The organism is Streptomyces sp. G7(2002), assembly GCF_028870195.1.
In the GTDB taxonomy this organism is placed as follows: domain Bacteria; phylum Actinomycetota; class Actinomycetes; order Streptomycetales; family Streptomycetaceae; genus Streptomyces; species Streptomyces nigrescens.
This window is the reverse complement of record NZ_CP102609.1, coordinates 1,432,527-1,490,197: the sequence shown is the minus strand read 5'-3', so window position 1 is coordinate 1,490,197 and position 57,671 is coordinate 1,432,527. Positions and strand designations below refer to the sequence as shown.

Here is a 57,671-nt window from a genome sequence, read left to right as displayed (position 1 = left end):
CCTCGGCCGGGCGGTCGCCGCGGCCCGGCCCGGACACCGGGGCGGCCTGATCGATCTGCCGGACAGCCTGGACGCCCGCCAAGGAGCCTGGCTGGCCCAGCTGCTGGCCGACGCCGACGGTGAGGACGAGCTCGCCCTGCGCCCCTCCGGGGTGTTCGCCCGCAGGCTCGTCCACGCGGGCCGGGGCGCCGCCCACCAGCCCTGGCGGCCCACGGGCACGGTGCTGCTCGCCGGTGAACTGGGCGCCGCCGGTGCCCCCGTCGCCCGCTGGCTGGCCCGCAACGGCGCCACGCATCTGATGCTGCCCCGCGCCCTCGCGGGGGAGCCCCTCGGCGTCCCGGTGACCGTCCTCGACGAGGCACTCACCGACGGGGCGGCGGTGGCCCGGCTGCGGGACCGCATCCCCGCGGCGCATCCGCTGAGCACCGTGGTGCACGGCATCGGGAGCGCCGTGGACCAGCCGGTCGGCTCCGCCTCCGTCGCACAGTTCGGCCGGGTGCTGGAGCGGGCCGTGCGCGAGTCCGAGAATCTGCACGAACTCGCCCGCGACGCCTCCGCGTTCGTCCTGCTCGCCCCGGCGGCGAGCACCTGGGGCGATCCGTCGCAGGCCGCGGTCACCGCGGCGGGCGCCTACCGCGAGGAGCTGGTGCGCCGGCGCCGGGCCGAAGGGCTCAGCGGAACGGTGCTCTGCTGGGACGGTGCGCCGTCCCCGGAGACCGTGCTCGCCCGAGCGGTCGAGTACGGGGACCAGTCCGTCACGGTCGCCGAGGCGGACTGGGCGGAACTCGCCGTCACCCGGACCGGTTCGCTGCTGCGGGCCCTCCCCGAGGTGCGCCGGTTCGCCCAGGAGCCCGCGGCGGACACCGGCGACGAGGTGGATCCGGACGCGCTGCGGGCCTACCTGAAGGAGCTCGACGCTGCGGGCCGGCAGGAAACACTGCTGGAAATCGCCCGCGGTGTGGCGGCCCGGGCACTGGGACACGAAAGCGCCGCGGCGGTCGAACCCGACCTCGATTTCCTCGATGCCGGATTCAATTCGCTGTCCGCGGTGGAATTCCGTAATGCACTGAACCGCATCACTGGACTCTCGCTGCCCGCCGCGCTTGTCTACGATTATCCGACCCCCAATGCGGTCGTCGAGTTCCTGGAATCCGAACTCGCCTGACCCCGTTGCGGCGTTGATCAGGTCCTCGCCGGACGGGTTCCTTCCGTCCGGCGAACCGGCCTACCCCCTGGGCCGGTTCGGGGTACTAAGGGGTTCCTTAGGGGTGTTCCGGCTCCTGGGATGGCCAATACGCTGCGTGCACCGACACGCTCAGCTCGGAGAGTGAATCCACATGGCAGTTCCTGGCTCGTGGAAATCGTTGACTTCGGACGGAAAGGATGTGGTACTCGCGGTCGATTTCGCGGTGACCGGGAGGCCGCAGGCAGGTTTTCCGGATTTCGTCGCGCTCGCCCGTCCGCAATTCTCGCTCTGGGAGACGCTGCCGCCCGCCCCGGAGGAGGACGCGGGCATGACCGGCGCCGACTACGTCGAACGCTGGGCGGAGGACGTCCTCCGGGAGGGCCGGCCGGTCCGTGCCGTCATGGGCTACTGCGTCGGCGCGGTGTACGCGGCGGCGCTGGCCGAGCGGATCGGGCAGCACCAGGGCGAGACGCCCGCCCTCATCGGCTTCGACCCCGAACTGCCCCGGCGCGATGTGGTCTGTCACCACTTCCTGACCACCATGGAGGGGATGTCCGGGCTGCTCAAGCCCGAGGAGATCGCCCACGCCCAGCAGGCCGCGGGGCAGGCACTGACCGACGAGAGCGACATCAAGAAGTTCGGTGAGCGGCTGCTCGCGATCTTTCGCGAGGTCGGCGGCGCGGCGTTCGCCCGGGTGGGCCTGGACGCCAAGCGCAGCGAGGAATTCGTCGCCACCTTCGGCCTGTTCCTGCACTTCTTCGTGCGGGGCAGCGACCTCGACCCGACGAACGGCTGGAAGTCGCTGACCGCGATGACCTCCGCGACCGCCACCAGCGGCCTCAACCCCCTCTCCGAAGCCGACCGGGCCGCCCGGGTGGCCAAGGAGATCCGCTTCCCCGTCGAGCACGCCGATCTGCTGCGCACGCCCGACGTCGCGACCACGGTCACCGGCCTGCTGAGCTGACGGACCTCACCCCGGCACGTCGAAAGGAACTAGCGCATGCAGCCCATGAGCACGCCCCTCTCCCGGGCCAGTCAGAAAGAGGAGGCGTTGTGGCTGCTCGACAAGCTGGTCCCGGACAGCGGGGTGAACAACATCCCGGCCGCCATCCAGGTGGCGGGCCGGCTGCGGACCACGGCACTGCGTGAGGCCGCCGCCCGGCTCCTGCGCAAGCACGAGGTGCTGCGCACCGTCTTCCATGACGAGGGCGCCGGACTGCGCAAGGCGATCCTGGCCCCGGAGGACGCCCCGGTCGACATCGAGGTGAGCCGGTCGACCGCGGACGGGCTGGCGGACGATCTCACCGCGCTCGCCGCCCGTCCGTTCAAGTTCAACGGCCGGCCCATGCTGCGGATCTGCCAGGTCGAGGCGCCCGAGGGCGATGTGCTCTGCGTCGTGGCCCACCACCTGGTGTTCGATGTGGCGTCCGCGCAGATCGTGATGGGCGAGCTCACCCGGCTCTACGACGCGGTCCTCGCCGGGGAGGACCTCTCCGGCGAGGCGGTCGTTCCGGTCGCGGCGGTCGCCGCCGACGAACCGCGCCCGGAGAGCTTCCGGTTCTGGCGCGACCATCTGAGCGGATTCGACGCCGGCTCGCTGGATCTGTGGATGGACCGGCAGGGGAGTGCGGAGACGACCCTGAAAGGGTCCACCGTCGCCCACGACCTCTCCGACGAGGCACGGGACGTCGTCCGCCGGCTGCGCAGGGAACTGCGGGCCTCCGAACCCGTCATCCTGCTCGCCGCCTACTACCTGCTGCTCGCACAGCACGGCGCCGGGCCGGACATCGTGATCGGCTCGCCCGCGGACATCCGCGGGCAGCAGGCCGCCGGCGCCATCGGCTACTACGTGAACATCCTGGCGCTGCGTGTCCGGACCGATCCGGCCCAGAGCTTCCGCGCGCTGGTGCGACAGGCCCGGGACGTGTTCCTGGAGGCGGTCTCCCATGTGGACGTCCATGTGGACCTGCTGCTGCCGGAGATCCCGCGGGTCAACTCCGCCTGGAGCACCACGCTGTTCCGGCATATGTTCAACTACCTGCCCGGCGGGCTGTCCGCGGAGACCACCATCGGCGGTCTCCCGGCGCGGGCACTGATGGTCCGCAACGGCTACAGCCGGATGAACCTCGAATTCGACATCCTGTCGGAGAAGGACCGCATCACCGTCGAGGCGCTGTACGGGCTGGAATCCCACCGCCGGGACGATGTCGCACTCCTCCTCCAGCGCTATGACGCGCTGCTGGTCGCGGTCGGCGCCGAACCGGACCGGCCCGTCGGCGAACTGTCCTCGTGGTCGGAACGGGACCGTACGGTCATCGCCGCGGCCAACCGCACCGCCACCGACACCCCGGCCCCGTCCGTGCTGCGCACCGTCGCCGAACGGGCGGCCGCCGCACCGGACGCGGTCGCCCTCGCGGACGGCGACCGGAAGACGACCTACGCCGAGCTGTGGCAGGCGGCCTCGGACACCCGGGAGCTGCTGTGTGCCTCCGGGGTGACCGCGGGCGATGTGGTCGCCGTGGCGGCCCGCCGCGGACCCGAACTCGCCGCCGCGGCCCTGGGCGTCTGGCTGGCCGGATGCGCCTACCTCCCGGTCGATCCCGACCACCCCGCGGACCGGATCTCCTACCAGCTCGCGGATTCCGGTGCCCGTGCCGTACTGGCCGGCGACACGGTGACCCTGCCCGAGGGCACCCCACGACTGGAGATGGCCGGTCTCCGCGCCGTGCGGGGCGGGACCGCCGAACTCCCGGCGGACCCCGACCCGGCCTCCTGCGCGTATCTGATCTACACCTCCGGCTCCACCGGCCGGCCCAAGGGCACCAGGGTCTCCCACGGCAACCTGGCCAATCTCGTCCGGCACTTCCTCGACGAGCTGAAGCCGGGCCCCGGCCAGGTCACGCTGTGGATGACCACCTTCGCCTTCGACATCTCCGCACTGGAGCTGTTCCTCCCGCTGGCCTCCGGCGGGACGCTGGCCGTCGCCCCCGACGAGGCCCGGGTGAACGGCACCCTGCTGAGGGAACTGCTGGTCCGGCACGACGTCGGGATCGTGCAGGCCACCCCCACCACCTGGCGGACGGTGATCGAGCAGGTGGGCGACCAGCTGGCCGGCCGGCGGGTGCTGTGCGGCGGTGAGGCGCTCCCCGCCGACCTGGCGGAACGACTGCTGGAGACCGCCGCCGAGGTCCGCAACGTCTACGGCCCCACCGAGACCACCATCTGGTCCACCGCGGGCAAGCTCGACGCCGCTGACGGGGCGGTGCACGCCGGCACCCCGCTGCGGAACACCACCGCCTTCGTACTGGACCCGGCCGGCCGGGAACTCCCGCTCGGTGTGCACGGCGAGCTGTGCATCGCGGGCGCGGGCGTCGCGATCGGCTACCACAACCGCCCGGAACTGACCGCCGAACGGTTCGGTGAGCACCCCGAGTACGGGCGCTTCTACCGCACCGGAGACCTGGCCCGCTGGCGGGACAACGGAACACTGGAGGTGCTCGGCCGCGTGGACCGACAGATCAAACTGCGCGGCAACCGCCTTGAACTCGCCGAAATCGAGGCAGTGTTGCGGGAGCACCCCGAGGTGACCGGCGCCGCCGTGGTCACCGTCGGCGACCTCAGCGCGGACGCCGTCCTGGTGGCCTTCGTGGTGGCCCACCCCACCGAGGGCATCGTCGAGCGGCTGTGGGAGCACGCCAGGGCGAAGCTGCCCTCGTCGGCGGTGCCGCACGACTTCGTGCTCACCGATGAACTCCCCACCAACGCCAACGAGAAGGTGGACTATCCGCACCTCACCCGGCTGGCCACCGCCCGCCGGGCCGCGGCCGGCCACGGCGCGGCGGCGGAACACCACGAGGACCCCCTGGTCGACGCGCTGCTCTCGATGTTCCGCGAGCTGCTCGGCCGCGAGGACGTCACCGCCGATGCGAACTTCTTCGTCCTGGGCGGGCATTCGCTCCTCGCCGCGCTGCTGGTGCAGCGGATCCAGGAGTCCTTCGGGGCGGAGATGCGCCTCGCCGAGTTCTTCGCACTGCCCACCCCGCTGGGGCTCGCCGCCTTCCTGCGGTCCCGCGGAGTGGAGCCCGGTACCGGCTGAGCACCCCAGGTACCCGCGTCACCAGGCACAGGAACGGCTGATCGAGGAGAGTGAAGAACAATGCCGGCGATGATCATGAACGGCCATTGCAGGTCCTTCAACGGCGACGGAAAGAAGGACCTGCTCGTCCGCCACGACACCAACGGTGAACTGCTGGTCTTCCCGCACAGCGGAAAGTTCGACGGCACCGACACCTTTCTCGAACCGGTCAAGATCGGTGAGGACTTCCACTGGGAGAAGCACCTCATCATCCGGACCATCGACATCCGCGGCAACGGACTGGCCAGTGTGCTCGCCGGCAGCGAGGAATCCGTCAACACCGAGCATCCCCACGGCGTTTACCTCTATGAGAACAAGGGCGGCCTCAACGGCCTGAACACCCTGAGCGAGCCGATCCGGATGTCGGGCCGCCGCGACGACGGCCGGATCTGGGAGAGCATCGGCGTCGCCGACGTCAGCGGGGACGGCAAGGACGACACCTTCGGCCGGGAGAGCGACCTCGGTCATGTGGACTGGTTCCGCAACACCGGCAACGTGGTGGAGAACGACACCTTCGACAAGACCCCGCAGCGGCTCACCGTCACCGAGCCCACCGACTTCCCCTTCGGCATGGCGGACGTGACCGGCACCGGCCGGCTCGACCTGCTGATCCTGCGCGACAACGGCGATCTGTGCGTCTACGAATTCCCGCCCGGACCGGACGGTTTCCTCGGCGACGGAGCGGACCGTGGCACCTGGTACACCGTCGGCAACCTCGGCGCGGACTGGAACCCACTGGAGGACGCGCTCGCGGTGACCGACATCGACCTGGACGGCAACCCCGACCTGCTCGTCCGGCAGCGCGACGGTGTGCTGGTGGCGCTCGCGCACACCGGCACCTTCGACCGGAAGAACCCGATGAACACCTTCCACCCGCCGGTCGCCGTCCTCAAGGACTGCGCGGAGTACCACACGCTCACCTGATCGCCACAGCCCCCTCGGTCGGAGTCCGCGCATGAATGCCCTCGACGAAAACCCCTCGCTGATCCAGAAGTTGCACGGGCTGTCCCGGCCCGAGCAGGACCGGGCGCTGCTGGATCTGGTGTGCCACCACGCCCTCGCCGCGCTGCGCCGCGTCCGGCCGGACGACGCACCGCGGACCCTGGCCCCGGACCGCCCCTTCACCGACCTCGGATTCGACTCGCTCACCGCGGCCGATCTGCATGTCCGGCTGGTGGCGGCCACCGGACTGCCGCTCCCGGTCACCGTGGCCTTCGACCATCCGACCCCGGTGCGGCTGGCCCGGGAGGTGCGTACCGGACTGCTCGGTGCGGACGGCGGGGAGGGCGAGGAGACCGCCTCCGGGCCCCCGGGGCGGGCGGGCGTGGCCGACGAGGCGGACCCGATCGCCATCGTCGGGATCGGCTGCCGCTACCCGGGCGGGATCGGCAGCCCCGAACAGCTGTGGCGGCTGGTCGCCGAGGGGGGCGAGGTCGTCGCCGGGCTGCCCGAGGACCGCGGCTGGGACCCGGAGACCCTGTACGACCCGGACCCGGACGCCCCGGGCAAGACCTACGTCCGCAACGGCGGGTTCCTCTACGACGCCGCGGAGTTCGACGCGGAGTTCTTCGGGATTGGTCCGCGTGAGGCGCAGGCGATGGATCCGCAGCAGCGGCTCGTCCTGGAAACCTCGTGGGAGGCGCTGGAGCGGGCCGGTATCGACCCGACCGCGCTGCGCGGCAGCCGGGCCGGGGTGTTCCTCGGCGCCGAGCCACAGGAGTACGGTCCCCGGCTGACCCGGGCCGGCGGACACGAGGGCTATCTCTCCACCGGCAACACCACCAGCGTCATCGCCGGCCGGGTCGCCTACGCCCTGGGCCTGGAAGGCCCCACGATGACCGTGGACACCGCCTGCTCGGGGTCCCTGGTCGCGCTGCATCTGGCCTGCCAGGCGCTGCGGCAGGGCGAGTGCTCCGTGGCTCTGGCCGGCGGGGTGGCCGTCATGGCCGCGCCCGGCACCTTCCTGTCCTTCTCCCGGCAGCGCGGCCTCGCCCCGGACGGCCGCTGCAAGGCCTTCTCGGCCGACGCGGACGGCACCGGCTGGGCCGAGGGCGTCGGCGTACTCGTCGTCGAGCGGCTCTCCGACGCCCGCCGCGCCGGGCATCCCGTCCTCGCCCTGGTCCGTGGCTCGGCGGTCAACTCCGACGGCGCCTCCAACGGCCTGACGGCACCCAACGGCCCCGCCCAGCAGCGGGTGATCCGCCAGGCCCTGGCCGCCGCCGCACTCGCCCCGCACCAGGTCGACGCGGTGGAGGCGCACGGCACCGGCACCAAGCTCGGCGACCCGATCGAGGCACAGTCCCTGATCGCCGCCTACGGCACCGAACGGTCCGAACCCCTGTGGCTGGGCTCGGTCAAATCCAACCTGGGACACACCCAGGCAGCCGCCGGTGCGGCCGGGATCATCAAAATGGTCATGGCGATGCGGCAGGAACTGCTGCCCCGCACCCTGCATGTCACCGAACCCACCCCCCACGTCGACTGGTCGCAGGGCAAGGTCGCCCTGCTCACCGAGGCACGACCCTGGCCCCGTACGGATCAACCGCGCCGGGCCGGTATCTCCTCGTTCGGTTTCAGCGGCACCAACGCGCACGTCATCCTGGAACAGGCACCGCCCGCGCCCGCGCCGCCGCCCACCACCGCACAACCCCCGGTGCTCGCGCTGCCGGTCTCCGCCCGGACCCCGGAGGCACTGCGGGCACAGGCCGCCCGGCTCACGTCCTTCCTGGCCGGGAACCCCGAGCCGGCCCTCGCCGATCTGGGCCGCACGCTGGCCACCAGCCGGGCCCAGCTGGAACACCGCGCGGTGCTGCTCGCCGCCGACCGCACGGAGCTCACCCGAGGCCTGGACGCCCTGGCCACGGGTGCGTCGGGGCCCGGCGTCTGCCAAGGACAGGCCGGCTCCGCCCCGGTCGCCGTGCTCTTCACCGGTCAGGGCGCGCAGCGGCTCGGCATGGGCCGCGAACTGTACGCCGCCTACCCGGTGTTCGCCCGTGTCTGGGACGAGGTCTGTGCCGAGCTGGATGTCCATCTGCCCGGCCCGCTGCGCGCCGTGGTGTGGGCGGAGCCGGACAGCCCCGAGGCCGCCCTGCTGGACGGGACGCTCTACGCCCAGTCGGCGCTGTTCGCCCTGGAGGCCGCGCTGTTCCGGCTGCTGGAGTCCTGGGGGCTGCGGCCGGACTTCCTGCTGGGCCACTCCCTCGGTGAGGTCACCGCCGCCTATGTGGCCGGGGTCTGGTCCCTGCCCGACGCCGCCGCCCTGGTCGCCGCCCGTGGCCGGCTGATGCAGGAACTCCCGGCCGGCGGCGCGATGGTGTCGGTACGCGCCACCGAGGAGGAGGTCACCGCCGCACTCGGCGCGTTCGAGGGTCGGGTGGGCATCGCCGCGGTCAACGGACCCGCCTCGGTGGTGCTCTCCGGGGACGAGGACGCCGTCACCGAGATCGCCGCCACCCTTGCCGCGCGCGGCCACAAGACCCAACGGCTCCGGGTGAGCCACGCCTTCCACTCGCCGCGTATGGAGCCGATGCTGGACGCGTTCCGCTGGGTCACCCGGGTGATGTCCTACGCACCGCCGAAGATCCCCGTGGTCTCCAACCTCACCGGACGGATCGCCACCGGCGAGGAACTGTGTTCACCGGACTACTGGGTGGACCATGTCCGCGGCGCCGTCCGGTTCGCCGACGGGGTCCGCGCGCTGGCGGACCACGGTGTGGGTACCTTCCTGGAACTGGGGCCGGACGCGGTGCTGTCCGCGATGGCACCGGACTGTGTGTCCGGCGAGGACCGGCCCGTCTTCCTTCCCGCCCTCCGCCGCGACCGCGCGGAGCCCCGGGAGGTCACCGCTGCCCTCTCCCGTGCCTGGGCGCACGGCGCGGACGTGAACTGGGCCGCCTACTACGGCGGTTCCGGCCACCCGGTGGAGCTGCCGACCTATGCCTTCCAGCGGCGGCGGTTCTGGCTGGACTCCGGGGACGCGGAGCTGGACGCGGCCGCACTCGGCCAGGCCGATGCCGCACATCCGCTGCTCGGCGCGGTGATCGATTCCGCGCAGGCGGACACCCGCTCCTACACCGGACGCCTCTCGCTGCGCTCCCACCCCTGGCTGGCCGACCACGCGATCAACGGCGCCGTACTCCTGCCGGGCACCGCCTTCGTCGACCTCGCGCTGCACGCCGGCGACCGCGCGGGCTGCCCCGTCCTCGCCGAACTGACCCTGGAAAGCCCCCTGGTGCTTCCGGAATCCGGTGCGGTACGGCTGCAGGTCGAGGTGGCCGCGCCGGATGAACAGGGCGACCGCCAGGTCCTCGTGTCCTCCCGCGCCGAGGACGATCCGGCCGATGTGCCCTGGACCCGGCACGCCACCGGCCTGCTCACCGCCACCGTCCCGGACCACGACGGACCCGACCTGCGCGTCTGGCCCCCGGCGGAAGCCGAACCGGTCGATCTCGGCGGGCTGTACGACGGGATGGCGCAGCGCGGTTACGACTACGGGCCACAGTTCCAGGGCCTGCGCGCGGCCTGGCGACGTGGGGCGGAGGTGTTCGCCGAGGTCGCGCTCCCCGAGGGAGCCGACAGCGCGGACTTCGCCCTGTCCCCGGCCCTCCTCGACGCGGCCCTGCACGCCCTCGACCTGGGGGAGTTCGTCCCGCGGGACGGCCGGCCCTGGGTTCCGTTCGCCTGGGCCGGGGTGACCCTGCGGGCCGTCGGCGCGACGGCGCTGCGGGTGCGGCTGTCGGCCGCGAGGGACCAGGCGGTCGCGCTGGACCTCGCCGACTCCACGGGCGCCCCGGTCGCCTCGGTGCGTTCCCTGGTCTCCCGGCCCGTCGCCGCCGAACAGACCGCGGCGGCCCGGAAGGGCGTGGTGGCCCGGTCGCTGTTCCGGCTCGACTGGACCACGGTGGTCACCCCGGGCACACCGGCCGGTGACTGGGCACTGCTGGGTGACGGCGACGGCCCACTCGGCCGGGCGCTGCGGGCCGGCGGGGTCCGGCTGAGGAGTCACACCGAGCTCTCCGCCGTGGACGTACCGGATCTCCTGGTGATGCCCTGTGCACCCGCCGAGGGCGCGCCGCCCGAGTCCGCCCGCCGCACCGCGCACCGCGTCCTCGACCTGCTGCGGTCCTGGCTCGCCGACGAGCGCTTCGCCGGCTCCCGGCTCGCCCTGGTGACCGAGGGCGAGGACTTCGCCGCCTCGGTGGTCTGGGGCCTGGTGCGCTCGGCGCAGGCCGAGCACCCGGACCGGATCACCGTGGTCGATGTGGATTCCTGGACGGCCTCGGGCCCGGCCGTAGCCGGTGCGCTGGCCACCGGTGAGCCCCAACTCGCGCTACGAGAAGGCGAGTTGCGGCTTCCGCGGCTGGCCCGGGTCACTCCACCGGACACCGGTGCGGAGTGGGACCCGGACGGCACCGTGCTGATCACCGGTGGCACCGGCGGGCTCGGCGCGCTCGTCGCCCGGCACCTGGCCGGCACACACGGCGTGCGGCACCTGCTGCTGGTCAGCCGCCGGGGACCGGACGCACCGGGCGTGCCGGAACTGCGCACCGAGCTGGCCTCGCTCGGCGCCACCGTGACCGTGGCCGCCTGTGATGTCGCCGACCGTACGGCCCTGGCCGGGCTGCTCGCCCGGATCCCCGCCGCGCATCCGCTGCGCGCCGTGGTGCACGCCGCCGGTGTGCTGGACGACGGGGTCCTCACCTCGCTGACCCCGCAGCGCTTCGACGGCGTCTTCCGGCCCAAGGCGGACGCGGCCTGGCTGCTCCATGAACTGACCGCGGACCTCGCACTCACCCACTTCGTCCTGTTCTCCTCCACCGCCACCCTGCTCGACGGGGCGGGACAGGCGAACTACGCGGCCGCCAACCTGTTCCTCGAAGCGCTCGCCCGGCACCGGCGGGCCACCGGCCGCCCGGCGACCGCGCTGGCCTGGACGCTGTGGGACGAGGCCGACGGCATGGCCGGGCGGCTCGGCGAGGCCGGTCTGCGCCGCGCCGCCCGGTCCGGTTTCCCGCCGCTTGACCCGGCCGAAGGCCTGGCACTGTTCGACGCGGCGCTCGCCACCGCGGAGACCACCCTGGTCCCGCTGCGGATCGACCCGGCCGTGCTCCGGGCCCGCCCCGGCGGCGTCCCCGCGCTGCTGGCCGGGGTGGTCCGGGCGCCGTCCCGCACCGCAGCCCAGGCCGGGGCCCCGGCTCCGGCCGCGGATTCCCTGGCCACCCGGCTGGCGGCGCTCTCCGCCGAGGAGCAGCGGCGCACCCTGCTGGGCCTCGTACGCGCCCAGGTCGCCGAGGTCCTCGGCTATGACCGCCCGGAGGCGGTGGTCAGCGGGCGGGGCTTCCTCGAACTCGGCCTCGATTCCCTCGCCGCGGTCGAACTGCGCAACCGGCTGACCGCCGCCACCGGGGAGACCCTGTCGTCCACGCTGGTCTTCGACCACCCCACACCCGACGCGGTCGCGGAGCACCTGGCCACACGCCTCATCGCCGGTGAAGCGGACCGGACCGCCTCGGTGTTCGCCGGAATCCGCCGGCTGGAGGCGGAGCTGGCGGCCGTCGCCCCGGACGAGGAGGAGTACGCCGGGGTCGCGGCCCGGCTGCGCGGACTGCTCACCACATGGGCCGAAACCCATCGCCCCGAAGAGCAGGCGCAGGAGTCCGCACTGGGCGCCGCCACCGCCGAGGAACTCTTCGACATCCTCGACAGCGAGCTGGAGGCCGGCAGGTAACGACCAGGAATATCCCACGGCATGTCATCGGTCCCCGGCCTCCCAGGGACCGATGACACCCGGTGGTGCGTCTACCAGCGGACCGGCATCGTATGCAGTCCGAAGACGAAGTTCTGGTACTTGAACGGCAGTTCATCCATCGGCTTGTCGAGCCGCAGGGAAGGCATCCGCCGCAGCAGCGTGCCCAGCCCGATCTCCAGCTCGGCGCGGGCCAGGTTCTGCCCGATGCACTGGTGTACCCCGTATCCGAAGGCGATATGGTGCCGGGCCTTGCGGTGGATATCGAACGTGTCGGGGTCTGCGAAGGCCCGCTCGTCCCGGTTGGCCGAGGCGCTCAGCACGAAAATGCCCTCACCGGCCCTGATTGTCCGGCCGTCGATCTCGATGTCGTCAAGGGCGACCCGGTCGAAGGCGGCCCAGTCCGACACGGAGTGGAACCGCAGCAACTCGTCGACGGCACCGGGCAGCAGCGCGGGGTTCTCGCGGAGTTCGGCCAGCTGCTCCGGGTGCTCCAGCAAGGTCAGCATGCCCAGGGGCAGCATGTTCGCGGTCGCCTCGTGTCCGGCGGTCAGCAGCAGGAAGGCCATGCCCACCAGGGCCGCGCGGGTCAGCTCGCCCGTACCGACCTGTTCGTTGATCAACCGGCCGATGAGGTTGTCGCCGGGTGCTTTCACGGCCGCCTTGACCAGCTCGTCAAGGAAGTCGATCAGCCCCTCCATCGCCGCCTTGACCTGCTCGGGCTCGGCGTTCAGCTGGACCAGCGTCCTGGTCGCGGACTGGAAGTACTCATGATCCTCGTACGGGACGCCGAGTAGCTGACAGATGACCAGCGAGGAGAGCGGCAGACCGAGATCCTCCACGAGATCCCCCTGGGAGCCCCGCGCCAGCATGTCGTCGATCAGCCGGTCGGTGATGCGCTGGACCTCCGGCCGCAGCTGGTTCATCCGCCGTGCACCGAACTCGGAGATGAGCATGCGCCGGTAGTGGCTGTGCCGCGGCGGATCCAGGTTGATGAACTGGCCCTCGTGGAACTGGGCGATCTCCGCCAGCTCGTTGAGCTGCTCGGCGGTGAGCGGCTCCCCGCCGCCCGTGGCCTCGTCGGCCGGCGGCTCCTCGGGCGGCCGGACGCTCGGGAAGCCCGGCCGGCTCGCATCGGAGCTGACCCGCGGGTCGGTCAGCAGTTGCTGCGCCTCGGCATGCCGGGTCACCACCCAGGCGCTCCCGCCGTGCGGCAGTTGTACGCGCACCAGCGGGGAGTCCGCTCGCATACCCGCGTACTCCGGTGGCGGGGCGAAGGGGCAGCGCCGGGCCATGGGGAAGCTTAATTCCTGCACCGACCCGCTGCTGTCAATATCCGTCATGGAATTCTCCCCTCAAGGTAATTGTCAGGCGACAGGCCAGGAACTTATTGCGGAGATGAACAGCCGTCAAGATTCAAAAGATTTTGCCCGGCGAATAGGGGTGGGTTCTCAATTTCACAAACGGCCTCCCGCCGCTTGCGAAGGGCAGGCGAAGAAATGCACCCGCATTACCCATATCGGGCGTCAATTCGGCGGCAGGTGAATAATCGGAAACCCGTCCGCCGTGCAGCGCAAAACCCCTGATCATCTCGCCGGAACGGGTGGGAAGTGCCGACGCAATGAGGTGAATCGTCCCCCGCGGGCACGGCCGGGCCGGTGCGGCCGGCGGGGCGTCCGTCCCGGGCACCTCCGGCGGCCCGCCGGGCGAACGGGGGTAGAGGTAGCTCCACCTTTTCTTGGGACCTAGCTGGGATGTCTCACGGATCGTCTCCGGCCAGCATGGAGCACGTTGAAGAGCCTCGTGGGGAGACCGAACCATGCACCACACCGATGTGACCAGGCTGCATACGCACCACCGAGCCCAGGCCGGGAAGCTCACCGGCCGTCCGCCGCACCTGGGGGAGACGTGAAGCACTCGGCCGAGTCGCCTTCCTCGTCCGTGACCGACCATCCGGAAACGGACGCCAAGGACGAGCAGAAGCAGGTCCCGGAGAACTTCCAGGAACAGCTGGCCTACGCCTGGGAGTACATCGGCGGGGTCTACGGCACGATCCTGACCATCCTGCCGGTCATCACCTACATCGTGGTCAATGCGCTGACCAGCATGTGGCCGGCGATCTGGGCCTCGATCGGCACCGCGGTCCTGGTGGGCATCTTCCAGCTGCTGCGCAAGGAGAAGCTGGCAGCCGCCTTCATCGGCCTCGGCACGGTGCTCATCACCTCCGGCGTCGCCGTCTTCGTCGGTGAGGCCAAGGGCTACTACCTGCTCGGCAACTGGATCACGGTCGGTATCGGCAGCATTCTGCTGCTGTCCGTGCTGGTGCGCCGGCCCCTGATCGGCCAGGTCTGGGCTGCGGCCAACTTCCAGGGAACGTTCTGGCGCCGGGACCGGAAGTCGAAGTTCTACTACGACCTGGCCACTCTGCTCTGGTCGATGCTGAGCTTCTCCCGGTTCGCGGTGGAGCGGTGGCTCTACAACATGGACGAGACCACCTGGCTCGGCATCGCGCGGCTCGTCATGGGCTGGCCGCTGACCTTCTTCGCCGTGATGACCAGCATCTGGGCGGTCCGCAAGGTGGACGGGCGGCGCAAGCTCTACGACCCGAATTACAAGGACCCCAAGCAGAAGGAATCCGGGGAGCGCGACTCGGCGGACGTCGAGACCGCGAAATCCCGCGGAGAATAGCAACGCCGAGCCCATATAGCTCCGTGGGCGAGGCGACCAACCGGTGGATTCCCCTCCCCCGTGTGTCGGCGGCGGTCCGTGACCGTTGCTGTCCAGGGGTCTACACCGCCACGATTTCCGGTCCGCGACAGCGGACCGGAAATCGTGGGTTCCACCCCCGTTGAAGGGCATCCGATATGAGCACGTCGAAGGCGGTCGAGGTCCCGCAACTCCTGGCGGCGTCATACGCCAGGATCTTCGGCGAGGAAGGGACGGCCTGGATCGCCGGGCTGCCGGACCTCGCCGCGGAATTCCTGGACCGCTGGGAACTGGAACTAGACGGCGCGGCCGCGGCAGGGGAAGCCTCGCTGGTGCTGCCGGTGCTGCGCGATGACGGCACACGCGCGGTCCTCAAACTTCAGATGCCCAGGGAGGAGACCCGCGCCGCGGTCATCGGGCTGCGCACCTGGGACGGCGAGGGGATGGTGCGGCTGCTCGACGACAGTCCCGAGAGCGGCACCATGCTCCTGGAACGGCTGGACGGTGCCCGCACGCTGGCCTCGATCGAGGACGACGACGTGGCGATGGGCATCCTTGCCGGGCTTCAGGCGCGGCTGGTCCGTGTCCCCGCGCCGCCGGGACTCAGGAGCCTCGGCGACATCGCCACCGAGATGCTGGAGCAGGTGCCGCGGGCGGTCACGGCTCTGGCCGACCCGGCCGACCGTCAACACCTGCGGGGCTGGGCGTCGGCGGTGGCCGAGCTGGTCGGCGAACCCGGCGACCGGATGCTGCATTGGGATCTGCACTACGACAACGTGCTCGCCGCGGAACGCGAGCCGTGGCTCGCCATCGACCCCGAGCCGTTGTCCGGGGACCCCGGCTTCGACCTGTGGCCCGCCCTGGACAGCCGGTGGGAGGACGTCGTCGCGAAGGGAGACCCTCTGCGCAGGGTGCGGCGCCGCTTCGACCTGCTCACCGAGGTCCTCGACCTGGACCGTGCCCGTGCGACCGGCTGGACGCTGGGGCGGCTGCTGCAGAACGAGCTGTGGGACATCGAGGGCGGCGCGACCACGCTCGCCCCGTCCTCCGTCACCCTCGCGGAAGCGCTGCTGCACCATCAGCCCTGACCGGCACACCCCTCAACTCGACCGTGTGACGGGCTCATAGGGGCGTACGCGCACTGTTAGGGGTTGCCGACGGCACGGCCGGCAAGCACTGTCGTCCGAGGGTTTCACCACGTACGGAAGTCTGAGGGGATGCACACGTGAACGCGCACGCCGATGAGGATCTGTGGGTCCGACGGTTCCATCCCGCGCCCGAGGCCGCGACCAGGCTGGTCTGCCTGCCCCATGCCGGCGGCTCCGCCAGTTTCTATTTCCCGGTGTCCAGGGCGCTCGCCCCGGCGATCGATGTGCTGGCAATTCAGTACCCCGGCCGCCAGGACCGCCGGAACGAGCCCTGCCTGGACAACATCGCGGATCTCGCCGACGCGGTGACCGAGCGGCTGCTGCCCTGGACCGACCGGCCGCTGGCGATATTCGGGCACAGCATGGGCGCCACCCTCGCCTTCGAGGTGGCGCTCCGCCTCGAACAGCGCGAGATCACCCTGCAGGCCCTGTTCGCCTCCGGGCGCCGGGCACCGTCCCGGCACCGCGAGGAGACGGCGCATCTGTACGACGACGCCTCACTGGTCCGGGAGATCAAGGCGCTCAACGGCACCGAGTCCCAGACGCTGGACGACGAGGAGATGCTGCGCGCGGTGCTGCCCGCGATCCGCAGCGACTACCGGGCCGCGGAGACCTACCGCTACCAGCCGGGGCCGCCGCTGAACTGCCCCGTATACGCGATGGTCGGGGAGAGCGACCCGAAGGTGAGCATCGATGAGGCCCGCTCCTGGAGCGATCACACCATGGAGCACTTCGAGCTGCAGACCTACCCCGGCGGGCACTTCTACCTGAACGCTCAGGCGCCCCGGATCATCGAAGCGATCTCCCAAGCGGTGTCGGCGACTTCCGGCACCGCATAACGGTGGCGGCATGAGGGGGCCTGCACCAGGCGGTGCAGGCCCCCTCATGCGGCCCGGAGCCGGCCCACGCTCACTCCGGAAGCCGGACCGGCGCAATCTCGTGGAAGACATCGCCGGGGCCGGGGTTCTCCGGAGCCGTGCTGCCACCGAGGTGGTCGACCACTCCCCAGACCGCGTTCAGCGCGGTGGTCACGGCACCCTCGGCGAACCCGCCGGTCCAGGAGATGTCGTCGCCGCACAGGAAGAAGCCACGATGTCGCGGGTCGAGCTCGTGCTGCATGAAGTGGCTGAACAACCGCCGCTGGTAGCGGTAGTGACCGGGCAGATTGGCCTTGAAGGCGCCCATGAACCGCGGCTCGGTCTCCCAGGTGATCGTCAGCGGTGCGCTGATGAGGTGCGAGCGGATGTCCACCCCGGGGTAGATCTCGCCCAGCTTGGTCAGCAGCAGCTCCAGCCGCTCCTCCGCCGACAAGGTGGCGAACTTCAGCGAGTCGTCGTTCCAGGTGTAGGACAGGCACATCACGCCCGGCCGGTCCGGTCCCGAGTCGAACAGATAGACACTGCGCGGCATCCGGTCCGTGAGGGTCATCCCCATCGCCATCTGGCCGGTGTGCGGATCGGTGTCCAGCCAGAAGGGCCGGTCGGTCAGCACGAACACCTTTGAGGAACCCATGTAGTGGGTGCGTTCGACGGCGCTCCACAGGTCGGTCGGCAGCAGGTCCGGATCGCTGTCCACATGATTGAGCAGGGCCCAGACGTGCGGGCTGAACACCACGGCCGGATAACGGTCCCGGCGGCCGTCGGCGTCCGTCACCTCGTAGCCCTCGGCATCGCGTCGTATGCGCACAGCGGCGGACCGGGGAGATCCCCCGTGCAGACCGGCCAGCGAGGTGCCGGCCGGCCAGTGCGCGAGCCGGTCGGGCCGGTGCGTCCACAGCCCACGGGGCAATTGCTGGGCGCCGCCTTCGATCGTCATCTGGTCGTCGTCCGCCGCGGTGCAGACGACACGGAGGATCTCGATGATGGAATTCGGGAAGTCGGTGTCCCATCCGCCGGTGCCGAATCCGACCTGGCCGAAGATCTCCCGGTGCCGGAACGACGCGAATGCCGGACTGGTGGCGAGGAATCCGTAGAAGGACTGGTCGTCGTACTCCTTGACCAGCTGATTCCATATCGCCTTCAGCACGGGGATATCGCGGCGACGGATCGCGTCCTGCATGCTGGAGAGTTCGGCCCGGTCCTGCAGCGCCTTGGCCCAGGCATCCGCGACTTCCTGGAACTCCGAGGGCAGATCGGCCGCCGACCGCGCCCGGTGCGCGCGTCCTTCCAGATGCACCAGGGTGGCCGGAGTGCAGGGTGCCAGCGGGTTGGGGAACGGCGAGGTACGCAGGCCGAGTTGGTCGATGTAGTGGAACAACGTGGTCGCCGACACCGGGAAACGCATCGCGCCCATCTCGGCCAGCAACTCGGGATGTTCCGGGAACGGCACCGAACGCATCCGCCCGCCCAACTGCTCGGCTTCGTACACCACCGGCCGCAGCCCGAGCCGCATCAGCTCATAGGCCGCGGTCATCCCGGACATCCCGCCGCCGATCACCGCCACCGGAGTGCCGTGCCGGTGCCGGGGCACGGCGCCGAGTCCGGCCGGATGTCGCAGCCAGTCGTCATAGGCGAACGGGAAATCCGGTACGAACATGGTCACTCGTTCCGAACTGGCCAAGGTCATGAGGAAACCTCTCGATCGGTCGCGGTCGGAGCGGATCCCGGTACCACTCGGGTCGGCGTTCCCGCAGATAGGAGTGGCGGCACGCGCCGTACGAAGTTCCTCGTCGGTCACCGGTATTCCCCGGTGGGAACCTAATTTCCGCGCACAATGCGCCACAACCCCTACCGACCCCGGCTTCACAAAGCCGGACCCGCAGACTCCGGCACACCCCCTGAAGGCGATACAGGGGTATCTGGCCCACGAGTTCGCGGCGTATTTTGCGCCCCTTCAGTCCCGCCCGGCCAGGAAGTCTGCGTACGGGAATTCCTTTCCACCGGTCTCACGGTTTCCCGCGGGCGGGCCGACTTCCCGGCGGAATGAGGGCCGGTCACACGGGGCGGCAGCCTGGAGAGGGAAGTGCCGCCTCTATAGACTCGCCCGGTGAGCAGCGAAACCGAGGTGCCGCGTCCGGAGCAGCTGGACGAGGACGACCTGCTGCTGGCCAACGCCCTCCAGGCGGCGCCCCGCGCGACCTGGAGCGAGCTGGGAAAGGTCCTCGGACAGGACGCGGTGACCTTGGCCCGCCGCTGGGAGCGCCTCAGCAGCAAGGGCCTGGCCTGGGTCACCCCCGCGCTGGGCCCCGGACTCCTCTACCGCACCTGCCGGGCCTTCGTCGAGATCCACTGCGAACCGGGCAGTGCCGCCCAGGTATCGGCCGAGCTGTCCCGTCAGCCCCACCTGCTCACCATCCAGCATGTCGCCGGCACCTACGACCTGTTCGCGATCGCCTTCACCCCGGACTTCGCCTCGATGTCCGACTACCTCCTCACGAGCCTGCCCCGGCAGGAGGGCGTCGTCCGCGTCCGTTCCCACCTGGTGACACGCAACTTCCGCACGGGATCGCAGTGGCGCCTGGGCGTGCTGAACCAGCGCCAGGAGCGAGCCCTGCTCCGCACCCGCCCGGAACCGCAGAGCGCCGAGGCCACGGCGTACAGCACCTGGGAGCGCGAACTGATCGTGGCGCTCAGCAACGACGGCCGGATCCGCTACACCGATATCGCCACGGAGCTGGGTGTCACACCCCGGACCGTGCAGCGCCGGCTGAACCGGCTGCTGGGCAACCGCGATCTGCTCCTGCGCTGCGATGTCGCGCGGCCCCTCGCGGGCTGGCCGACCGGCGCCCTGCTGTGGCTCAACGTCCCGGACGAGCGGCTGGAGGAGGCCGGCCGTACGCTCGGCGCCTTCCCGGAGACCCGCAGCTGCGCGGCGCTGTCCGGCGCGAACAACCTGCTGGTCACGGTCACCCTGCACTCGGTGGACGCGCTCCACGACTGGGCCGTGCAACTGCGCCGGGCGCTTCCGTACGCGGACATCGCGGACCGTTCCGTGGTGCTGCGCCAGGACAAGCTGTGCGGTCATCTGCTGGACGCGTGGGGACGAAGCCATGGCGTCGTCCCCCTCGACATCTGGCGTCCGAGCGGCCTCAGCCGGTGAGGCGGGTGGTGCCCGTACGGCCGCCGACGACGGGAACCGCGACGGCCGGCCGCCGCAGGCCCGCACCGAGCGTCCGCTCGATCTGCCGGGCCAGCCGCAGAACGCCGAGGTCGTCGCCGCTGCGCCCGACGATCTGCACCCCTACCGGCAGCCCGTCCGCGGTGAAGCCCGCCGGCACCGACAGGGCGGGTACGCCGAGCACAGTGAACCAGTACATGGAACGCATGCAGTCGAGATAGTTCTCGCTCCTGGTGTCTCCGATGCGCTCCGGCCACAGCTGATCCGCGCTCCACGGCACCACCTGCGTCGTGACCGTCACCAGATAGCGGTACTCGCGGGTGAACTCCGCGAACCGCTGGAAGAGCAGCCCGCGCAGCTTGTGTGCGCGCATCAGACCCGCCGAGGTCGTCGCCAGCCCGTTCTCGATGTCCTGGCGGACCCTGATGCCGAAGGCCTCCGGGTTCGCGGCGTACCGGTCACCGTAGTTGAGCGCCCGGTACCAGCCGCGCAGCGTGCGGAACGCCTCGTCGGCCCCGGTCATGTCCGGGGCCGCGACGGTGACCTTGCGGGAGATCCCGGCCAGGGCCTCGTGCACCGGCTGCATCGCGGTGCGCACGGCGTCGTCGACGGCGAGTTGACCGCCGAGGTCCGCACTCCACGCCACCGGTACGTCCGAGAAGTCGTACTCCAGACCGGCGTTGAACCGGGACGCGTCGCCGAGGCCCCAGGGGGACCGCGGATCGGCCCGCGTCAGCACCGTCATCTGCAGCGCGACATCGTCGACGGTACGGCCGATCGGCCCCTGGATGCTCAGCGGCGCGAACGGATCGTTGGCCGGCCACATCGGGACCGAACCCACCGAGGGCCGCAGCCCCACGACATTGCAGAAGGTCGCCGGGTTGCGCAGCGAACCGCCGGTGTCACCGCCGTCGGCGAGGGCCACCATTCCCGTCGCGACGGCGGCCGCCGCACCGCCGCTGCTGCCGCCGGCCGTCAGGTTCAGGTCGTACGGGTTGCGGGTGGGGCCGAACAGCTCGTTGGTGCTCTGGATGCCCGCACCGAACTCGGGAACATTGGTCTTGCCGACCGTCACGGCACCCGCGTTCACCAACTGCTCGACGACCAAGGCGTCATGGTCCGGCACATGGCCGGCGTAGAGCTTCGAACCGTAGGTCGTCCGGATGCCCTTGGTCGGGGCGAGGTCCTTGTGCGCGACCGGGAGGCCGTGCAGCGGACCCAGCAGCTCTCCGCGTGCGACGGCGGCGTCGGCGCGGGCGGCGAGCGCACGGGCGTGGTCCTCGGCGAGCGTGATGATCGCGTTGACCTTCGGGTTCACCGCGTCGATCTGGGCGAGGTGGGCGTCGAGGATCTCGCGCGCCGACACCTCACGGCGCCGCTGGAGCTCCACCAGTTCCCGGGCCGGCAGCCACAGGAGGTCGTTCTCGGTCACAAAGATCAGCAGTCCTTGCCTTGGTCGATGGGGGATGTGCTCACGGCAGATGGATGGGGGCGCCGGGGCCCAGCGGCAGGTCGAGGAAGTAGAAGCCGGTGAGGATGACGGTCCAGACCGTCGCGAAGGACAGGGCGAACGGGAGCAGCCGGGAGATGACCGTGCCGAGTCTCAGCTCGGGCTGGTACTTCTGCGCCGAGACCAGCGCGAAGTACAGGAAGACCTGCATCGGCGTGATCGCCCCGGTCACGGAGTCGCCGATCCGGAAGGCCGCGTGCATGGCGGCGGGGGACAGGCCCAGCAGCATCCCGGCCGGCACCATGACGGTGCCCAGGATCGACCACAGCGCGGAGCCCGAGGTGATCAGCAGATTCAGCAGCGAGGTCACCAGCACGACCGCGAGCAGGATCCCGAAGCCCCCCAGCCCCGCGGACTTCGCACCGTCCGCGAGACCGATGGCGAAGAGCTTGCCCAAGTTGCTCCACGTCAGCAGATTGATGGTCTGCGCGATCGCGAAGACAAGTACGATGAACCCGGACATGTCCCGCACCGCGCCGATGAGGTGCGGATAGACGGCACGCGCTTCCTTGCCGACCCCGCCGCAGCGGGCGTAGACGACGCCGAAGACGAAGAACAGCCCGGACAGCACGAGGGCGAGGCTGTCGACGAAGGGGGAGGGAGCCAGCACCCCGTCCTCCCCGCGCAGCGGGCTGCCCGGCAGCAGCCAGGCGGTGACGAGCGCGGCGGCGACCGCCAGCGTCACCCCGCCGCTGATCAGCAGCGCCCGGCGCTGCACCGGGGTCGCCAGCGTCTCGGAGGCCGGCCCCTCCGAACCGGAATGCGCCGGATCGTGCTTCGGGTTCCAGGCCGCCAGCCGCGGTTCGAGGACCCGGTCGATGAGGAAGCCACCGACCAGCGGAAGGATCAGTCCGGCCGTCGCGGTGAAGAACCAGTTCATGGCGATATGGACGTGATAGCCCTCGATGCCCGGCAGCAGCTCCGCCGCGCTCTGCGTGATACCGGTCGTGGTCACATCGAGAGTGCCGAGCAGAATCCCTCCGTCGTAGCCGCTCCCCACGCACACGAAGGCACCGAGCAGGCCCGCCACCGGGTGCCGTCCCACCGCCTTGAAGACGATCGCGGCGAGCGACGGCAGCAGGATGTAGGCGGAGTCGGCCAGTACGTGCCCCTGGCAGGCGACGAAGGCGACAAGGTAGGGAACCCAGCGCCGCGACACCCGCAGGAACGCGAACCGCATCAGACATTCCAGGGCGCCGGTGCCCTGGGCGACGCCTATGCCCATCGCGATGACAAGCACCGGGCCGAGCGCGGGAAAGGCCATGAACGAATCCGTGGCCGTGCCAAGGAGATGACTGAGCCCCTCCGGCGTCAGCGCGCCGAGCACCGGCGTCGGCTTCTTCTCCCCCGGCACCTGCACCGTCACATCGAAGGCGGCAACCACCGTCGACACCACGGCGACCAGACCGAAGATGCCGGCGAAGAGCACGAACGGATTGGGCAGCCGGTTGACCAATCGCTCGACCCGTCCCAGCAATCCCTCCAGTGGAAGCGGGTTCCGTTCCAGTGCCTTCATTGCTGCCTGCCTCTCGTCCCGGAGCGTGTCGGCGGTGTGCGTGCGCGCCACTATCGAGGGGGCGGCGCAAAACACCGGAGAGGTGCAGGGGAATGTCCATCCGAGCCGCGATTTCGCAGAAAAACGGCCATCGACTCGAACGTGGCCCTCTGACGCGCTGCTCTGGCATCCGGCTCCGCTTAACATGTCCCCGTCAACTGATCACGGCGGGGGAGCGGGGGAGAGAGCAGTTGGCTTTCTTCACCCTCGAAGCCGAGGCACCGCCCGCCGAATCCGGTCGGCGTGCGCTCGGCTCAAAGCCACATCTGCAAAGGAACGTCATGCGTTTCGCCCGAATACTTGCCACCGCAGGAACCGTTGTCGCCTTGGCGTCGGTCTCGGCTTGCGGTCTGCCCTCCGCGGGTTCACCCCAGGAAGCGGGGGACTTCCTCAAGTCGACGCTCCACTGCGAGAGCATCGACATCGCCTCACCCCCCGAGGTCCAGCGGGTGGAAGCCATGGGTATGACGGGCATCAACGGCGGCGGCGAGTGCGAGGACCCGGCGGGCGATGACGGTGACGTCGACTTCCTCACCATCGAGGACATGGAGGCGTTCCAGACCGCCGTCAAGGGGGACGACGACGAACAGGACGAGCTCATGATCGGCGACGACTTCGCCGTCGACCCGAGCAGCGACGACCAGCGGCATCAACTCCTCAAGGCCGGACTGCTGTTCCTCAACTGCACCCCGGACTTCAAGGCTCCCCCCGGCAAGACGGCGGACGACGGAGAAATCGAGGGCTGCTCCACGACCGACTATTCGGAGGATCTCGACTGACGTCCCCTCGACGGCTCGGCGCGGGCACCGTCCGCGCCGAGCCGTTCCCCGGTCGCGGACGGGCCGCGTGGGTCAGTGGGCGGTGAGACCGCCGTCGACCACCAGCTCGGTCCCGGTGACGAACGAGGACTCGTCGCCGGCGAGGAACAGCATGGCCGAGGCGACCTCATCGGGATGGCCGGCGCGGCGCATCGGGGTACGCACGATGTCCGGCTGCTGGTCGCCCTGCTCGTCCAGGAGCTCCTGGATCATCGGCGTGGCGATGACACCGGGGTGGACGGAGTTGACCCGCACTCCCTGACGGGCGTACTCGACGGCCGCGGTCTTGCTGAGCAGGCGCACCGCGCCCTTGGACGCCTGGTAGGCCGCGGCTGCTCCGCTTCCCACGAGCCCCAGGACGGACGAGGTATTGATCACCGAGGCGTTGCCGCTGCTGCGCAGCAGCGGCAACGCAGCCTTCATCCCGAGCCAGGTGCCCTTCTGGTTCACGTCGATGACGCGGTTCCACATGTCTTCCCGGGTGTCCTCGATACCCGGCCAGTCCAGGATGCCCGCGACGTTGACGAGAACGTCCAGAGTGCCGAATCGCTCGCGGACGGTGGTGATCACGCCATCCCATTGCTGGGCGGACGAAACATCCAGACAAGCGGAGACGACTTCCGTCCCGGTTTCCTCCAGCTCCTCCGTGAGCGCCGCAAGCGGCTCCGGCCGGACATCGGTAACGACCAGCCGCGCGCCCTCCCGGGCGAACAGCCTGGCCGTCGCGGCGCCGATTCCTCCCGTCGCCCCGGTGATCAACGCGACCTTGCCGTCCAGTCGTTGCCCAGTCATGGCGGTGTCGTCCCCTCTCTCGGCCGTGGTGCGCTGGGGCAGTACCGCCCGCGCTCGGCGTGTCGGACCAGACGGCAGCAAGCGTCAACGCCGTTCTCACCTGCCCGCGGCACGACGCCCTCCTCCCGCCCGCTGCCCGTCCCTTTCGCCACCCAGCCTGGACGCCCCGGAAACCGCTGACCAGGACGCGTGCTGCCTGGGTGCCACACACCGGGGCAGGGCACCGAGCACCTTTCCGCCGCTACGGGAGGGCCTGTTGGCGGGTCTGTCGGTGGGTCTGTCGGCGGGTCGCCGAACCGCCTCCGCTTGCGGTCAGCGCCTCCGATTCTGAAGGGTCATCGCGAGCATCGGAGCGCTTGCCCTACTTGGAGGCGAACGCGGAGCGCATCCGCTTGCCATTCACGATCACGACGACACCGGTCAGGAGGACTCCACACAGGCCCTGTTCCATCTTCAGCCACAGCGGAAATGTGCCGGGCAGCGCGATGATGACCGCGATGACCACCACCATGACGCCCGAGGCCAGCCGTAGTCGGAGGTAAGAGCGGCGGTCGCCGCGGACCGTCCGAGCGGCGAACGAGGCCATGAGCAGGGACGTGGCTACGACGACGGTCGCTCGGCCCCAGACGGCCTCGGTCACGATGCTGGGGTGATGGCGCAGCAGGACGACCGCGATGAGCGTGAGCACGCTGAGACCGGCGTAGCACCCGACGAGCAGTGTGGTGCTGCGGAAAGCCTGTCGGATGCGTGGATGGCTCAAAGGCTCGTCGGAGACCCCGGCGGGGTGTGTCCTGAGCGTGTTCATGATGCCCCTTCCTCGTCTTTGCCCCGCCGCTCTCGGCGGCCGCCACCAGGATCCGGCCCGCCTGCCGCCCGTTCATCGTGCCCCCGGACGAGTCGCACTCCTGCCGATCTCAGGGGCCTGCCGGGGCTGCCCCGTAATGGCTCCTCGCCGGTGCTTTCAGGGAGCGCCAGACCGCGTCATGTCAGTGGGGTGTGGAGGTGTGGTGCGCCGGGGCCGCGGGGCGAGGGGTGAGTCGATAGGAGTCGCCGTGGGATTGCACCAGGCCGCCCGTGGGGGAGGGGAAGTGGGTGCCGAGCATCAGGGTGCCGGTGTCGGCCAGGGAGGCGAGGAGGCGGTGTCGGGTGGCGGCTGCTTGGTGGGGGTCGCTGTCCACGCAGCTGCCGATGCCGGGGTGGAGCAGCTGTACGGGGTGATGGATGCAGTCGCCGGTGATCAGGGCGGTGGCCGTGCGGCCGTGCAGCTCGACGGCGAGGTGGCCGGGGGTGTGTCCGGGGGTGGGGATCAGGCGGATACCTGGCGCGATCTCGGTGCCCTCTTCCGGGATGTCGACGAGGTCGAGAAGGCCGGCGTCCTTGATGGGATGGACGGAGTCCCGGAACATCTGCCGCCGGGCTTCGTCCATGTCTGCCGTCGCCCAGTAGTTCCACTCCGTTCGGGCCGTCAGGTAACGGGCGTTGGGGAAGGTGGGCTTCCATGTGTCGCCGTCGGCATACGTGTTCCACCCGACATGGTCGGTGTGGAGGTGTGTGAGGATCACGAGGTCGATGGTCTGCGGCGGGAAGCCGGCCGCCTCGAGGCGCGCGAGGTAGTCGCTGTCGAGGTTGTTCCAGGCGGGGTTGGCGCGTGTTTTGCCGTTGCCGATACCGGTATCGACGAGGACGCGCAGGCCGTCGGCTGAGAACGCGAAGCTGTGGCTGCTCAGTCGCAGGGTGCCGGCCTCGTCGGCGAAGTCGGGCCGCAGCCAGGGTGCTTGGTCCACCACGTCAGGGGTGGCTGCCGGCAGCAGCCAGGGGCCGGTCTGCGGGGGCAGGGCCACCTCGTCGATGCGGTGGACGGTGAGGTCCCCCAGGTCCCAGGCCGGGGACGTGCTGCTGGATGAGGGTGTCGAGTGGCTGTGCATGCGGCGTTTCCGTTCCTTCGCTCGTACTTGACGCGGGAGTTGGCAGTGAGAGTTGACGGGCCCCCGCGGGAGCCCAGAGAGCCCCTCGCCGTAAACGCTATTTATTTGCTTTAGGTGACGCTAGCCCCTACCGTCGACTAAGGCAAATCTTTTGCTTTTGTCGTGGCGGTCGCCGGACCGCCGCTCCGCAACGCACCCTGCACGCACACGAAGGGCATCCATGAGCGCCGTCGAACTCACCCCCGCGGAGGCCGCCCGATGGGCGCTCCGCGCGGGGCTCCCGCTGGAGAGCGAGCGTCACGCCGAGGTGGCCGCCGCCGCGAACCACATCCACGCCGTGGTGAGCACCTTGCGTGAGCTGGACTTCGGGGAGACACCCCCCGCCACCCACATCGTCGAAGGGCAGGCCAACGATGCGTCCCTTTGAACTGACCCTCGGCGAGGCGGCCGACGCTGTGGCGAACGGGGAACTGTCGCCGGTGGAGCTGACCCGTTCCGTGCTCGAACGCATCGAGGCTGTCGAAGAACGGCTCGGGTCGTATGTCGCCGTGACGGGTGAAGCGGCGCGGAGGTCGGCCGCGCTGGCGGAGCGCGAGATCGCGGCCGGCCGGTACCGCGGCCCGCTGCACGGCATACCGTTCGGGCTGAAGGACCTCATCGATGTCGCCGGTCTTCCGACCACGGCCAGTTCCCGGGTGAGGGAAGGGCATGTCGCGCAGGCCGACAGCGCGGTGACCAGGAGCCTGTTCGACGCCGGCGCGGTGCTCCTGGGGAAGACGCATACGCACGAATTCGCTTACGGGCTGACGACACCCCAGACGCACAACGCCTGGGACCAGGGCCGCGTCGCGGGCGGGTCGAGCGGTGGTTCCGCGGTCGCCGTGGCCGCGGGAGCGGCCACCTTCGCCCTGGGTACGGACACCGGAGGTTCCATCCGCGTACCCGCGGCGCTGAACGGAGTCGTCGGGCTCAAGCCGACCTACGGCCTCATCCCCCGGGACGGTGTGACCTCGCTGTCCTGGTCCCTGGACCATGTCGGTCCGCTCACCCGTACGGTGCGGGACGCGGCGCTGGTGCTCTCCGCGCTGGCGGGGCACGACGCCGAGAATCCGGCCGGCCTCGGTGCGGCGCGGCCCGACCACCCCCTCCCTCGGGAAAGGGACTTGAAGGGGAGGGACTTGAAGGGTCTGCGGATCGGAGTGCCCGCCAACTACTACTTCGACCGGATCGGTCCCGAGGTCGAAACCGCCGTACGACGCGCCATCGCCCAGATGTCGGACCTCGGGGCCGACCTCGTCGAGGTCGAGATCCCGATGGTCCGCTACATCCAGGCGATCCAATGGGGCCTGATGGTCCCGGAGGCGACCGCCTACCACGAACGAGCTCTACGGTCGGTCCCTGAGCGGTATGGGCCGGACGTCCGGGTGCTGCTGGAGGCCGGCGAGCTCCTTTCGGCCGGTGACTATCTGCGGGCCCAGCGGGCCCGTACCCTCATGCGCCGGGAGTGGGGGCGCCTGTTCGAGCAGGTCGATGTGATCGCTGCGCCCACGGTGCCGATGACGGCCGCCGAGGCCGGTCAGGACACCGTGGAATGGCCGGACGGTACGACGGAGAGTGTCTCCGACGCATATGTCCGTCTGTGCGCGCCCGCGAACATCACCGGGGTCCCGGCGCTGACCCTGCCGGTCGGCCGCGATCACGCGGGCCTGCCCATCGGGATGCAGCTGATGGGGCCGCCTATGGGGGAAGCCCTTGTGCTGCGGGCCGGGCATGCCTACGAATCGGTCCGGAGCGAGCCGGGTGAGGTGGCAGTGGTGACGGCCTGAGGGGCGGACGCAGGGCGCGCTGGTGTGCAGCGGCCGGTCCGGCAGTAAGTGCGCCCGCGCCGCGCCCTCGGCGGAGGCTGGGCTCTCCGCGGGCGAGGCCTGCTACTGCTGAGAAGAGGCTTCAGGGAGGGGCTTCAGGGAGGCCCCCACCCCTGACGCAACGATTTTGCTTTAAGGTGGTGTCATGAGTCCCAAGGCCATGGCCCGCCCCGGCGGGCGCAGCGCCCGCGTCCAGGAGGCGGTGCACGCCGCGGTGCGGGAACTCGAAGCCGAACAGGGCCGCGCTTCACTGACCGTACCGGCGGTCGCGGCCCGCGCGGGTGTCACCCCGTCGACGGTCTACCGTCGCTGGGGCGATCTCCACGAGCTCCTGTCCGACGTGGCGGTCGAACGCCTGCGCCCCGAGGAGCCGCCCGCCGACCACGGAAGCCTCCACACGGATCTGGAGTCCTGGGCCAGGCAGTTCCTCGACGAGATGGCGTCACCGTCGGGACGCGCCTACATTCGCGACGCGCTCCTCGGCGACCCTGACGGCAGCAATGCCGGCCAGTGCTCGGCCTACGCCGCCGACCAGATCGAGGTCATCCTCGCCCGGGCGAGGGGGCGCGGCGAAACCGTTCCCGACGTGGACGTCGAAGCAGTCGTGGACCACGTCGTGGCCCCGATGATGTACCGCATCCTGTTCCGGCCGGGCCAACTGACCGTTTCGTACGCGGATCACCTCGTGCGCGCTGTCCTCACCTCACCCGTCTCGCCCGACTGACGGAGTGAGACGCCGTCGCCGTCGCCACTGCCGTACCGGCGGTGATCCGTGCCGACCCGGCTCAGCGAGCGGGCCTGATGTGCCGGCACATCACGAACCATCCCCAGCACAGGAACGTGCGACTTTGGTTGCGGCACATCGAGACGAAAGGTGGTGTCGCCGGCAGGAGGGGTTGCTTAACGTGGCTGCGTGACAGGTGTGGAAGGTATGGAGCGGGTGAGGCGCGCTCGCCAGGCGCCGGCGGCGAGGCTGCGTGGGGCGATCCGGCGGATGGCCGATCCGGGCAGGGCTCTCTTCGATCCCGGGATGTGGCCGCACGGGCGCATCGTGGGCGAACTGCTGCTGAGCGTGGTGCTGGGGACGCTGGCGGCGGGGATCGAGTCCCTGCGCAACGGGGGCGCGGTACAGATCGTGGCCGTCGCTCTGGCTGCCGGACTGCTGTTGCAGCTGCGCCGGGTGCTGCCCGGGACCGTACTTCTGGTGACCGTCGTGAGTTCGGCCGCGTTCGCCGGTCTCGCCCCGCTGACCCCACTCGTCGGCTGGTCGGCCGGGCGCCGGATCACCGGGGTCGGCAGGGCGACCGGCACCTTCGCCCTTGCGTATGCCCTCAGCTTCGGCCTGGAACTCCAGCAGGAGTTGCCCCGCATCTCGCCGGCGATTCTGTTCGTCGGCGTCCTGGTGACGCTGGTCGCGACCGTCGTGCCCGGCCTCGCCGGCCGCTACTGGTCGCAGCGCCGCACCCTGCTGGACACCCTGCGGGAGTACAACGCCCAACTGCTGCGCGAGCGCGCGATGATCGCCGGACAGGCCCGGATGCGCGAGCGCCAGCGCATCGCGCAGGACATGCACGACAGCCTCGGCCATCAGCTCGCGCTCATCTCGGTGCACACCGGAGCGCTGGAGGTGGACCGCGAGCTGACCGGGCGGCAGCGGGAGGCCGTAGGGGTGCTGCGGGAAGCGTCGGTGGGCGCGATGCACGAGTTGCGCGAGGTGGTGGGGCTGCTGCGGGACGGCACCCACGGCCCCGGGGACGGGGCCACTCCCTCGGCGGCCACCGGGGGTGCCCCGACTCCTGCCCTCGAGGCCATGGGGGAGGAGGACGCCAAGGCGTCTGCGCGAGGGGTGGCAGGCATCGAGCGCCTGGCGGAGGTGTCCCGGAGCGCGGGTACTGCCGTGGAGCTGCGGCGCTCGGGCGAGGTGCGTCCGCTCGCCCCGACCGCCGATCACGCGGCGTACCGAATAGCTCAGGAGGGCCTGACCAACGCCCACAAGCACGCTCCGGGCGCCTCGATCACCATCGAACTGCGCTATGAACCGGACTCGTTGGTCGTGGAGGTCGCGAACGGTCCCGCGCCCGGGACCGCGGACGACGGCCGGAGCGTGGTGAGCGGCGGCCAGGGCCTGACGGGGCTCGGGGAGCGGGCCCGGCTCGTCGGAGGCATGGTGCATGTGGGCCCGACGGCCGACGGCGGCTTCCGGCTGGCGGGGGTGCTGCCGTACACCTCGTCGGAAGCCGGTGCCACGCGCCCCTCGCCCGGCAGGGCGACGGCGACGTTCGTTGATCCAACAGGCGACTTTCGGCAGCAGATTTCGGCGGGTTCGCCCGGCGAAGGTGATCCGGTCATCGACTGGAACGGTCTGCCGAAGGAGCTGACCAAGGCAATGAGCACGGACAAGAGAAGCAGCGGCATAGCCATCGGTTGCGGGGTGGCGGCACTGATCGCCCTGCTGGTGGTGATCGGCGTCGTCGTCGGTGGGGTCTTCCTCATGAAGGAAATGGACACGGTAATGATCGAGCCGAAGGAGTACGCGGCGGTGAAGGTGGGCCAGTCCGAGGCCGAGGTGCGCAAGCGGTTGCCCGACGGCTCCTCGTTCCTGGCCGAAGGTCTGGACAAGGGCGCACCGCCCGTGCCCGAGGGGGCGAAGTGCCTCAGCCTCAACTCCTCGGAATTCGGCAGCAGTTGGGAGAAGGATCCCGTCTTCCGGTTCTGCTTCAAGGACGGCAAGTTGATCGAGAAGAAGTCCTTCGAGGTCAAGGCGTAAGGGCGGAACGCTCGCCGTGATGTCCCGGCGGGCGGCCTGATCGGGGATGATGGCGAACGGCCGCAGCTATGACCGTTCAAGAGGGCGCAGGAGACTCGTGATCAAGGTTCTCGTCACGGATGACGAGCCGCTCATTCGGGCGGGCATCAGGATGATTCTCACCTCGGCCGATGACATCGACGTCGTCGCGGAGGCGGCGAACGGCCGCGAAGCGGTCGAACTGGCCCGGGCCCAGCGCGTGGATGTCGTGCTGCTCGACATCCAGATGCCGGTCATGGACGGGCTGACGGCCCTGGCCGAACTCCGCCGCGCCGTCCCCGATGCGCGGGTGCTGATCCTCACCACCTTCGGGGAGCAGCAGAACGTGCTGCGAGCGCTGGCGGAGGGCAGCGCGGGTTTTCTGCTCAAGGACTCGGCGCCCGCGGAGCTGATGCGTGCGGTACGGGCCGCCGCGGCCGGAGATGCGTATCTGTCGCCGGGCGCCACCCGCCATGTCGTGGACTCGCTGGCGTCCGGCCGGAGCGTGCTCCGTTCCGATCAGGCCCGCCGTCGGCTGGAGACCTTGAGCGACCGTGAGCTGGAGGTTCTGGCACTGCTGGGCGAGGGCCTCTCCAATGCGGACGCCGGCCAGCGGATCCATATGAGCGAGGCCACGGTCAAAACGTATGTGAGCCGGATCCTGGCCAAGCTGGGTTGCGAAAACCGAGTACAGGCCGCACTCCTGGCACGCGACGCCGGCCTGGGCACCTGAGCCCAGCGGCGATACCGCCCGCCGCAGGGCCGGGGAGCAATCGGCAGGATGACTGCTCCCCGGCTCTGGACGGCGCCGCCATCATGCCCTCAGGTGACCGAGGCGGATGTCAGGGACCTGTCATGCATACGTATAGAACTTGGTGTGGTCCAGCAGGTCCGCCGGGGTGACGTCGTTCCATGGCTTCATCGTGTCGTGGAGGTCGACGACATCGGGTGTGTTGCCGGTCGGCAGGTAGCCCGACTTGGGATGCAGCCGCTGCCAGTCGGCCCAGAGCTTGTCGATGAAGCAGTGGTGCAGCCAGAAGACCGGGTCGTTGGGTGAGGAGCCGGTGGTCATCTGCCCGCCGACCCAGACGTGCACCCGATTGTGCAGATTCGGACCGCGCCAGCCCTCGATGTTGTTGCGGAAGCCGTCGGAGGAGCTGTTCCAGGGCGCGGTGTCGTAGACCGGCATGGCGAGCACCCGGTCGACCTCGGCTCGGGTCGGCAGTTCGCGGACCCCGGTGCCGAGCGAGCGGCGCAGGAACGTCCGGCCGTCCACCCGTATGTTCATCGGCCACTTGCCGTTGCCGAAGGCGAACGCCCCCGAGGTCACCCGGCCGTCGCCGCTCCGCCCGTCACCGCCGAGGAAGTCCTCGGCCCACAGGGAGCTGCGGGAGGTGCGGTCGACGGTCCAGTCCCAGTAGGGGAGCATGACCGACGGCGTGATGCTCTGCAGGGCCTGTTCGAACTGCAGCAGGAACCTGCGGTGCCAGGGAAGGAATGACGGTGACCGGTGGCCGGTCCGCTCTCCGTTGTCGGTGTCACCGATGATGAAGGCGTTGTGGGTGCTGATGAACTCGTCGTAGCGGCCGCTGCGCTTGAGCTCCAGCACCGCATCGATGAAGTTCCGCTTCTCCGTGGCGGTGAGGTCCGCCTGGTTCTTCCGGTCTGCCATGTCGAGGACTCCTCGGTGGGGGGAAGGGCAGGGGCAGGTCTCAGCCGGTGACGACGGGGACCAGGTCGGCGCCCTGGAGTTCGCGAACGCCGGCGCGCGCCAGGGCACGTGGCGTGGTGAACGTCTCGTAGTGGTTCACCAGACTTATCCAGGTGCCGTCCGCGTTCCGCATCACATGGAGGTCGTCGTTGTCGATGCGGACGACGAAGTCCATCCCCTCGTGGGGCCCGGCGGCCCGGCCGGCGTGGTGACCCCCGTGGCCTCCGTTCTGCGAGCCTCCGTCGTCAGCCGGCCAGCCCTCGATGTGCCGGCCCTGGTACATCTCGTCGAAGGGCTCCGGCATCTGGTGACCACCGGAGGGCCCGTGCCCGGCTGAATTTCCGTGGCCGTCCGCGGGGCGGGCGGCAGCGGTGTCGGCGTAGGCGGCCGGTCCGGTGAGCACCGCTCCGGTCAAGGCCGCGGCGCTGCCGTGCAGCACCTGGCGTCGGGTGGGACGCGACATGTTCCACTCCTCTGTTCGTCTCGGCTCGTCCTCCGGGTCGGGACCGCAGAGGATTCGGTTCGTCGAGCCGGCGCGCCGACCATCGGCCCGCGCCGCCACATGCTGACAGGGACGACCGGATCATCAAGTTGCACCGGCGAGTGGGACAAGGAACGAGACAACACCTGGGCGGAGGTGCAGGATTCAACGGCGCGGATCGTGCTCATGCCCCGCCGCGGCGCACCGCGGAACCGGATATTCCGCGATGTCGGCCGTCCTCCACCGCAGATCCTTTTCTTGCAGCATCGAAACCATGAGACCCCGCACGGCCGGAACTCGGCGCGAATACAGGGGGCTTCGGACGGCGGGGGTTTGAGGCCCCGGCGTTGCTACACAACGTGTCAGCGAACCAGCACTTGGAGTCTCGGATGTTGAGCCCGGCCGCCCCGGAACGATCACCACGGCGCCCATGGGTCGGAAGCCCGTGAAGTGCCGCCGTGAAGGGGCAAGGGGCAAGCGGCAAGGGCCCCCGCCTCATCACGAGACAGGGGCCCTTGCGTGTGGAGCGCCCGGCAGGCCTTGCACCTGCATTTCCCGCCGGCTGGCGGGCGTCTTTCCTTGGACCACAGACGCGTGACTCCGTGTGCTGCGCCGGAGTTACACCATGATCATACATGCTCTGCGGGACTCGGTGTCCCCGCGCCCGCCGCGCAAAGAGGCAGCGCTGCAACGTCATGGAGCGTTCGCCGGTGCAGCCGTCCCCGTCATGGCAGAGTCATGCCCATGCAGACCTTGAGGCTTGGGCGGCGCAGACGCGTCGCAGTCGCCGCTCTCCTCCTCGGCGCCGTCATATCTCTGACCGCCTGCGGTGAGCAGCGCGGCACCAGCGCGGCGGCCGGTGCCCCGAGCGCATCCCCGAGCGCATCCCCGAGTTCCCGCCCCAGTTCACCCGGCGCTTCCCCCTACGTGGAGCCCGGAGTGGTCGACGGCGCCCCGCACAACGGCGACAACAACGCCTACCGCCGCTCCGGCGAGATGTCCCCGGCCGGCGCGAAGGAGGCGCAGAAGGAAGCCGACCGCATCGAGCCCGTGCTCAAGCGGCTCTGGAGACAGAAGAAGTGGGACCCCAAGAGCGTGCGCGCGGCACTGCTCCAACTCGGGTACGAGGAGGAACGGACCGGTCCGAAGGGCGAGCGCCACGGCGGGAACCTCACCGTACGGGCGATGGACCCGCGCCACGAGGCCGACCACTACGTCACCCCCGAGGGCGCCCAGGTCGGCCTCCGCGTCCGCAAGGACGCCTGCGTCACGGCATTCGTCCAGAAGACCAACTACGAGGTCAAGACCAACGGCCCATTCATGGAAACCGGCTGCTTCGAACCGCCCTCCGGCCACTGAGGGTTGGTGCGGGGCGCGAAGAGGGCGGCGAATGGGGCGCCATGGGCGGGAGACGCGGATCCTGGGCCTGCTGACCCGCTGTATGCCGGGAGTGGAGCCGTGAGGCCCACCGCGGACGAGCACCGCCGAGGACAAGTGTCCGCCTCCAAGTCCCCAGGTCCCCAAGCCCCCCACCCTCCAAGTCCCCAAGTCCCCAAGTTCGCACGGCGTCTTCTGTTTCGTGGTGCTGCTCACAGCCTGAGTGCAGCCTGCGTGGCGTGCGTTCGGTTGCGGGCGGATCCGGGACAATGAGGGACAGAAGAACGCCGAAATGGGCGCTGACCTGGGGGAATGATGACTCCCTGGAACGCTGTCCCGGAGCGGCGGAACGAACAGGGGAGCAGGGTGGGGACAGAGACAGAGGGGTTTGCGGGGCTGCTGCGTCTGTTGAAGGAGCGCTCCGGTCGCAGCTACGGCGTCCTCGCAGGGCAGTTGCATATGAGCGTGTCCACGTTGCACCGGTACTGCAACGGCGATGCCGTGCCGATGGACTTCGCGCCCGCCGACCGCCTCGCCAGGCGGTGCGGGGCGACAGCGGACGAACTGGTGGAGCTGCACCGGCGCTGGATCCTCGCCGATGAGGCACGAAGACGGAGTCGTGCGACGTCCGCCGCCACCAAGAACTCGCCTGCCCCGGCCGCCTCGTCGACGGATGAGCCGGCCACCTCGTCGACTCATAAGGCAGATGCGTCGGCGGATGCGGCCGGGGCTTCTGCTGCTGCGGCAGACACGTCCGTAGGTATGGCCGGGTCTTCAGTGGCTGCGGCGGACACCTCCGCCGATACGGCCGTACCTGCCGCCCCTGCGGCGGACACCTCCGCCGCCGAACCGCACCGCGCCCCCGGCTCGTCACCCGCACCGCACCCGCCGCACTCACCACCCGCCCCGCACACGCAGGCCGCACCGGACTCACCCGCCACACCCGCCACACCCGCCTCAGCCGACGAATCGCCCACCGACGACGAGCAGGAAGTGGTCGCGGGGCCGATGGCGGTCAGGCGTGGTCCGGGGCGGCGTGCCCTCCTTCGTATTGTCCTGGCGGTCAGTGCGGTGGCAGCCGTTGCCGTACCGGCGGCCTTAGCCGTCGAAGAGCGCACGACGGTCGGTTCCCCGAGGAAGAGTGCGCAGGGCGAAGGCCGGACGCCGGCTGCCGGCGGTGCTTCCACGCGGCGGCCGGAGAGTCCTTCACCGGGTCGCAGCTCAGAGGACCGGCATCCGGCCCCTGACAAGAAGGCGCGGCCCAGCACGCCCGGCTCGGCACGGTCCGACGGCTCCCGCGCGAGCAGGGCCCCGGATGACGTCCGGGGCGGTGCGGCTCCGCAGGTCGGCATCAGCTCGTACAACTGGGATGAGCCCTGTGGCGTCAACTATCTCCTCCAGCAGACCCCGGACCATGTCCCGCCACCGCCGCGCGCACCGCAGGACACCCGTGACTGGGCCCGGGCGCTGGGCGGTATCGGCGGCGGTCACATGCTGCTGCAGCTCACCGCAACGGGCAATACGGACGACGCCGTGGTGCTGACCTCCCTGAACGTCCGGGTGGTCGGCAAGCGTGCCGCGCTGTCCTGGCCTGTCTACGCGTTGGGTGACGGCTGTGGCAGTGGTGTCACCCCGCAGACCTTCGACATCGACCTGGACGACTCCCAGCCGCTGGCGAAGCCCGTGGCCGGACAGGACGGCGACGTCGTGGTGCCCGCGAAGAACTTCCCCTTCAAGGTCTCCACCAGGGATCCGCAGGTCCTGAACCTCAACGTGCACACCGAGGGGCATGACGTCAGCTGGTACCTGGAAATCGGCTGGAGCAGCGGCGGCCAGCAGGGCACGGTGCGTGTGAACGACGGGGGAAAGCCGTTCCGTACGAGCGCGATCGATGGCCGTAAGAAGTATGGCTACTGGCCGGAAAAGAAACGCTGGAATCTGCAATGAGCCGGGAGCCCACCCGCCCCGGTCATGAGGGTGCGGGCGGGCTCCGGCTTGACACCTGACGTGTAGTCAGGTTCCGGTGTGGTTGCGGGTGCGGGGAACGACGACCGGTGAGGCGTCGCCGGGGGCCCGCAGGATGTCGGCGTCCAGTGCGTAGAGGTCCTTGACCAGGGCCTCGTCGACCGTGTCGCGGGGCTCGCCGTGGGCGATGATGCGGCCGGCCTTCATCGCGATGAGGGTGTCGGCGTAGCGGGCGGCGGCGGCCAGGTCGTGCTGCACCATGACGACGGTGCGGCCGGCGGCGGCGACCTCGCGGACGAGTTCGAGGACATCGACGACATGGCCGAGGTCGAGGGCGCTGGTGGGTTCGTCGAGCAGCACCACGGGGGTCTGCTGGGCGAGCACCATCGCGAGCCAGCAGCGCTGGCGCTGGCCGCCGGAGAGCCGGTCGAGGCGTTCGGCCGCGAGCCCGGTGGTGCCGGTGGCCTCCAGCGCCTCGCGTACGGCGTGCTCGTCCTCGCGCGACCACTGTCGCAGCAGGCCCTGGTGGGGGTGGCGGCCGTAGCGGACGAGCCCGGCGACCGTGACGGCTTCGGGGGCGCGCGGGGACTGGGGCAGCAGGGCGATACGGCGGGCGGCCTGGCGCCGGCTGAGCCGCCATATGTCGGCGCCGTCGGCGTGGACCTCGCCGGACTCCGGGCGGTGGAGCCGGGCGATGGTCCGCAGCAGAGTGGATTTGCCACAGCCGTTGGGTCCGACGATCGCGGCGACCTGCCCGGCGGGTAGGGCGAACTCGGCTCCCTCGACGACGGTGCGGCCGGAGTAGCCGGCCCGCAGCGCACGCACGGCGAGCCCGGGAGTTGCGGTCATGCTGGTCATGCCTTTCCGGTGGTCCGGTCCGAGCGGAGCAGGACCCAGAGGAGGAAGGGTCCGCCGAGGACGCTGGTGACGACGCCGACGGGGAGTTCGACGGGCGCGGCGACGCGGCCCAGCGCGTCGGCCGCGGCGATGAGGGCGGCGCCGGTCAGCGCGGAGCCGAGGACGGGGACGCGGGTGGGGCCGCTGAGCCGCTGGGCGAGGATCGGGGCGGCGAGGGCGACGAAGGCGATGGGCCCGCCGACGCCGACCGCGATTCCGGCGAGGGCGACGGCGAGGGCGAGGGCGACGGCCCGCACCCGACGCAGGTCGACGCCGAGGCAGGCGGCCATGTCGTCGTCGAAGCGCAGCAGTTGCAGCCGGTGCCCGGCCATGAGGGCGAGCGGTACCAGGAACAGCAGGGCGGTCAGCAGCGGTGTCCCCACGCTCCCGTCACGGCCGTTGAGGCTGCCCACGGCCCACAGGAACACCCCGCCCGCGGTGTTGTCGTTCTCCCGCGACATGATCAGGTCGCTCACCGCCCCGATGAACGTGGAGACGCCGATGCCGACCACCAGGAGGCGGTAGCCGCGGCTGCCCGCACCACCCGCGCAGAGCACCACCAGGACGGCGGCGGCGACGGCGCCGAGCGGGCCGAGCCACCAGCCGCCGACCATCCCGGTCGCCGACCCGGCGGCCGAGGCCACGACGGCCGCGGTGGCGCCCTCGTTGACCCCGATGAGGTCGGGCGTGGCGAGCCGGTTGCCGGCGAGGGTCTGGGTGAGACAGCCGGCGATGCCCAGGGCGGCGCCGACCATGATGCCGACGCCCACGCGGGGCAGCCGGAATTCCCGCACGATCATGACGGTCCCGGGATCGCCGGTGCCCAGCAGCCCGGAGAGGGTCTGCGACAGCGGCATTCCGGTCGAACTCGCCATGGTCGCAAGGGTGATGAGAAGGAGGATCAGCGGAACGAGGAACGCTGCGACGAGGGCGCTGCGGCGCGGGAAGAGCCAAGACAGGGTGCCGGCGCGCAGCACCGTGCTGTCCGGCGGGGTGAGGGCGGGGTGGGTGCCGGAGGCCGTCATGCCGCGGCTCCTGCCGTGGACAGGCGGGACGAGCGGGCGATCCAGACGAGCAACGGTCCGCCCACGAAGGCGAGCAGCACGCTGACCGGTGTCTCCCAGGGCCGGATGACGATCCGGGCGAGGATGTCGGCGAGGATCATGACATCGGCCGCGATCAGCGCGGACAGCACGAGCTGGGCCGCCATCCGGGCCCCGGCCAGGGCGCGGGCGGCATAGGGGGCGAGCAGTCCGAGGAAGGCGATGGGACCGGCCACCGCGACCGCGCAGCCCGCCAGCAGCGAGACGGCCGCGGCGACGAGGAGGCGGACCCGGCCGGGACGGTGGCCGAGCGAGCGGGCGCTGTCGTCGCCGAGGCCGAGGGCCGACAGGGGGCGGGCGCAGCCGAGCGCGATGAGCAGGCCGACGGCCACCACCGGCAGCAGGGGCAGGAGATCGGACGTCTCGACTCCGGCGAGGGAGCCGATCGTCCAGTAGCGGTAGGTGTCGTAGGTCGATTGGGTGCCGAGCAGCACATAGGACGTCATGCCGTGGAAGGTGGCGCCGAGCGCCGATCCGGCGAGGACGAGCCGCAGCGGCGAGCCGGCGGTACGTCCCGACGCGGCGAACAGCAGGACGACCGCGCTCGCGGCCATACCGCCCACCAGGGCCCACAACAGCAGCGCGGACGAGGACGTCGCGCCGAAGAAGGTCAGTCCGAGGACGACGGCGAAGGCCGCACCCGAGTTGACGCCGAGCAGTCCGGTTTCGGCGAGCGGGTTGCGGGTCGCGGCCTGCAGCAGACAGCCGGCCGTGCCGAGGCAGACGCCGACGAGCACGGCGGCGAGCGTACGCGGCAGCCGCACCTCCAGTACCGCGAGCCGCAGTTGGGCGTCGGCGCGCGCGGAGGGATCGCCGCGCAGATACTCCCAGGCGCGGGCGGCGGAGCTGGATCCGGTGCCGATGAGGAGCGAGAGCAGGACGAACCCCAGCAGAACGGCGACGAGCCCGGCGGCCGCCCAGACGGCGGTGCGGGACCGGAACGGCGACCGCGAGCGCGGACGGACACGTTCCGCTTTCGGCCGGTCTCCCTTGGTGATTGGCATATGGTTAGCCTAACCTAAGCTACGCGCTGCGGGCTTGGTGCTCTCATGCCGAAAAAGCCCTATTCGCCATGCGGATTTTCCTGGGGTGACCGGAAAATCCGCGTATTTGACGGATTCGCTCTCTCTACGAACAACGGAGATCTCAGGCCATGTTGCAAGCCTCTTCCCGCCATTTCTCCCGCCCCGCCGCGGCCACATTTCTCGCCGCCTGTGCCCTGACCGCGACCGCGTGCGGATCGCCCGAGCACGACGCGGGCGCGGACGGACCGGCGGGCAAGGTCACGCGGATCACCGACGCGACAGGCACGGAGGTGAAGGTGCCGGCCGCGCCCGAACGCGTCGTGGCGCTCAGCGAGATGGACCTGGACTCGGCGCTCGCCCTCGGCGTCAAGCCGGTCGGGCTGACCGCCGGCCGCGGCCAGCACGGCGCCCCCGGCTATCTCGCGGACCGGGCGAAGGGCATACCGGTCGTGGGCGCGGTCGCCGGCCCGGACATCGAGAAGGTCGTACGGTCCAGACCTGACGTCATTCTCGCCGGGCAGACGGCCGACGCACAGGTCCTCAAGCAACTGCGGCGGATCGCCCCGACCGTGGTCACCATCGACCGCACCAAGGGCTGGAAGAAGTCCCTCGAACTCACCGGCAAGGCACTGGGGAAGAGCAACGAGGCCAAGAAGTTCCTCGCCGGATACGACACCAAGGCCGCCGCGCTGAAGAAGGACCTCGGTGAGCGGGCCGGCACGAGCGTGTCCGTGGCCCGCTACTCGGCCAAGGGCACGGCCGTCATGCAGCAGGGCGTGTTCATCAGCGACGTCCTGAAGGACCTGGGCTTCAAGCGGCCCGGTGTCCAGAACAAGCCGGGGCAGGGCCACTCGACGCCGCTCAGCGACGAGAACCTCCGCGAGATCGACGGCGACTGGCTGTTCATCGGCACCCTCTCCACCGGCGGCCCGGACGCCGGCCTCCTGGACAAGCTGGCCACCAAGCCCGCCTACCGGCAGCTGAAGGCCGTGCGCGACCAGCACGCGACCATGATCGACGGCTCGAAGTGGACGAGCCTGGGCGGCGCCGAGGCCGCCGTCTCGGTGCTCGGCGACATCCGGAAGGCCATGGTCAAGTGAGCGCCACCGGCCTGGAACTCGAGGGACGGCTGGCCCTCGTGACGGGGGCGGGTCGGGGCATCGGCGAGGCGGTGGCCCGGGCCCTCGTCGCGCACGGCGCCCGCGTCATCGCCACCGACCTGGCTCCCGAGGGCGTCGGGAAACTCGCCCAGGAGCACCCCGGCCACCTCACGGCCCGCTTTCTCGACGTCACGGACGCGGCCGCCGTCGAGGCCCTCGTCGCCGAGGCCGAGGACTCCCTCGGGCCGCTGGACATCGCGGTCAACGTCGCCGGAATCCTGCGGAGTTCGTCCGTCGAGGACCTCACCGACGAGGACTGGGCGGCCACCTTCTCCGTCAACGCCAATGGTGTCCTGCACGTCTCGCGGGCCGCGGCCCGCCGTATGACCGGACGTGGCTCCGGCAGCATCGTCACCGTGGCCTCCAACGCGGCCGGTGTGCCCCGTGCGGGGATGTCCGCCTACGCGGCGTCGAAGGCGGCGGCGGTGATGTTCACCAAGTGCCTGGGTCTGGAGGTGGCCGGACGCGGCGTCCGCTGCAACACCGTCTCGCCGGGGTCGACCCTCACCGATATGCAGCGCGCCCTGTGGACCGCCTCCGACGCGGAGAGCGAGGCGGCGGCCGCGCAGCGCGTCATCGCGGGCGACCTCGCGACGCACCGCACCGGCATCCCGCTCGGCCGGATCGCCGACCCGGCCGACATCGCCGAGGCCGTCGTCTTCCTGGTCTCCGACCGCGCCCGCCACATCACCATGCACGACCTGTACGTCGACGGCGGCGCGACGCTGCGTGCCTGAACCGGGCAAGTGCCCGCCCTCTCCTGCGACTTCGGCTCGTGACCTTTCCCTTGGAGACGCCCATGTCTGCCTCGTTGTGCGAACCCACCGCACCGCCCCCGGACCCCACTCTTCCCCTGCTCGCCCCCGGTGCCGCGACCGCTCTGCTCGACGCCTACCGCCCCGGCGCCGACCGCTTTCTCGCCTCGCCCCGGCACACCCTGCTCGCCCACGGCACCGCGGCCGAAATACCCCACGACACCCGGCCGTTGACCCGGCGGGTGCGCGACACCCTCGACGCGCGCCGGCGCGCGGGCGATCCCGGGCCGGTCGTCGTCGGCTCGCTGCCCTTCGCCGCTGACGCCCCGCACGCACTCGCTGTCCCGGACTCCGTGCGCTGGGCGCCGCCCCTGCACGAGGACCCCCTCATCGCCCTGCCCGTGGCGCCCGCCGAGGACACCGACTGGCAGCTGCGCGAGGTGCCGTCGGCCGAGCGGTACGCGGCGGCGGTCGCCGCCGCGGTCACCCGGATGCGGGCCGGAGAGTTCGACAAGGTCGTGCTCGCCCGGACGCTGGAGCTGACGGCACAGCGGGAGCCGGACCTGACCGCGATGCTGCGCCGCCTGGCGCGCCGCGACCCGGCCGGCTACACCTTCGCCGTGCCCAGCGGCGCCGGCCGCACCCTGATCGGCGCCAGCCCCGAACTGCTCGTGGCCCGCCGGAACGGCAGGCTCGTCGCCAACCCGCTGGCCGGTTCCGCGCCGCGCAGCGCCGACCTGGCCGAGGACGTGCGGCGCGCGGCCGCCCTCCTGGAGTCGGCGAAGGACCTGCACGAGCACGCCGTCGTCGTCGACGCCGTACGCGAGGCGCTCGCGCCGTACTCCACGGGGCTGGAGGTGCCCGCGCGGCCCACGCTGGTGCGCACCGCCGCCATGTGGCATCTGTCGACCACCGTCACCGGCGAGCTGGCCGACCCGGCCGTCTCCGCCCTGGAGCTGGCGTCCGCGCTGCACCCGACGCCCGCCGTGTGCGGCACCCCGACCGACGTGGCCCGTTCCGTGATCGCCGAGTCCGAGCCCTTCGACCGCGGCCCGTACACCGGCATGGTCGGCTGGCAGGACGCGGACGGCAACGGCGAATGGGTGGTGACGATCCGCTGCGCCGAGGCCGAGGGCCGCACGCTGCGGCTGTTCGCGGGCGCCGGTGTGGTGGCCGCCTCCTCGCCGCAGGCCGAGACCGCCGAGACCGGAGCGAAGTTCCGTACCTTCCTGAGTGCCGTAGGAGCCTCGCTGTGAGCGCCGACGCCCCCGCCCTCGCCACCACGCCGGGGCTCGACGCCCCCACCTGGCCCGCGGAGTTCGCCGAGCGCTATCGCGCCGCGGGGTACTGGCGCGGGGAGACGTTCGGCGGCATGCTGCGTGAGCGCGCCGCCGCCCACCCCGACCGGACCGCCCTCATCGATCCGGCCCCCGGCCGCCGCACCTGGACCTACCGGGAGCTCGACGAGCGCGCCGACCGGCTGGCCGCCGGGTTCGCGGCACGCGGGATCGCCAAGGGCGACCGGGTCGTGGTGCAGCTGCCCAACACGGGTGCGTTCATCGAGGTGGTCTTCGCGCTCTTCCGGATCGGCGCACTGCCCGTTTTCGCGCTGCCCGCGCACCGGGAGACGGAGATCGGCTACTTCTGCTCCTTCGCCGAGGCCACCGCGTACGTCATCCCCGACACCCATGGCGGCTTCGACCACCGTGCCCTGGCCACGAAGGTCAAGGCGGCCACACCGAGCCTGCGGCACGTCTTCGTCGCCGGCGACCCGGGCGAGCACACCGCGCTGTCCGACGTCCCGTGCGACCCGGCCGGCACACCCGACGGCCCCGAGCCGCACGAGCTGGCGTTCCTCCAGCTGTCGGGCGGCACGACGGGCGTGCCGAAGCTCATTCCCCGCACCCACGACGACTACCTCTACTCGGTATGGGGCTCCAACGAGATCTGCGGCGTCGACGCCGGCACGCGGTTCCTCGTGGTGCTGTCGGCCGCGCACAACTTCCCGATGAGCTCGCCCGGTTGGCTCGGCGTGCTGTACGCGGGAGGCACGGCCGTTCTGTGCCCCGGACCGGACCCGGCGACCGCCTTCCCGCTGATCGAGCGGGAACGGATCACGATGACCGGGCTCGTCCCGCCGCTCGCCCTCGTATGGACCGAGGCCGCCGCGGAGACCCGGTGCGACCTGTCGAGCCTGGATGTCGTGCTCGTCGGCGGTGCGAAGTACAGCCAGGAGGCGGCCCGGCGGCTGGCGCCCGCCCTGGACTGCCGGCTCCAGCAGGTCTTCGGGATGGCCGAAGGGCTGGTCAACTACACCCGGCTCGACGACGACCCCGAGACCGTCGTCACCACCCAGGGGCGGCCGATCTCCCCGGACGACGAGATCCGGATCGTCGACGACGCCGGACACGAGGTCGAGGAGGGCGGGTTCGGCCATCTGCTCACCCGGGGGCCGTACACCATCCGCGGCTACTGGCGCGCCCCGGAGCACAACGCGACGGCCTTCACCGAGGACGGCTTCTACCGCACCGGCGACATCGTGCGCCGCACCGCCACCGGACACCTCGTCGTCGAGGGGCGGGCCAAGGACCAGATCAACCGGGGCGGCGAGAAGATCGCGCCGGAGGAGGTCGAGAACATCATCCTCGCCCACCCCGCCGTCCACGACGTCTGCGTCGTCGCCGTGCCCGACGCGTACCTGGGCGAACGCACCCTCGCCTACGTCATCCTGCGCACCGGCGCGGAGCCGCTGAAGTCCGTCGCCCTCAAACGCTTCGTCCGTGCGCGCGGTATCGCCGCCTACAAGGTCCCCGACCTCGTCGAGTTCGTCGACGCCTTCCCGCAGACCGGGATCGGCAAGGTCAGCAAGAAGGGGCTGCGGTCCGCCGCGGCCACCACAGAGCAGCACTGAAAGGCCCACCCATGGCACTTCCCGCCATCGCCCCCTACCCCCTGCCCGCCGGGGACGAGCTGCCGGCGAACCGCGTCGCCTGGACGGCGGACCCCGCGCGCGCCGTGCTGCTCGTCCACGACCTGCAGAACCACTTCCTCGGTGCTTTCCCGGCCGGCGAACAGCCGGTCACCGGCATGCTCGACAACACGGCACGGATCCTGGAACGATGCCGGCGCCTCGGCGTGCCGGTCGTCCACTCCGCCCAGCGCGGCGGCCAGACGCCCGAGGAACGCGGTCTGCAGCTCGACTTCTGGGGCCCCGGCGTCGCGGACGACCCGCAGGCCCTCGCCACGCCCGGGGCCGTCGCGCCGCAGCCCGGGGAGACCGTTCTCACCAAGTGGAAGTACAGCGCGTTCGTCCGCACCGAGCTGGAGGAACTGCTGCGCGCCGCGGGCCGCGACCAGCTCGTCGTCGTCGGTGTGTACGCGCACATCGGCGTGCTGATGAGCGCCTGCGACGCATGGCAGCGCGACATCCAGGCGTTCGTCGTCGCGGATGCCGTCGCCGACTTCTCGCGCGCGGACCATGACATGGCCCTGCGCTGGGCCGCCGGCCGCTGTGCCGTCGTCACCACCACCGACGCCCTCTTCAAGGAGGCCTGAGCCGCCATGGCGCTCACCCTGGAGCAGATCCGCCGGGACGTCGCCGACTCCCTCGGCGAGGACCCCACCGACATCCCGCTTGACGAGAACCTCGTGGATTACGGACTGGACTCCGTCCGCATCATGGCGCTCGTCGAGCGCTGGCGCCGTGAACACGGCGTCGAGGTCGGCTTCGTGGACCTCGCCGAACGCCCCGCCATCGACGCCTGGGCACCCCTGCTGGGAGCCGGCTCGTGACGGTCCTCCTCACCGGCGGCGCCGGGCCCGGAACCGGCGCCCCGCAGGCCGTACTGCCGCTGACCGCGGCACAGTCGGGCATGTGGTACGCACAGGCCCTCGACCCGCTCAGCCCCGCCCAGAACACCGCGGAGTGCCTGGAGATCGACGGGGCGCTCGACCCGGACCTCTTCGCCCGCGCCCTGCGCCTGGTGACCGCCGAGGCCGACGCGCTGCGCGTCCGGATCGAGGACACCCCGGACGGCCCGCGCCAGCACGTCCTGGACGGTGTCGAACCGCCGCTGACCGTACGGGATCTGCGCACCGCGGACGACGGGGAGGAGACGGCCGGGCGGTGGATGCACGCCGACCTCGCGGAGCCCTTCGACCTGGCGGCCGGTCCGCTCTTCCGGCACGCCCTGTTCCGCGTCGGAGAACAGCGGTGGCTGTGGTACCAGTGCATCCACCACCTCGTCATGGACGGCTTCGGATACTCGCTCCTGGTGCGCCGTACCGCCGAGGTGTACACCGCCCTTGCCCGGGGCGAGGAGCCCGGCCCGCGGACCTTCGGACGCCTTGCCGACCTGGTCGGTCAGGACGACGACTACCGCGCCTCGGCGGACTTCACCGCCGACCGCGCCCACTGGTCCGGCGCCTTCGCCGACCGGCCCGAGGCACCGCGGCTCGCGGGCCGCGGCGCGCTGCCCGGACGGACGTTCCGCCGCCGCACCACCTCTCTGCCGCTGGAGACCACCGAGGGCGTCCACGGACTCGCCGCCCGGCTCCGCGCCACCTGGCCCGACGTCCTGATCGCCGCCAAGGCCCTGTACACCTCCCGCGCCACCGCCCAGTCCGACGTCGTGCTCGGGCTGCCGATGATGGGCCGCATGGGCTCGGCCGCCCTGCGCGTACCCGGCATGGTCATGAACGTCCTGCCGCTGCGGCTGACCGTCGCCGCCGACGCGACCTTCGCGGAACTGGTCCGGCAGGTCGTGCTCGGCATCCGCCGGGCCCGCCGCCACCAGCGCTACCGCTACGAGGACATCCGCCGCGACCTGGGACTGCTCGGGGAGGGCCGGGCCCTGGTGGGTCCGCTCGTCAACATCATGCCCTTCGACTACGGCGTGGCGTTCGCCGGCGCACCCGCGCGCGCCCGGAACCTCTCCGCCGGGCCAGTCGACGACCTGACCGTCAACGTCTACGACCGCGCCGACGGACACGGTCTGCGCATCGACCACGACGGCAATCCCGCCCTGTACGAGGACGCCGGACTCGCCGCCCACCAGGAGCGGTTCCTGCACCTGCTGGAGCGGCTGGTCACCGCCGACCCGCACACCCCGCTGGCCGCGCACGGCATCGCCACACCGGCCGAACGCGCCCTGGTCGTCGACGAGTTCAACCGGACGGACCGGCACCTCCCGCCGACCACTCTCATCGGCCCCATCGAGGCACGCGCCGTCCGCACCCCCGCCGCCACCGCACTGGTCCACGGCGACACTTCACTCAGCTACGCGGAGCTCAACTCCCGCGCCAACCGGCTGGCCCGCCACCTCCAGACCCTCGGCGCCCGGCCCGGCGCCGTGGTGGCGGTCTCGGTGCCGCGTTCGGTGGAGCTGGTCGTCACCCTGCTCGCCGTGCTGAAGTCCGGTGCCGCCTATCTGCCGCTCGACCCGGACTACCCGGCACAGCGGCTCACCGGCATGCTGGACGACGCCGCGCCGGTGTGCGCCGTCACCGACCACGCGACCCGGCTGCCGCAGGACACCGGGACACCGCTCGTCGTCCTGGACGGACTCGATCTGGCCGGCTACCTCCCGGTCAACCCGGGGCGTGCGCTCACCCCCGCGCATTCCGCCTACGTCATCTACACCTCCGGCTCGACCGGGCGCCCCAAGGGCGTCGTGGTCTCCCACGGGGCGATCGACAACCGGCTGCGGTGGATGCAGGACACCTACCGGCTGACGGCCGCCGACCGGGTGCTGCAGAAGACCCCCTCGTCGTTCGACGTATCGGTGTGGGAGTTCTTCTGGCCGCTGCGCGAGGGCGCGGTGCTCGTCGTCGCCGAGCCCGGCGGCCACAAGGACCCCCACTACCTGGCCCGGCTCATCCGGGAACAGGCCGTCACCACCTGCCACTTCGTCCCGTCGATGCTCCAGGTCTTCCTGGCCGCGGCGGATGCCGCCGCATGCGGCTCGCTGCGCCGCGTCTTCTGCAGCGGCGAGGCGCTGCCCCGCGACACCGCGCACACCTTCGCGCGCACCCTGCCGGGCGTCGAGCTGCACAACCTCTACGGGCCGACGGAGGCCGCCGTCGATGTCACCCACCACGCCTGCGCGGCGGACGGCAGCGGTGCGGTGCCCATCGGGCGGCCGGTGTGGAACACCCGGCTGTATGTGCTCGATGCGGCGCTCCAGCCCTGCCCGCCGGGCGTCCCCGGCGAGCTGTACCTGGCCGGCCGGCAGCTCGCCGAGGGCTATCTGCACCGTCCCGGACTCACCGCCTCCCGGTTCGTCGCCGACCCGTTCGGACCGCCCGGCGGCCGCATGTACCGCACGGGCGACCTCGCCCGCTGGACGCAGAAGGGCGAGGTCGAGTACCTCGGCCGCACCGACCACCAGGTGAAGCTGCGCGGCCAGCGCATCGAACTCGGCGAGATCGAGGCGGCGTTGACGGCACTGGACGGTGTGGACGGTGCCTGTGCCCTGGTCCACGAGGACCGCGCCGGCGAGCAGCGGCTCGTCGGCTATGTCACCGGTGGTGTCGCTCCCGAGGCCGTGCGCGCCGGGCTGGCCCGCACACTGCCGGAGCACATGGTGCCCGCCGCCGTATTCGCCCTGGACGCCCTGCCGCTGAGCCCCAACGGCAAGCTGGACCGCCGCGCCCTGCCCGCCCCGGTCTTCACCGGCGGCCGGGACGCACGGCGGCCGGCCGGTCCCCGTGAGGAGACCCTGACGCGGCTCTTCGCCGAGGTGCTGGGCCTCGAACACACCGGACCGGACGACGCGTTCTTCGACCTGGGCGGCACCTCCCTGCTCGCCGTACGGCTGGTGGCGCGGATCCGTGCCGCGTTCGGCTGCGAGCTGACGATCGGCTCGCTCTTCGAGGCGCCCACCCCGGCCGCGCTGGCCGCCCGCCTCGACAGCTCCGGCCCCGCGTCCGAGGACGCCCTGGACGTCGTGCTGCCGCTGCGCACCACCGGCGACCGGCCCGCACTGTTCGCGTTCCACCCCGCCGGTGGCCTCGCCTGGTGCTACGCCGGCCTGGCCGCCCGCCTCGGACCCGACCAGCCGGTGTACGGGATCCAGGCCCGCGGTCTGGTCGGCGACGAGCCGCTGCCGCATGCCTTGTCGGAGCAGGCCGCGGACTATGTGCGCCACCTGCGCGCCGTACAACCGCACGGCCCCTACCGGCTGCTGGGCTGGTCCGTCGGGGGCATCCTCGCGCACACCGTCGCCGTGCTGCTCCAGGAGGCCGGGGAGACGGTCGAACTGCTCGCGCTGCTGGACGCGTTCCCGGCCGAGCAGTGGCGGGAGCGGCCCGCGCCGGAGGAAGGCGACGCGCTCACCGCGGTGCTGCGCATGGCCGGCTTCGACCGCACCGACGAGCGCACCCGGGACGATGTCCTGGCGACCCTGCGCCGGGCGGGCAGCCCGCTCGCCGGTCTCACCGACCACACCCTCTCGAAGATCGTCGACATCGTGCCCAACCACGCGCGGATGATGCGCGCCCACCACCACCGCGCCTACCGGGGCGACCTGCTGTTCTTCACCGCCGCCGCACCGCGTGCCGAGGACTGGCTCACCCGCGAGGCATGGCGGCCGCACGTGAGCGGCACGATCGCCAACCGCGATCTGGACTGCACCCACCCGCAGTTGATGCAGGACCGTCAGCTCGACGAGATCGCCGCCGTCCTGGCGGCCCGGCTGAAGGAGCTCGACGCATGACCGCCCGCTCCGCGCCGTTCGACCCGGGGCCCGACGGCCACGCCACCCACCTGGTCCTGGAGAACCCCCAGGGGCACCTTTCCCTGTGGCCGGCCTGGCGGGAGACCCCGGAGGGCTGGACCGCCCGCTTCGGCCCGGCCCCGCACGACGCGTGCACCCGGCTGGTGGCGGCGGACCGGCCGTGAACGGCGCGGCGGTGGTACGGCGCTGGCGGTACGGCGGTGGCCGCGCTCCGGGCCGCCGCCGGATCCGGCGGAGCTGTCATCGGGGCCGCTGCTGTGGCTCGTACCGGCGCCCGAAGCGGGCGCACCGCTCGACGTGTCCGTACTGGACGAGGGGGAGCGGGCCCGGGTGGCGGCGCTGCGGTGGCCGCCGAGCGTGCGCTGTACGCCGCCGCGCACACGGCGCCGCGCCGGCTGCTGGGCAGTTGTCTCGGCATGGCGGCGGCCCACGTGCCGCTGACCCGGCTGGCCTGCCCTGCCCTGCCCGGGCTGCGGCGGCCCGCACGGCCGCCCCGCCGTGGCCGGCTCGCCCGGCGAGGAGCTGCACTTCTCCCTCTCCCACTCGGGCGGGCCGGCCCTGCTCGCCTTCGCCGCCGCCCGGCCGGTCGGCGCGGACATCGAGCGGGTCCCCCGGGGGCCGGGATGGTCCGGACGCGGCGGCGTCCCTGCACACCCTGGAGCAGGCCGAGTTGGCGGCCCTGCCGCCGGTGTACCGCCCGGCCGCTTTCGCCCGGCCGCCTTCGCCCGGCCGTCTCCGCCCGGCCGTCTCCGCCCGCTGCTGGACCCGCAAGGCGGCCTGCCTGAAGGCCACCGGTGCGGGCATCTCGGAGGCGTCCCTGCGTACGCTCCGGGCGGGCACCGGACCGCTGCCCGCCCGGAGCCCGGCCTGGGCGCTCATGGACCTCCGGTCCCGGCGGGCTATGCGGCGGCCTGCGCGGTGCGCGAGGCGGCTCCGCCGGGGGACAGCAGGCCCACCAGGCCGTCGGCCAGTTCGGTGCGCCAGCACAGGTAGTCGTGGCCGCCGTTGAACTCACGGTAGACGGCGTCGTCGTAGCCGGCGGCGGTGAGGGTTTCGCGCAGCCGCCGGGCGGCGGGAAGGGCCACCCACTCCTGCTCACCGAAGGAGAGCCAGAAGCGCACGGGCAGCCGTGGCGCGGCCGCGAGAGCGCCGGTCAGCCACTCGGCCTGCGGGCCGTCGGGCCACCAGAACGAACCCGACTGGGCCAGCGCGTTCCCGAAGCGGTGCGGTGCCGAGTACGCCGCGTAGGCCGCGGTGAGTCCGCCCAGACTCTGCCCGGCGATCACGGTGCGGGCGGGGTCGCCGGTGACCGGCAGTCGCCCGGCCACCCAGGGCAGCAACTCGTCCGTGAGGAAGGCGACGAACTCCGGACGGCAGCTCAGCTCCGCCCACCGGGTGCCGGCGTCGACGGAATCCGGCAGGACGGCGGCGAGCGGCGGAATGCGGCCGTCGGCGATGAGGTTGTCCAAGAGGTGCGCGACACCGAGCCGGGGCTGCCAGTGTTCCCCGTCGAGCAGTACCAGAACGGGCAGCTCCGCCGTCTCCCGCGCCCCGCCCGCCGGTTGGTACAGCCAGACCCGGCGGTCGCTGCCGAGGTGTCCGCTGGGCACCTGGTGTTCGCTGACGGTGCCGCGGGGGACGCCCGGCCGGGGCGCCCAGTCCACCGCGTCCGGAGCCCCGGGCAGTTCGGCGTAGGAGACCGGGGCGCCGCCCCAACGCCGCGGCAGCCGACGGGCGTTGTACGGATCGGCACGGCCCTGGTTGCGCAGCAGGCGCCAGTAGTCGGGGCTGTCCGGTCCGGGCCCGTCACCCTCGTCGACGAAGAGGTCGTAGGTGCCGCGCCAGTCGTGGCGCAGGCGGACCGTCCAGTGCCAGATGTCGGTGCCGGGGGCGCGGGCCATGAGATTGCCCTGGGGGTTCCGTGGGTCGGCCAGCTTGTTAGGCAGCACCTGGACGGCGCGGGTCCGGGCGTCACCGCGCCACAGGAACGTCACCGCGGCGTGATCGGCGTGGCCCGCGGGATCGGGAGCGACGAGCGGGGTGCCACGGCGGCGTACATCGGCCCAGAAATCCTCGACCCCGTCCGGCGAGGGAAGCGCAAATCCCGGCTCCGGGAGCCACGGCAGCGCCTCGGGGCGCGCCAGTCGGGGCGGGCGGTTCGGGGCGTCCTGCGGCGGCACGGGCATGGAAGGCACTCCGGACAATTGGACGGATGACTTAGGGTTACCTTACTTCAGGCTCGGGGGTGCTTCCCGGCGCTCCCCGGCGCTCGACCCGCCGACACCGGGCCGGTTCGGGGGCGTCACGGGGGCGGTCGCCGCCCAGACCACCGCCCGGAGGTCGTCACGGGCCGGTCGCCGGCCCACGCCCCCGCCCCGGGGTACCCCGTTGTGGTACCCCGTTCAGCTTCCGAGCAGGGAGATCAGGCCGTCGGCCAGTCCGCCGCGCCAACAGGCGTAGTCGGGGCCGCCGTTGAACTCCTGCCAGGTGACGGTGTGACCGCAGCGGTCCAGGAGGTCATGGAGAGCGGGGCCCGGCACTCTCGTGCCGTCTTGCCGGGCGACGTCGAGGTGGATACGGACGCCGTCCCCGTGGGGCGGGGCGAACCACTGCGGCGGCCAGGACGGCTCGCCGTGGGCGGCCCCGGGGGTGCCGGGGAGCCGATCACGCCGTGGGCGGGCAGCAGGGGGCCGGGTGCCAGGAGGCCGGGTGCCAGGAGGTCGGACCGCGGCCGGCCGGGGCGCGGGGGACTGGGCCAGGGCGCTGCCGAACCGCTCGGGCCGGCGCAGGCAGGTGTGCACCGCGGCGGTGCCGCCGAGGCTCTGTCCGGCCACGACGGTGCGACGGGGGTCCGCGGTGACCGGCCAGCGTGTGGCCGCCCAGGGCAGTAACTCGTCGGCGAGGAAGTCGGCGTAGCCCTCGTGGGTGTCGTGCACGTGCCACCAGGCGGCCGGCCCGGACGTATCGGGTGCGAGCACCAGCAGCGGCGGAATGCGCCGTTCGGCGAGGAGCGCGTCGAGCGTAGGGGCCAGACCGAGCGCGCCGAACCACAGCTCCCCGTCGGGCAGTACGAGGACATCCAGGGGGCCGGCCGCTGTGCCGGCCGGCGACCGGTAGACCCAGGTGACGTGCTGGTCACCAAGGGCGGCTCCAGGGCTGCGGTGCTGCTCCACGGTGCCACGGGGGGCGTCCGGGCGGGGCTCTCGCCAGGGTTGAGGCGGGGATAACGGCAGCTCGAAGAGCGAACTGCCGGCCGACCGTCCACGGCCGGGCAGCGGCATCCGGTTGTGCGGATCGGGCGCCGCATGGGCGGCCAGCCCTCGCAAGCGGGCGCGCAGGGGTTCCTCCGCGCCGGGCAGGGGGCCGGGTGAGATGTCGGCGACCAGGCGGTAGGAGCCCCGGTGGTCGGCCCGCAGACGGCGGGTCAGGTACCAGATCTCCGTGCCGGGTAAGGGCGTGAGGAGTGAACCGTCGGGGTCGGTGAGCCCGTTGGTGAGCAGCAGAACCTGACGGGTGGCGCGGTGGCCGCGCCACAGGAAGGTCACCGCCCGGTGGCCGGGGTCGTCGTCGAGGGGCTCGATGAGCGGAGTCCCCTCCCGCTCGACCCTGGTCCAGAACTCGGCGGTCAGCGCGCTGTGTTCGCCGGTACCGGCCTGTTCGAGCCGGCGGGTGAGCCGGGTGAGACGAGGACTGTCGACGGTGTACGGCACGGGCTCGGCGGCGTCCGCGGGCGCCGTGACTGCGGCGGAAGCGGTGCGGCTCACCTGAACGTGCTCCGTGTGCGGTGCGGCTCCCCGGGCTGCGGGCGGGCCGTCGGCCGGATCACGGACCCGGCGGGAGCGGCCCGGTCCCTCAGGGCAAGTTTTCGCGGAGGGCGGTGGATTGCGTATCGATGTGTCATGTGGGGAGGGCATTCCGGTCGGAGGTGCGGTGTGCGAGCGGTACGTGGTCGGTACCGGACGGTTCGATCGGGGCGGCGGTAGGCCCGCCCGGTTGTACGGATCTGGCGGCCCCAGACCCCAGACCTCAGGCCCCAGGTGCCGGGCATCCGGTGGGCCGGGACCCGCCCGCGCCCGCGCTCGGGCGAGGTGGGCGGGACGCGGTGCGGCTCCGGACCGAGCCGCTGGGGTCGGGGCGTCAGCGCCCGAGGGGGAAACGGTGCAGGACGTCCTGGCCCTCGGGGCCGGAACCGGACTTGGCGACCACGAACGCGGCGCCGTGGGCCACCTGGACGTGGTTGGGGTTGGCACCGGTGGCCAAGGTGTCGACGACGGCGCCCTTCCCGGGGGCGACGACCGTGACGGTGGCCGTGGTGCGGTTGGCGACCAGGACCCGGCCCGAGCGCGGGTCGGCGGCGACGGCCAGCGCGCCCGCACCGGTCGGCACGGTCTTGGTGACGGCCCTCTTGCGCAGGTTGATCACCGAGACGGTGCCGGCGGCCTGGTCGGCGGAGTAGGCGGTGCGGCCGTCCTTGGACAGGGCTATCGAGAGGGGACCGTCACCCGTCGGGATCAGGCGCGGGCTCTTGGCGCGCGGCGCGATCTCGATGATCCGGTCGTTGGCGAGGTCGGTGGCGTAGGCGGCACCGGACCGCTCGTTGACCGCGAGACCCGCGGGGCTCGATCCCGCGACCGTGACCCGCTTCTTCTCCTTGTAGGTACGGGTGTCGAAGGCGACGACACTGCCGTCGCCGAAGCCGCTCGCCCAGGCGAGGTTGTGCCGCTCGTCGACGACGACCTCGCGGGCATGCTTGACGCCGGGCAGCGTGGCGAGGTGCTTGCCGGTGCGCTGGCTGTAGACGGCTACGGAGTTGTCGCGGGTGTTCGTCGTCCAGACGGTGTTGTGCTCGTCATCGACGGCGACGCCGTAGACCGCTTCGACGGCTCCCGTCTCCGGGTTGGTGACCGGCGGCGTGTACGTCGCCTTGACCTCCAGGGTGCGCGGGTCGACCTTCACCAGGCTGGAGTTGGTGACCGGCGGCCGGCCCACGGAGGACGTGGCCCAGAGGACATGGTTCCGCTCGGAGTACGCGGACTGATACAGGCCTTTGGCGACCGGCGCGGACTGAGCGGCCGGACCCGACGTCTTGCCGGAGTGCGCCGTCGCGGTGCCGGCCAGGGCGAGAGTGCTGCCCGCGGCGAGGCTCACGGCGATCGCGGCAGTACGGCGGATGCGGTAGGCGAGTGAGGTCATGTGGCGTCAGTCTCCTTGACAGAGGCGCCTCACGGAGAGGCGATCAGCGACTAACTTAGCTTAGGCTTACCTAACATGCACTCCGATATGGCCCGCTGTTTTCTGCGCTTTTCTGACGGTCACGGGGGAGGGGGCTTGTCGCCGCCTTCGCCGGTTGCCGTCGCCGACCAGCACCTCAATCCCCCTGTTGGCGGCACCTTCACCAACAGGAGCACTTCGTCATCGCGGGAGTTGAGGCACGGTGTGACGCTGCCGAGGCGACAGGCGACAGGCGACAGGCGACAGGCGACAGGCGACAGGCGACCGACGGCAGCTCGACGGTTGAACTCAAGCCCCGTTGCCCTGCTTTGCTCTGCTCTGCCGTTGGCGCCAAAGCGCTGAGCGGCACCGGGCGGCACCGGGCAGCGCTGTCTCGCGCCTGCCCCTGTTTGCCGATGACAGCGGCGGCATGAAGGGCCCGGTCCGGCCGTAGCCCCCTGACGAGGGACGCTGACCGACCGATCGACTTGCTGCGGGGACCGGTCAGCTCTCTCCGCGGAGGGTCCGCGCCAGCACGGAGCGGTGGGTCGGCTTCGCGTCGCTGTAGCGCTTGTGGCCTTCGTCGGTGAGGACGACGAAGATGCCGCGGCGGTCGAGGTCGCACATGACCCGCTCGACGAGGCCGCCTCGTTCCAGCCGGGCGACGAGGCGGGATGCGGCGCTCTGGCTCAGGTGCACCGCTTGGGTGAGGTCCTGGCCCCGGCACTTGCCGTGTTCGGAGGAGGTGAGGAGTTCGAGGGCTTCGAACTCGCTGACACTCAGGCCGTGCTGCGTCTGCAACTCCTGCTCGAGAGCGTTGTGCACGGTGGCGTGAAGGGAGAGGAGTCCATGCCACTCGTCGACCAGTTCCTGCTCTGAGCCACCCATCATGAAGCCAAGATAACATGCGGCGGCATTTGATGCACGAAGATTAAATGCGCTTGCATTCGATGCGTGTGCATGTGAGAGTCGCGGCATGACTTCCTCCGCACCCCTGTCCGCCTCCACCTCCACGTGGAACGCCAAACTCTGGGGAGTCCTGCTCACGGTCTCCCTCGTCATCGGCCTCGACGCGCTCGACGTCTCGATGGTGGGCGTCGCCCTCCCCTCCATCCAGGCAGATCTGGGCCTGTCCACCAGTGCGCTGCAGTGGATCGTCAGCGGCTATGTCCTCAGCTACGGCGGGCTGCTGCTGCTGGGCGGACGTGCCGCCGATCTGCTCGGCCGCCGCCGGGTGTTCCTGACCGCGGTGGCCGTGTTCGCCGCGGCCTCCGTGCTCGGCGGTCTGGTCGACGACGGGACCCTGCTCATCGCGACCCGCATACTCAAGGGCATGGCGGCGGCGTTCACCGCGCCTGCCGCGCTGTCCATCGTCACCACCACGTTTGCCGAAGGGCCGGCGCGCAACAAGGCGCTGGGCGTCTTCTCCGTCTTCGGGGCCAGTGGCTACTCGGCCGGTCTGGTGCTCTCCGGCCTGCTGACCCAGGTCGGCTGGCGGTGGACGTTCTTCCTGCCGGTACCGGTCGCCGTGATCGCCTGGATAGCAGCCAACCGCCTGCTGCCCAAGGACGGCCCCCGCTCCTCCGGCGGGTATGACATCCCCGGCGCGATCACCTCGGTCGGCGCGATGCTGCTGCTCGTCTACACCGTCGTCGAAGCGCCGGAGGCCGGCTGGGCCGCTCCGAACACGCTCATCCAGTTCGCCATCGCCGCGGTGCTGCTGCTCGCCTTCCTCGTGATCGAACGCCGCAGTGCGCATCCGCTGGTCCGTCTCGGCATCCTCCGCTCGGGCTCGCTGGCACGGGCCAACCTGGGCATATCCGTGTTCTTCGGCGGCTACATCGGCTTCCAGTTCGTGGTCATGCTCTACTTCCAGTCGGTGCTGCAGTGGTCGGCGCTCCAGACCGCGCTCGGCTTCCTTCCGGCCGCAGCGATCGTGGCCTTCGGCTCGCCGCGGATGGATCCCCTGATCGAACGGGTCGGCACCTCGCGCACCATCGCGGGCGGTGTCATCGCTCATCTCATCGGCTACGTGCTCTTCCTCGTCATCGACCGGGACGCCCCCTACGTCGTCGGTGTGCTGCCCAGCATGATCCTGCTCGGCATCGGGTTCACCCTGGCCTTCGCGTCCTTCAACATCCAGGCCACCGCCGGCATCCCGGACCACGAACAGGGCCTGGCCGGCGGCCTGCTGAACACCTCCACGCAGGTCGGCGGCGCGATCGGACTCGCCATCGTCACGGCCGTCCTCACCGCCGGAGGTGAAGGCAGGACCGGCCCCGACGCCCTGCTCGCGGGCTTCACTCCGGCGCTGCTCACGATCACCGTCCTCTCGGCGATCGGCCTGCTCATCGGACTGTCGGGAGTGCTCGGACGGCGCAAGACCGACACGGCGACGGTCGAGCCGACGGTCCAGCCGGCGTCCAAGCCGGCGGACGAGCCGGAGCTCGCCCTCATCGACTGACCGGACCGGTCTGTCACGGCACATCCCGGTGTGGCACCAGCCATGACCGGGATGCGCCGTTCCGGGTACGCATCCGCGTGCCCCACCTGACAGCTCCGTCATGCGGTGGGCGGTGATCAGGCCGGGACTGGTTCGCTCCGGTAGCCGGCCAGTTGGTGGTTGTAGCGGCGCTGGAGGAGCAGGGCAGTCGTCGCCAGGCCGGTGAGCAGGCCGAGCCAGATGCCGAGGGTGGCGAGGTCCAGAGCGTAGGCGAGGAGCCAGGACGTGGGGAGTCCGACGGCCCAGTAGCCGATGAGGGTGATGCGGAAGCCGCTCTTGGTGTCGTCGAGTCCCCGCAGGAGTCCGACGCCGATGTTCTGCGCGCAGTCGAAGAACTGGAGGACGGCGGTGACCATGAGCAGGTGGGTGGCGATGCCGAGGGCCTGGTCGGAGCCGGAATCGAGGAAGGGGAAAAGGACGACCCGGGGCATGGACAGGTAGGCGATACCGACGAGGGTCATGACGGCTGCCGCGCAGGCCAGCGCGGTGTTCTTGAGGCGGCGTGCGTCGTCGGTACGGCC

43 protein-coding genes, 1 tRNA gene and 1 pseudogene (2 of these 45 cut by a window edge) are annotated in these 57,671 nt (G+C 71.2%); 27 read left to right on the top strand and 18 right to left on the bottom strand.

Features of this window, described 5'->3' with window-relative positions:
• The 5 genes and pseudogenes from NUT86_RS05945 to NUT86_RS05925 form a co-directional block, all read left to right on the top strand.
• On the top strand, window positions 1–1,165 hold the 3' portion of the coding sequence (locus NUT86_RS05945; protein WP_274733923.1) for a type I polyketide synthase. 8,630 nt of this gene lie to the left of the window's left edge; 1,165 of the gene's 9,795 nt are visible here — the last part of the coding sequence; the start codon falls outside the window, past its left edge; the stop codon is at window positions 1,163–1,165.
• Window positions 1,166–1,364: 199 nt separating this feature from the next.
• Complete coding sequence (locus tag NUT86_RS05940) at window positions 1,365–2,150, top strand: hypothetical protein (protein ID WP_141725583.1); 786 nt, start codon at window positions 1,365–1,367, stop codon at window positions 2,148–2,150.
• Between the two features lie 36 nt (window positions 2,151–2,186).
• Entirely contained in the window at window positions 2,187–5,282 is a 3,096-nt protein-coding gene (locus NUT86_RS05935) for a non-ribosomal peptide synthetase (protein ID WP_274733921.1), read from the top strand.
• 60 nt (window positions 5,283–5,342) lie between these two features.
• Window positions 5,343–6,245, top strand: coding sequence for an FG-GAP repeat domain-containing protein (locus NUT86_RS05930; protein WP_159490797.1), 903 nt, complete (start codon window positions 5,343–5,345; stop codon window positions 6,243–6,245).
• A 31-nt stretch (window positions 6,246–6,276) separates the two neighbouring features.
• Window positions 6,277–12,048 (top strand): annotated as a pseudogene (locus NUT86_RS05925) (type I polyketide synthase); the annotation flags it as partial.
• A 71-nt stretch (window positions 12,049–12,119) separates the two neighbouring features.
• On the opposite strand, the gene NUT86_RS05920 reads toward NUT86_RS05925, so the two are convergent.
• Complete coding sequence (locus NUT86_RS05920; RefSeq protein WP_229838652.1) at window positions 12,120–13,409, bottom strand: cytochrome P450; 1,290 nt, start codon at window positions 13,407–13,409, stop codon at window positions 12,120–12,122.
• Here NUT86_RS05920 and NUT86_RS05915 point away from each other — a divergent pair.
• The 4 genes from NUT86_RS05915 to NUT86_RS05900 all read left to right on the top strand — a co-directional run bounded on the left by NUT86_RS05915 (window position 13,408) and on the right by NUT86_RS05900 (window position 16,759).
• Window positions 13,408–13,611: a hypothetical protein gene (locus NUT86_RS05915; RefSeq protein WP_274733915.1), complete on the top strand. Its 204-nt coding sequence runs from the start codon at window positions 13,408–13,410 to the stop codon at window positions 13,609–13,611. The two genes, NUT86_RS05920 and NUT86_RS05915, sit on opposite strands and share 2 nt — an antisense overlap.
• Window positions 13,612–13,974: 363 nt before the next feature.
• Entirely contained in the window at window positions 13,975–14,754 is a 780-nt protein-coding gene (locus NUT86_RS05910) for a DUF3159 domain-containing protein (RefSeq protein ID WP_018091601.1), read from the top strand.
• A 176-nt stretch (window positions 14,755–14,930) separates the two neighbouring features.
• The gene (locus NUT86_RS05905; RefSeq protein WP_274733913.1) at window positions 14,931–15,860 is read left to right on the top strand and encodes an aminoglycoside phosphotransferase family protein; all 930 of its coding nucleotides are present in this window, start codon (window positions 14,931–14,933) and stop codon (window positions 15,858–15,860) included.
• A 137-nt stretch (window positions 15,861–15,997) separates the two neighbouring features.
• Window positions 15,998–16,759: a thioesterase II family protein gene (locus NUT86_RS05900; RefSeq protein WP_159490804.1), complete on the top strand. Its 762-nt coding sequence runs from the start codon at window positions 15,998–16,000 to the stop codon at window positions 16,757–16,759.
• 70 nt (window positions 16,760–16,829) lie between these two features.
• On the opposite strand, the gene NUT86_RS05895 is transcribed toward NUT86_RS05900, so the two are convergent.
• Window positions 16,830–18,455, bottom strand: coding sequence for a flavin monoamine oxidase family protein (locus NUT86_RS05895; protein ID WP_274733910.1), 1,626 nt, complete (start codon window positions 18,453–18,455; stop codon window positions 16,830–16,832).
• A gap of 450 nt (window positions 18,456–18,905) precedes the next feature.
• On the opposite strand from NUT86_RS05895, the gene NUT86_RS05890 reads away from it, so the two are divergent.
• Window positions 18,906–19,958 carry an Lrp/AsnC family transcriptional regulator gene (locus tag NUT86_RS05890; protein WP_018091605.1) on the top strand — a complete coding sequence of 351 codons (1,053 nt, stop codon included), beginning with the start codon at window positions 18,906–18,908 and terminating at the stop codon, window positions 19,956–19,958.
• Here NUT86_RS05890 and NUT86_RS05885 read toward each other — a convergent pair.
• Both NUT86_RS05885 and NUT86_RS05880 read right to left on the bottom strand, forming a co-directional pair.
• Entirely contained in the window at window positions 19,948–21,408 is a 1,461-nt protein-coding gene (locus NUT86_RS05885; protein WP_274733907.1) for an amidase family protein, read from the bottom strand. The two genes, NUT86_RS05890 and NUT86_RS05885, sit on opposite strands and share 11 nt — an antisense overlap.
• Window positions 21,409–21,448: 40 nt before the next feature.
• Window positions 21,449–23,002, bottom strand: coding sequence for an AbgT family transporter (locus NUT86_RS05880; protein WP_274733905.1), 1,554 nt, complete (start codon window positions 23,000–23,002; stop codon window positions 21,449–21,451).
• A gap of 320 nt (window positions 23,003–23,322) precedes the next feature.
• Here NUT86_RS05880 and NUT86_RS05875 point away from each other — a divergent pair, with 320 nt between their 5' ends.
• Window positions 23,323–23,820 carry a hypothetical protein gene (locus NUT86_RS05875; protein WP_162596861.1) on the top strand — a complete coding sequence of 166 codons (498 nt, stop codon included), beginning with the start codon at window positions 23,323–23,325 and terminating at the stop codon, window positions 23,818–23,820.
• Between the two features lie 72 nt (window positions 23,821–23,892).
• Here NUT86_RS05875 and NUT86_RS05870 read toward each other — a convergent pair whose 3' ends face one another.
• From NUT86_RS05870 to NUT86_RS05860, 3 genes are all read right to left on the bottom strand, one after another.
• Complete coding sequence (locus tag NUT86_RS05870) at window positions 23,893–24,651, bottom strand: SDR family NAD(P)-dependent oxidoreductase (RefSeq protein ID WP_266441840.1); 759 nt, start codon at window positions 24,649–24,651, stop codon at window positions 23,893–23,895.
• 361 nt (window positions 24,652–25,012) lie between these two features.
• Window positions 25,013–25,456 carry a hypothetical protein gene (locus NUT86_RS05865; RefSeq protein ID WP_274733901.1) on the bottom strand — a complete coding sequence of 148 codons (444 nt, stop codon included), beginning with the start codon at window positions 25,454–25,456 and terminating at the stop codon, window positions 25,013–25,015.
• Window positions 25,457–25,637: 181 nt separating this feature from the next.
• Entirely contained in the window at window positions 25,638–26,576 is a 939-nt protein-coding gene (locus NUT86_RS05860) for an MBL fold metallo-hydrolase (protein ID WP_274733899.1), read from the bottom strand.
• A gap of 220 nt (window positions 26,577–26,796) precedes the next feature.
• Between NUT86_RS05860 and NUT86_RS05855 the strand changes: the two genes are divergently transcribed.
• The 5 genes from NUT86_RS05855 to NUT86_RS05835 all read left to right on the top strand — a co-directional run bounded on the left by NUT86_RS05855 (window position 26,797) and on the right by NUT86_RS05835 (window position 31,959).
• Window positions 26,797–27,003, top strand: a complete 207-nt coding sequence (locus NUT86_RS05855) for a hypothetical protein (RefSeq protein ID WP_018091612.1) — start codon at window positions 26,797–26,799, stop codon at window positions 27,001–27,003.
• Window positions 26,990–28,402, top strand: a complete 1,413-nt coding sequence (locus NUT86_RS05850; protein WP_274733896.1) for an amidase — start codon at window positions 26,990–26,992, stop codon at window positions 28,400–28,402. The genes NUT86_RS05855 and NUT86_RS05850 overlap by 14 nt, the downstream gene beginning before the upstream one ends.
• Window positions 28,403–28,601: 199 nt before the next feature.
• On the top strand, window positions 28,602–29,165 hold the full coding sequence (locus tag NUT86_RS05845) for a TetR/AcrR family transcriptional regulator (RefSeq protein WP_159492259.1): 564 nt from the start codon (window positions 28,602–28,604) through the stop codon (window positions 29,163–29,165).
• Between the two features lie 270 nt (window positions 29,166–29,435).
• Entirely contained in the window at window positions 29,436–31,208 is a 1,773-nt protein-coding gene (locus NUT86_RS05840; protein ID WP_381681407.1) for a sensor histidine kinase, read from the top strand.
• A 97-nt stretch (window positions 31,209–31,305) separates the two neighbouring features.
• Window positions 31,306–31,959 carry a response regulator transcription factor gene (locus NUT86_RS05835; RefSeq protein WP_018091616.1) on the top strand — a complete coding sequence of 218 codons (654 nt, stop codon included), beginning with the start codon at window positions 31,306–31,308 and terminating at the stop codon, window positions 31,957–31,959.
• Window positions 31,960–32,079: 120 nt separating this feature from the next.
• On the opposite strand, the gene melC2 is transcribed toward NUT86_RS05835, so the two are convergent.
• The 3 genes from melC2 to NUT86_RS05820 form a co-directional block, all read right to left on the bottom strand.
• Complete coding sequence (gene melC2 / locus NUT86_RS05830) at window positions 32,080–32,898, bottom strand: tyrosinase MelC2 (RefSeq protein ID WP_109887945.1); 819 nt, start codon at window positions 32,896–32,898, stop codon at window positions 32,080–32,082.
• 40 nt (window positions 32,899–32,938) lie between these two features.
• Window positions 32,939–33,400: an apotyrosinase chaperone MelC1 gene (gene melC1, locus NUT86_RS05825; RefSeq protein WP_093641062.1), complete on the bottom strand. Its 462-nt coding sequence runs from the start codon at window positions 33,398–33,400 to the stop codon at window positions 32,939–32,941.
• A 540-nt stretch (window positions 33,401–33,940) separates the two neighbouring features.
• Window positions 33,941–34,012: transfer RNA gene (locus NUT86_RS05820), tRNA-OTHER, on the bottom strand.
• A gap of 150 nt (window positions 34,013–34,162) precedes the next feature.
• Between NUT86_RS05820 and NUT86_RS05815 the strand changes: the two genes are divergently transcribed.
• Complete coding sequence (locus NUT86_RS05815) at window positions 34,163–34,777, top strand: hypothetical protein (protein ID WP_274733891.1); 615 nt, start codon at window positions 34,163–34,165, stop codon at window positions 34,775–34,777.
• A gap of 330 nt (window positions 34,778–35,107) precedes the next feature.
• A complete protein-coding gene (locus NUT86_RS05810; RefSeq protein ID WP_342456224.1) occupies window positions 35,108–36,742 on the top strand; it encodes a helix-turn-helix domain-containing protein in 1,635 nt (544 codons plus the stop codon).
• A 66-nt stretch (window positions 36,743–36,808) separates the two neighbouring features.
• On the opposite strand, the gene NUT86_RS05805 is transcribed toward NUT86_RS05810, so the two are convergent.
• The 3 genes from NUT86_RS05805 to NUT86_RS05795 are packed head-to-tail and all read right to left on the bottom strand — an operon-like array spanning window position 36,809 to window position 39,764.
• On the bottom strand, window positions 36,809–37,618 hold the full coding sequence (locus tag NUT86_RS05805) for an ABC transporter ATP-binding protein (protein ID WP_159490828.1): 810 nt from the start codon (window positions 37,616–37,618) through the stop codon (window positions 36,809–36,811).
• Window positions 37,615–38,682 carry a FecCD family ABC transporter permease gene (locus NUT86_RS05800; RefSeq protein WP_274733886.1) on the bottom strand — a complete coding sequence of 356 codons (1,068 nt, stop codon included), beginning with the start codon at window positions 38,680–38,682 and terminating at the stop codon, window positions 37,615–37,617. The genes NUT86_RS05805 and NUT86_RS05800 overlap by 4 nt, the downstream gene beginning before the upstream one ends.
• Window positions 38,679–39,764, bottom strand: a complete 1,086-nt coding sequence (locus tag NUT86_RS05795; protein ID WP_274733884.1) for a FecCD family ABC transporter permease — start codon at window positions 39,762–39,764, stop codon at window positions 38,679–38,681. Before NUT86_RS05795 ends, NUT86_RS05800 begins: the two co-directional genes overlap by 4 nt.
• Before the next feature lie 149 nt (window positions 39,765–39,913).
• Between NUT86_RS05795 and NUT86_RS05790 the strand changes: the two genes are divergently transcribed.
• From NUT86_RS05790 to NUT86_RS05755, 8 genes are all read left to right on the top strand, one after another.
• On the top strand, window positions 39,914–40,885 hold the full coding sequence (locus NUT86_RS05790) for an ABC transporter substrate-binding protein (protein ID WP_274733881.1): 972 nt from the start codon (window positions 39,914–39,916) through the stop codon (window positions 40,883–40,885).
• Window positions 40,882–41,682 (top strand): 2,3-dihydro-2,3-dihydroxybenzoate dehydrogenase, encoded by an 801-nt coding sequence (locus NUT86_RS05785; RefSeq protein ID WP_159490832.1) that lies wholly within the window; start codon window positions 40,882–40,884, stop codon window positions 41,680–41,682. Before NUT86_RS05790 ends, NUT86_RS05785 begins: the two co-directional genes overlap by 4 nt.
• Before the next feature lie 62 nt (window positions 41,683–41,744).
• A complete protein-coding gene (locus tag NUT86_RS05780; RefSeq protein WP_274733877.1) occupies window positions 41,745–42,956 on the top strand; it encodes an isochorismate synthase in 1,212 nt (403 codons plus the stop codon).
• Complete coding sequence (locus NUT86_RS05775) at window positions 42,953–44,611, top strand: (2,3-dihydroxybenzoyl)adenylate synthase (RefSeq protein WP_274733875.1); 1,659 nt, start codon at window positions 42,953–42,955, stop codon at window positions 44,609–44,611. Before NUT86_RS05780 ends, NUT86_RS05775 begins: the two co-directional genes overlap by 4 nt.
• An 11-nt stretch (window positions 44,612–44,622) precedes the next feature.
• Complete coding sequence (locus NUT86_RS05770; protein WP_093639898.1) at window positions 44,623–45,255, top strand: isochorismatase family protein; 633 nt, start codon at window positions 44,623–44,625, stop codon at window positions 45,253–45,255.
• A gap of 6 nt (window positions 45,256–45,261) precedes the next feature.
• Window positions 45,262–45,492 (top strand): phosphopantetheine-binding protein, encoded by a 231-nt coding sequence (locus NUT86_RS05765; protein WP_018091629.1) that lies wholly within the window; start codon window positions 45,262–45,264, stop codon window positions 45,490–45,492.
• Window positions 45,489–49,415, top strand: coding sequence for an amino acid adenylation domain-containing protein (locus NUT86_RS05760; protein ID WP_274733871.1), 3,927 nt, complete (start codon window positions 45,489–45,491; stop codon window positions 49,413–49,415). Before NUT86_RS05765 ends, NUT86_RS05760 begins: the two co-directional genes overlap by 4 nt.
• The gene (locus tag NUT86_RS05755; RefSeq protein WP_262037480.1) at window positions 49,412–49,600 is read left to right on the top strand and encodes an MbtH family protein; all 189 of its coding nucleotides are present in this window, start codon (window positions 49,412–49,414) and stop codon (window positions 49,598–49,600) included. The genes NUT86_RS05760 and NUT86_RS05755 overlap by 4 nt, the downstream gene beginning before the upstream one ends.
• 735 nt (window positions 49,601–50,335) lie before the next feature.
• Here the strand turns inward: NUT86_RS05755 and fes are convergent.
• The 4 genes from fes to NUT86_RS05735 all read right to left on the bottom strand — a co-directional run bounded on the left by fes (window position 50,336) and on the right by NUT86_RS05735 (window position 55,538).
• A complete protein-coding gene (gene fes / locus NUT86_RS05750) occupies window positions 50,336–51,622 on the bottom strand; it encodes an enterochelin esterase (protein ID WP_274733868.1) in 1,287 nt (428 codons plus the stop codon).
• Window positions 51,623–51,838: 216 nt separating this feature from the next.
• Complete coding sequence (locus tag NUT86_RS05745; protein WP_274733866.1) at window positions 51,839–53,200, bottom strand: enterochelin esterase domain-containing protein; 1,362 nt, start codon at window positions 53,198–53,200, stop codon at window positions 51,839–51,841.
• Between the two features lie 373 nt (window positions 53,201–53,573).
• Window positions 53,574–54,629 (bottom strand): YncE family protein, encoded by a 1,056-nt coding sequence (locus tag NUT86_RS05740; protein ID WP_274733864.1) that lies wholly within the window; start codon window positions 54,627–54,629, stop codon window positions 53,574–53,576.
• 522 nt (window positions 54,630–55,151) lie between these two features.
• Window positions 55,152–55,538, bottom strand: a complete 387-nt coding sequence (locus NUT86_RS05735; RefSeq protein ID WP_274733862.1) for a MarR family winged helix-turn-helix transcriptional regulator — start codon at window positions 55,536–55,538, stop codon at window positions 55,152–55,154.
• 85 nt (window positions 55,539–55,623) lie between these two features.
• Between NUT86_RS05735 and NUT86_RS05730 the strand changes: the two genes are divergently transcribed.
• The gene (locus tag NUT86_RS05730) at window positions 55,624–57,111 is read left to right on the top strand and encodes an MFS transporter (protein WP_018091636.1); all 1,488 of its coding nucleotides are present in this window, start codon (window positions 55,624–55,626) and stop codon (window positions 57,109–57,111) included.
• 116 nt (window positions 57,112–57,227) lie between these two features.
• Here the strand turns inward: NUT86_RS05730 and NUT86_RS05725 are convergent, their stop codons facing one another.
• A protein-coding gene (locus NUT86_RS05725) for an MATE family efflux transporter (RefSeq protein WP_274733858.1) crosses the window boundary here: on the bottom strand, window positions 57,228–57,671 show its 3' portion. It continues 972 nt past the right edge of the window; 444 of the gene's 1,416 nt are visible here — the last part of the coding sequence; the start codon falls outside the window, past its right edge; the stop codon is at window positions 57,228–57,230.

What these genes read in the sequence shown, in the direction of transcription:
- NUT86_RS05935 (WP_274733921.1), top strand. Translation starts at nt 2,187, where the DNA reads ATGCAGCCCATGAGCACGCCCCTCTCCCGGGCCAGTCAGAAAGAGGAG.
- NUT86_RS05930 (WP_159490797.1), top strand. Translation starts at nt 5,343, where the DNA reads ATGCCGGCGATGATCATGAACGGCCATTGCAGGTCCTTCAACGGCGAC.
- NUT86_RS05915 (WP_274733915.1), top strand. Translation starts at nt 13,408, where the DNA reads ATGGAATTCTCCCCTCAAGGTAATTGTCAGGCGACAGGCCAGGAACTT.
- NUT86_RS05920 (WP_229838652.1), bottom strand. Translation starts at nt 13,409, where the DNA reads ATGACGGATATTGACAGCAGCGGGTCGGTGCAGGAATTAAGCTTCCCC.
- NUT86_RS05905 (WP_274733913.1), top strand. Translation starts at nt 14,931, where the DNA reads ATGAGCACGTCGAAGGCGGTCGAGGTCCCGCAACTCCTGGCGGCGTCA.
- NUT86_RS05895 (WP_274733910.1), bottom strand. Translation starts at nt 18,455, where the DNA reads ATGTTCGTACCGGATTTCCCGTTCGCCTATGACGACTGGCTGCGACAT.
- NUT86_RS05880 (WP_274733905.1), bottom strand. Translation starts at nt 23,002, where the DNA reads ATGAAGGCACTGGAACGGAACCCGCTTCCACTGGAGGGATTGCTGGGA.
- NUT86_RS05875 (WP_162596861.1), top strand. Translation starts at nt 23,323, where the DNA reads ATGCGTTTCGCCCGAATACTTGCCACCGCAGGAACCGTTGTCGCCTTG.
- NUT86_RS05870 (WP_266441840.1), bottom strand. Translation starts at nt 24,651, where the DNA reads ATGACTGGGCAACGACTGGACGGCAAGGTCGCGTTGATCACCGGGGCG.
- NUT86_RS05865 (WP_274733901.1), bottom strand. Translation starts at nt 25,456, where the DNA reads ATGAACACGCTCAGGACACACCCCGCCGGGGTCTCCGACGAGCCTTTG.
- NUT86_RS05860 (WP_274733899.1), bottom strand. Translation starts at nt 26,576, where the DNA reads ATGCACAGCCACTCGACACCCTCATCCAGCAGCACGTCCCCGGCCTGG.
- NUT86_RS05855 (WP_018091612.1), top strand. Translation starts at nt 26,797, where the DNA reads ATGAGCGCCGTCGAACTCACCCCCGCGGAGGCCGCCCGATGGGCGCTC.
- NUT86_RS05850 (WP_274733896.1), top strand. Translation starts at nt 26,990, where the DNA reads ATGCGTCCCTTTGAACTGACCCTCGGCGAGGCGGCCGACGCTGTGGCG.
- NUT86_RS05845 (WP_159492259.1), top strand. Translation starts at nt 28,602, where the DNA reads ATGGCCCGCCCCGGCGGGCGCAGCGCCCGCGTCCAGGAGGCGGTGCAC.
- NUT86_RS05840 (WP_381681407.1), top strand. Translation starts at nt 29,436, where the DNA reads ATGGCCGATCCGGGCAGGGCTCTCTTCGATCCCGGGATGTGGCCGCAC.
- melC2 (WP_109887945.1), bottom strand. Translation starts at nt 32,898, where the DNA reads ATGGCAGACCGGAAGAACCAGGCGGACCTCACCGCCACGGAGAAGCGG.
- melC1 (WP_093641062.1), bottom strand. Translation starts at nt 33,400, where the DNA reads ATGTCGCGTCCCACCCGACGCCAGGTGCTGCACGGCAGCGCCGCGGCC.
- NUT86_RS05815 (WP_274733891.1), top strand. Translation starts at nt 34,163, where the DNA reads ATGCAGACCTTGAGGCTTGGGCGGCGCAGACGCGTCGCAGTCGCCGCT.
- NUT86_RS05810 (WP_342456224.1), top strand. Translation starts at nt 35,108, where the DNA reads ATGATGACTCCCTGGAACGCTGTCCCGGAGCGGCGGAACGAACAGGGG.
- NUT86_RS05805 (WP_159490828.1), bottom strand. Translation starts at nt 37,618, where the DNA reads ATGACCAGCATGACCGCAACTCCCGGGCTCGCCGTGCGTGCGCTGCGG.
- NUT86_RS05800 (WP_274733886.1), bottom strand. Translation starts at nt 38,682, where the DNA reads ATGACGGCCTCCGGCACCCACCCCGCCCTCACCCCGCCGGACAGCACG.
- NUT86_RS05795 (WP_274733884.1), bottom strand. Translation starts at nt 39,764, where the DNA reads ATGCCAATCACCAAGGGAGACCGGCCGAAAGCGGAACGTGTCCGTCCG.
- NUT86_RS05790 (WP_274733881.1), top strand. Translation starts at nt 39,914, where the DNA reads ATGTTGCAAGCCTCTTCCCGCCATTTCTCCCGCCCCGCCGCGGCCACA.
- NUT86_RS05780 (WP_274733877.1), top strand. Translation starts at nt 41,745, where the DNA reads ATGTCTGCCTCGTTGTGCGAACCCACCGCACCGCCCCCGGACCCCACT.
- NUT86_RS05770 (WP_093639898.1), top strand. Translation starts at nt 44,623, where the DNA reads ATGGCACTTCCCGCCATCGCCCCCTACCCCCTGCCCGCCGGGGACGAG.
- NUT86_RS05765 (WP_018091629.1), top strand. Translation starts at nt 45,262, where the DNA reads ATGGCGCTCACCCTGGAGCAGATCCGCCGGGACGTCGCCGACTCCCTC.
- NUT86_RS05755 (WP_262037480.1), top strand. Translation starts at nt 49,412, where the DNA reads ATGACCGCCCGCTCCGCGCCGTTCGACCCGGGGCCCGACGGCCACGCC.
- fes (WP_274733868.1), bottom strand. Translation starts at nt 51,622, where the DNA reads ATGCCCGTGCCGCCGCAGGACGCCCCGAACCGCCCGCCCCGACTGGCG.
- NUT86_RS05740 (WP_274733864.1), bottom strand. Translation starts at nt 54,629, where the DNA reads ATGACCTCACTCGCCTACCGCATCCGCCGTACTGCCGCGATCGCCGTG.
- NUT86_RS05735 (WP_274733862.1), bottom strand. Translation starts at nt 55,538, where the DNA reads ATGATGGGTGGCTCAGAGCAGGAACTGGTCGACGAGTGGCATGGACTC.
- NUT86_RS05730 (WP_018091636.1), top strand. Translation starts at nt 55,624, where the DNA reads ATGACTTCCTCCGCACCCCTGTCCGCCTCCACCTCCACGTGGAACGCC.